The 50,965-nt window shown below is 63.9% G+C and carries 48 protein-coding genes and 1 pseudogene; 32 read left to right on the top strand and 17 right to left on the bottom strand.

Going from position 1 to position 50,965, the window contains the following annotated elements:
- Positions 1 to 413: 413 nt before the first annotated feature.
- The gene (locus AWB72_RS27015) at positions 414 to 1,190 is read right to left on the bottom strand and encodes an enoyl-CoA hydratase (protein WP_040050054.1); all 777 of its coding nucleotides are present in this window, start codon (positions 1,188 to 1,190) and stop codon (positions 414 to 416) included.
- 138 nt (positions 1,191 to 1,328) lie between these two features.
- Here AWB72_RS27015 and paaN point away from each other — a divergent pair, with 138 nt between their 5' ends.
- From paaN to paaK, 4 genes and pseudogenes are all read left to right on the top strand, one after another.
- Positions 1,329 to 3,038: a phenylacetic acid degradation protein PaaN gene (gene paaN / locus AWB72_RS27010; RefSeq protein WP_040050053.1), complete on the top strand. Its 1,710-nt coding sequence runs from the start codon at positions 1,329 to 1,331 to the stop codon at positions 3,036 to 3,038.
- 126 nt (positions 3,039 to 3,164) lie between these two features.
- Entirely contained in the window at positions 3,165 to 3,956 is a 792-nt protein-coding gene (gene paaG, locus AWB72_RS27005; RefSeq protein WP_040050052.1) for a 2-(1,2-epoxy-1,2-dihydrophenyl)acetyl-CoA isomerase PaaG, read from the top strand.
- A gap of 58 nt (positions 3,957 to 4,014) precedes the next feature.
- Positions 4,015 to 4,400 (top strand): annotated as a pseudogene (paaI, locus tag AWB72_RS27000) (hydroxyphenylacetyl-CoA thioesterase PaaI).
- 66 nt (positions 4,401 to 4,466) lie between these two features.
- Positions 4,467 to 5,771, top strand: a complete 1,305-nt coding sequence (gene paaK / locus AWB72_RS26995; RefSeq protein ID WP_087128984.1) for a phenylacetate--CoA ligase PaaK — start codon at positions 4,467 to 4,469, stop codon at positions 5,769 to 5,771.
- Positions 5,772 to 5,794: 23 nt separating this feature from the next.
- Here the strand turns inward: paaK and mltA are convergent, their stop codons facing one another.
- Positions 5,795 to 6,961 carry a murein transglycosylase A gene (mltA, locus tag AWB72_RS26990; RefSeq protein WP_040050050.1) on the bottom strand — a complete coding sequence of 389 codons (1,167 nt, stop codon included), beginning with the start codon at positions 6,959 to 6,961 and terminating at the stop codon, positions 5,795 to 5,797.
- On the opposite strand from mltA, the gene AWB72_RS29900 reads away from it, so the two are divergent.
- Positions 6,960 to 7,109 carry a hypothetical protein gene (locus tag AWB72_RS29900; RefSeq protein ID WP_040050049.1) on the top strand — a complete coding sequence of 50 codons (150 nt, stop codon included), beginning with the start codon at positions 6,960 to 6,962 and terminating at the stop codon, positions 7,107 to 7,109. The genes mltA and AWB72_RS29900 overlap by 2 nt on opposite strands.
- A 12-nt stretch (positions 7,110 to 7,121) precedes the next feature.
- On the opposite strand, the gene apaG is transcribed toward AWB72_RS29900, so the two are convergent.
- Positions 7,122 to 7,496: a Co2+/Mg2+ efflux facilitator ApaG/CorD gene (gene apaG / locus AWB72_RS26985; RefSeq protein WP_040050048.1), complete on the bottom strand. Its 375-nt coding sequence runs from the start codon at positions 7,494 to 7,496 to the stop codon at positions 7,122 to 7,124.
- 292 nt (positions 7,497 to 7,788) lie between these two features.
- Here apaG and rpe point away from each other — a divergent pair, with 292 nt between their 5' ends.
- The 8 genes from rpe to AWB72_RS26945 all read left to right on the top strand — a co-directional run bounded on the left by rpe (position 7,789) and on the right by AWB72_RS26945 (position 14,970).
- On the top strand, positions 7,789 to 8,478 hold the full coding sequence (gene rpe, locus AWB72_RS26980; protein ID WP_040050047.1) for a ribulose-phosphate 3-epimerase: 690 nt from the start codon (positions 7,789 to 7,791) through the stop codon (positions 8,476 to 8,478).
- Positions 8,475 to 9,215 carry a phosphoglycolate phosphatase gene (gene gph / locus AWB72_RS26975; RefSeq protein ID WP_040050046.1) on the top strand — a complete coding sequence of 247 codons (741 nt, stop codon included), beginning with the start codon at positions 8,475 to 8,477 and terminating at the stop codon, positions 9,213 to 9,215. The genes rpe and gph overlap by 4 nt, the downstream gene beginning before the upstream one ends.
- Before the next feature lie 397 nt (positions 9,216 to 9,612).
- A complete protein-coding gene (trpE, locus tag AWB72_RS26970; protein WP_040050045.1) occupies positions 9,613 to 11,109 on the top strand; it encodes an anthranilate synthase component I in 1,497 nt (498 codons plus the stop codon).
- Between the two features lie 12 nt (positions 11,110 to 11,121).
- Positions 11,122 to 11,712 (top strand): aminodeoxychorismate/anthranilate synthase component II, encoded by a 591-nt coding sequence (locus tag AWB72_RS26965; protein WP_040050021.1) that lies wholly within the window; start codon positions 11,122 to 11,124, stop codon positions 11,710 to 11,712.
- Positions 11,709 to 12,740 carry an anthranilate phosphoribosyltransferase gene (trpD, locus tag AWB72_RS26960; RefSeq protein WP_040050020.1) on the top strand — a complete coding sequence of 344 codons (1,032 nt, stop codon included), beginning with the start codon at positions 11,709 to 11,711 and terminating at the stop codon, positions 12,738 to 12,740. The genes AWB72_RS26965 and trpD overlap by 4 nt, the downstream gene beginning before the upstream one ends.
- Before the next feature lie 11 nt (positions 12,741 to 12,751).
- Positions 12,752 to 13,537 carry an indole-3-glycerol phosphate synthase TrpC gene (trpC, locus tag AWB72_RS26955; protein ID WP_040050019.1) on the top strand — a complete coding sequence of 262 codons (786 nt, stop codon included), beginning with the start codon at positions 12,752 to 12,754 and terminating at the stop codon, positions 13,535 to 13,537.
- 12 nt (positions 13,538 to 13,549) lie between these two features.
- Positions 13,550 to 14,203, top strand: coding sequence for a CYTH domain-containing protein (locus AWB72_RS26950; protein WP_040050018.1), 654 nt, complete (start codon positions 13,550 to 13,552; stop codon positions 14,201 to 14,203).
- Positions 14,200 to 14,970, top strand: coding sequence for a uracil-DNA glycosylase (locus tag AWB72_RS26945; RefSeq protein WP_040050017.1), 771 nt, complete (start codon positions 14,200 to 14,202; stop codon positions 14,968 to 14,970). Before AWB72_RS26950 ends, AWB72_RS26945 begins: the two co-directional genes overlap by 4 nt.
- Positions 14,971 to 15,043: 73 nt before the next feature.
- On the opposite strand, the gene AWB72_RS26940 is transcribed toward AWB72_RS26945, so the two are convergent.
- From AWB72_RS26940 to AWB72_RS26925, 4 genes are all read right to left on the bottom strand, one after another.
- Positions 15,044 to 15,640, bottom strand: a complete 597-nt coding sequence (locus AWB72_RS26940; protein WP_040050016.1) for an FMN-dependent NADH-azoreductase — start codon at positions 15,638 to 15,640, stop codon at positions 15,044 to 15,046.
- A gap of 147 nt (positions 15,641 to 15,787) precedes the next feature.
- Complete coding sequence (locus AWB72_RS26935; protein ID WP_244285768.1) at positions 15,788 to 17,611, bottom strand: M61 family metallopeptidase; 1,824 nt, start codon at positions 17,609 to 17,611, stop codon at positions 15,788 to 15,790.
- A 112-nt stretch (positions 17,612 to 17,723) separates the two neighbouring features.
- A complete protein-coding gene (locus tag AWB72_RS26930) occupies positions 17,724 to 18,455 on the bottom strand; it encodes a DsbC family protein (protein WP_040050015.1) in 732 nt (243 codons plus the stop codon).
- A 60-nt stretch (positions 18,456 to 18,515) separates the two neighbouring features.
- A complete protein-coding gene (locus tag AWB72_RS26925; RefSeq protein WP_040050062.1) occupies positions 18,516 to 19,688 on the bottom strand; it encodes a UbiH/UbiF family hydroxylase in 1,173 nt (390 codons plus the stop codon).
- 202 nt (positions 19,689 to 19,890) lie between these two features.
- On the opposite strand from AWB72_RS26925, the gene ychF reads away from it, so the two are divergent.
- The 4 genes from ychF (at position 19,891) to AWB72_RS26905 (ending at position 24,548) form a co-directional block, all read left to right on the top strand.
- On the top strand, positions 19,891 to 20,985 hold the full coding sequence (gene ychF, locus AWB72_RS26920; RefSeq protein WP_040050014.1) for a redox-regulated ATPase YchF: 1,095 nt from the start codon (positions 19,891 to 19,893) through the stop codon (positions 20,983 to 20,985).
- 139 nt (positions 20,986 to 21,124) lie between these two features.
- The gene (locus tag AWB72_RS26915; RefSeq protein WP_052449819.1) at positions 21,125 to 21,436 is read left to right on the top strand and encodes a DUF3761 domain-containing protein; all 312 of its coding nucleotides are present in this window, start codon (positions 21,125 to 21,127) and stop codon (positions 21,434 to 21,436) included.
- 184 nt (positions 21,437 to 21,620) lie between these two features.
- Entirely contained in the window at positions 21,621 to 23,288 is a 1,668-nt protein-coding gene (gene ettA / locus AWB72_RS26910; protein ID WP_040050061.1) for an energy-dependent translational throttle protein EttA, read from the top strand.
- Positions 23,289 to 23,423: 135 nt separating this feature from the next.
- Positions 23,424 to 24,548 carry a DUF748 domain-containing protein gene (locus AWB72_RS26905; RefSeq protein WP_040050012.1) on the top strand — a complete coding sequence of 375 codons (1,125 nt, stop codon included), beginning with the start codon at positions 23,424 to 23,426 and terminating at the stop codon, positions 24,546 to 24,548.
- 21 nt (positions 24,549 to 24,569) lie between these two features.
- On the opposite strand, the gene AWB72_RS26900 is transcribed toward AWB72_RS26905, so the two are convergent.
- From AWB72_RS26900 to AWB72_RS26890, 3 genes are read right to left on the bottom strand one after another with little or no spacing between them, the layout of a single operon-like run.
- A complete protein-coding gene (locus tag AWB72_RS26900) occupies positions 24,570 to 25,193 on the bottom strand; it encodes an HAD family hydrolase (RefSeq protein ID WP_040050011.1) in 624 nt (207 codons plus the stop codon).
- Positions 25,194 to 25,216: 23 nt separating this feature from the next.
- Positions 25,217 to 27,046 carry an aminopeptidase P family protein gene (locus tag AWB72_RS26895; RefSeq protein WP_040050010.1) on the bottom strand — a complete coding sequence of 610 codons (1,830 nt, stop codon included), beginning with the start codon at positions 27,044 to 27,046 and terminating at the stop codon, positions 25,217 to 25,219.
- Between the two features lie 51 nt (positions 27,047 to 27,097).
- A complete protein-coding gene (locus AWB72_RS26890; RefSeq protein ID WP_040050009.1) occupies positions 27,098 to 27,370 on the bottom strand; it encodes a hypothetical protein in 273 nt (90 codons plus the stop codon).
- A 201-nt stretch (positions 27,371 to 27,571) separates the two neighbouring features.
- Here AWB72_RS26890 and AWB72_RS26885 point away from each other — a divergent pair, with 201 nt between their 5' ends.
- From AWB72_RS26885 to AWB72_RS26855, 7 genes are all read left to right on the top strand, one after another.
- Positions 27,572 to 28,384: a galactosyltransferase-related protein gene (locus AWB72_RS26885; RefSeq protein WP_040050060.1), complete on the top strand. Its 813-nt coding sequence runs from the start codon at positions 27,572 to 27,574 to the stop codon at positions 28,382 to 28,384.
- Positions 28,385 to 28,553: 169 nt separating this feature from the next.
- Positions 28,554 to 29,837, top strand: a complete 1,284-nt coding sequence (hemA, locus tag AWB72_RS26880) for a glutamyl-tRNA reductase (protein WP_040050008.1) — start codon at positions 28,554 to 28,556, stop codon at positions 29,835 to 29,837.
- Positions 29,838 to 29,931: 94 nt separating this feature from the next.
- A complete protein-coding gene (gene prfA / locus AWB72_RS26875; RefSeq protein ID WP_040050007.1) occupies positions 29,932 to 31,014 on the top strand; it encodes a peptide chain release factor 1 in 1,083 nt (360 codons plus the stop codon).
- A complete protein-coding gene (prmC, locus tag AWB72_RS26870) occupies positions 31,011 to 31,838 on the top strand; it encodes a peptide chain release factor N(5)-glutamine methyltransferase (RefSeq protein WP_040050006.1) in 828 nt (275 codons plus the stop codon). The genes prfA and prmC overlap by 4 nt, the downstream gene beginning before the upstream one ends.
- Positions 31,839 to 31,917: 79 nt before the next feature.
- Positions 31,918 to 32,229: a Grx4 family monothiol glutaredoxin gene (gene grxD, locus AWB72_RS26865; protein WP_040050005.1), complete on the top strand. Its 312-nt coding sequence runs from the start codon at positions 31,918 to 31,920 to the stop codon at positions 32,227 to 32,229.
- A 9-nt stretch (positions 32,230 to 32,238) separates the two neighbouring features.
- Positions 32,239 to 32,838: a UbiX family flavin prenyltransferase gene (locus tag AWB72_RS26860; RefSeq protein ID WP_040050004.1), complete on the top strand. Its 600-nt coding sequence runs from the start codon at positions 32,239 to 32,241 to the stop codon at positions 32,836 to 32,838.
- 96 nt (positions 32,839 to 32,934) lie between these two features.
- Entirely contained in the window at positions 32,935 to 33,720 is a 786-nt protein-coding gene (locus AWB72_RS26855) for a DODA-type extradiol aromatic ring-opening family dioxygenase (protein WP_040050003.1), read from the top strand.
- Positions 33,721 to 33,812: 92 nt separating this feature from the next.
- Here the strand turns inward: AWB72_RS26855 and AWB72_RS26850 are convergent, their stop codons facing one another.
- On the bottom strand, positions 33,813 to 35,405 hold the full coding sequence (locus tag AWB72_RS26850; protein WP_087128981.1) for an APC family permease: 1,593 nt from the start codon (positions 35,403 to 35,405) through the stop codon (positions 33,813 to 33,815).
- A gap of 448 nt (positions 35,406 to 35,853) precedes the next feature.
- Between AWB72_RS26850 and AWB72_RS26845 the strand changes: the two genes are divergently transcribed.
- Positions 35,854 to 36,057 carry a cold-shock protein gene (locus tag AWB72_RS26845; RefSeq protein WP_016346375.1) on the top strand — a complete coding sequence of 68 codons (204 nt, stop codon included), beginning with the start codon at positions 35,854 to 35,856 and terminating at the stop codon, positions 36,055 to 36,057.
- A 63-nt stretch (positions 36,058 to 36,120) separates the two neighbouring features.
- Here AWB72_RS26845 and AWB72_RS26840 read toward each other — a convergent pair whose 3' ends face one another.
- On the bottom strand, positions 36,121 to 37,371 hold the full coding sequence (locus tag AWB72_RS26840) for an Hsp70 family protein (RefSeq protein WP_040050001.1): 1,251 nt from the start codon (positions 37,369 to 37,371) through the stop codon (positions 36,121 to 36,123).
- Between the two features lie 218 nt (positions 37,372 to 37,589).
- On the opposite strand from AWB72_RS26840, the gene AWB72_RS26835 reads away from it, so the two are divergent.
- Complete coding sequence (locus AWB72_RS26835; protein ID WP_087128983.1) at positions 37,590 to 39,041, top strand: MFS transporter; 1,452 nt, start codon at positions 37,590 to 37,592, stop codon at positions 39,039 to 39,041.
- A 7-nt stretch (positions 39,042 to 39,048) separates the two neighbouring features.
- On the opposite strand, the gene AWB72_RS26830 is transcribed toward AWB72_RS26835, so the two are convergent.
- On the bottom strand, positions 39,049 to 39,645 hold the full coding sequence (locus tag AWB72_RS26830) for a nitroreductase family protein (protein ID WP_040050058.1): 597 nt from the start codon (positions 39,643 to 39,645) through the stop codon (positions 39,049 to 39,051).
- A gap of 86 nt (positions 39,646 to 39,731) precedes the next feature.
- Positions 39,732 to 41,015: an MFS transporter gene (locus tag AWB72_RS26825; protein WP_040050000.1), complete on the bottom strand. Its 1,284-nt coding sequence runs from the start codon at positions 41,013 to 41,015 to the stop codon at positions 39,732 to 39,734.
- 117 nt (positions 41,016 to 41,132) lie between these two features.
- On the opposite strand from AWB72_RS26825, the gene AWB72_RS26820 reads away from it, so the two are divergent.
- Together AWB72_RS26820 and AWB72_RS26815 are read left to right on the top strand one after the other, a co-directional pair.
- A complete protein-coding gene (locus AWB72_RS26820) occupies positions 41,133 to 41,792 on the top strand; it encodes a TetR/AcrR family transcriptional regulator (protein WP_040049999.1) in 660 nt (219 codons plus the stop codon).
- The gene (locus tag AWB72_RS26815) at positions 41,789 to 42,343 is read left to right on the top strand and encodes a DUF1415 domain-containing protein (RefSeq protein WP_040049998.1); all 555 of its coding nucleotides are present in this window, start codon (positions 41,789 to 41,791) and stop codon (positions 42,341 to 42,343) included. The genes AWB72_RS26820 and AWB72_RS26815 overlap by 4 nt, the downstream gene beginning before the upstream one ends.
- Positions 42,344 to 42,346: 3 nt before the next feature.
- On the opposite strand, the gene AWB72_RS26810 is transcribed toward AWB72_RS26815, so the two are convergent.
- Complete coding sequence (locus tag AWB72_RS26810) at positions 42,347 to 43,213, bottom strand: class I SAM-dependent methyltransferase (RefSeq protein WP_052449818.1); 867 nt, start codon at positions 43,211 to 43,213, stop codon at positions 42,347 to 42,349.
- 387 nt (positions 43,214 to 43,600) lie between these two features.
- Here AWB72_RS26810 and AWB72_RS26805 point away from each other — a divergent pair, with 387 nt between their 5' ends.
- Entirely contained in the window at positions 43,601 to 43,921 is a 321-nt protein-coding gene (locus tag AWB72_RS26805; protein ID WP_040049997.1) for a hypothetical protein, read from the top strand.
- A gap of 48 nt (positions 43,922 to 43,969) precedes the next feature.
- On the opposite strand, the gene AWB72_RS26800 is transcribed toward AWB72_RS26805, so the two are convergent.
- Complete coding sequence (locus AWB72_RS26800; protein ID WP_040049996.1) at positions 43,970 to 44,668, bottom strand: FadR/GntR family transcriptional regulator; 699 nt, start codon at positions 44,666 to 44,668, stop codon at positions 43,970 to 43,972.
- Positions 44,669 to 44,932: 264 nt separating this feature from the next.
- Here AWB72_RS26800 and AWB72_RS26795 point away from each other — a divergent pair, with 264 nt between their 5' ends.
- From AWB72_RS26795 to AWB72_RS26785, 3 genes are all read left to right on the top strand, one after another.
- On the top strand, positions 44,933 to 46,063 hold the full coding sequence (locus AWB72_RS26795; RefSeq protein WP_040050056.1) for a mannitol dehydrogenase family protein: 1,131 nt from the start codon (positions 44,933 to 44,935) through the stop codon (positions 46,061 to 46,063).
- A 122-nt stretch (positions 46,064 to 46,185) separates the two neighbouring features.
- Complete coding sequence (locus AWB72_RS26790; protein ID WP_040050055.1) at positions 46,186 to 47,466, top strand: MFS transporter; 1,281 nt, start codon at positions 46,186 to 46,188, stop codon at positions 47,464 to 47,466.
- A 9-nt stretch (positions 47,467 to 47,475) separates the two neighbouring features.
- Complete coding sequence (locus tag AWB72_RS26785) at positions 47,476 to 49,017, top strand: D-arabinonate dehydratase (protein ID WP_040049995.1); 1,542 nt, start codon at positions 47,476 to 47,478, stop codon at positions 49,015 to 49,017.
- Between the two features lie 97 nt (positions 49,018 to 49,114).
- Here the strand turns inward: AWB72_RS26785 and AWB72_RS26780 are convergent, their stop codons facing one another.
- Positions 49,115 to 50,749, bottom strand: a complete 1,635-nt coding sequence (locus tag AWB72_RS26780; RefSeq protein ID WP_040049994.1) for an NAD(P)/FAD-dependent oxidoreductase — start codon at positions 50,747 to 50,749, stop codon at positions 49,115 to 49,117.
- Positions 50,750 to 50,965 lie beyond the last annotated feature (216 nt).

Raw genomic sequence — 50,965 nt, 5'->3', positions numbered from 1 at the left:
TAAACCTTCCTCTTAATACTTCGTGTGAGACTCTTGATTACTTTTGCTATGCCGATTCCGAAGAACCGGCCGCACTTGCCATCAAGCGCCCACACTTATCGGCTGTTAGTTTTTAAAGAGCACATCGCCTGACTTATCCACTTCACCGCACCGAGCGTCTTGCTCAGCGCCGCTTCAGTCTGGCGTTTGCTGCATCAGCAGCAGAGAAACGAGATTATGAACATCGCTTCGGAGTCTGTCAACAAGTTTTTGAAACGCTTTACTTGCTGATTGCGTTTGAGAAACCTTTGCATCGCTCTCACCCGCACCCACGAAACTGCCCACTCCCGCTTCCTTCGCGTTCAGTGAATCGCGAAGGAACGAAATTCTAGTGAGTCGATGTGCGATATGCAAGCGATTTCGCAATTAAAAAATCACCGGTGTTTGAACACGGGCTTTCGCTTTTCGACGAACGCAGCCATACCCTCTTTCTGATCTTCCGTCGCGAACAGCGAATGAAATAAGCGCCGCTCGAAGTGGACGCCTTCCGCGAGCGTCGTCTCATATGCGCGATTGACAGCCTCCTTGGCCATCATCACGGCTGGCAACGAGAATCCGGCGATGATCGTCGCGGCCTCGACGGCCTCGTCGAGCAAACGGTCAGCCGCAACCACTCGAGACACCAACCCCGCCCGCTCGGCTTCCGCGGCGTCCATCATGCGCGCGGTAAGGCACATGTCCATTGCCTTCGCCTTCGATACCGCCCGCGGCAGGCGCTGCGTGCCGCCCGCACCCGGGATCACGCCCAGCTTGATCTCCGGCTGTCCGAATTTCGCGGTGTCGGCGGCGATGATGATGTCGCACATCATGGCGAGCTCGCATCCGCCTCCCAGCGCGAACCCCGCCACCGCCGCGATGACCGGCTTGCGAATGGAGCGGATCGCTTCCCAGTTGCGTGTGATGTAGTCGCCCTTGTAGACGTCCATGTAGGAATAACCAGCCATCATGCCGATGTCCGCTCCCGCCGCGAACGCCTTCTCACTTCCGGTCAACACAATTGCGCCGATGTCCTCATCGGCGTCAAAAGCCTTGAGCGCAGCGCCAAGCTCGTCCATCAGCGCATCGTTGAGCGCATTTAGCGCCTTCGGACGATTCAGCGTGATCAATCCGACTCTGCCGCGTGTTTCCACCAGCACGTTCTCGTATGCCATTCGCTCCTCCTGGCGATCCTCTGGTAAGTCCTAGTGACTGACGATGTTGACCATCATCTCGATAATGCTACCATCACCAACCAACCGGTCGGTTAATTAATCGACCTGCACCGTCCTTCATTTCTCTCTCTTGCGACCATGACACATCCGCTATTCACGAAGCACGAAGCGATGCTCGACAAAGCGCTCTCCGCTATCGAAACTCGCGGCTACTGGAGCCCGTTTGCCGAAATGCCGAGTCCCAAAGTGTACGGGGAAACGGCCAACGCGGACGGCGAAGCCGCCTTCACAGCACATCTTGGCAAGACGTTCGAGCTCGATCAACCATCGACAGGTGATGTCGTCGGCGAAGAGAGATCGCCGTTTGGAACCTCGCTCGACATCAAATACCCGAAGGCCGATCCTGACGCCCTCGTCCGTGCCTCGCAGCAGGCGCAGCAACAGTGGCGCGCGGCAGGTCCGCAAGCCTGGGTTGGCGTCAGCCTCGAGATTTTGTCTCGACTGAACCGCGCGAGCTTCGAGATCGGCTACAGCGTGATGCACACCACCGGTCAGGCGTTCATGATGGCGTTCCAGGCCGGCGGCCCCCATGCGCAGGACCGTGCACTCGAAGCCGTCGTCTACGCCTGGGACCAGTTGCGCCGTATTCCGGCCCAGGCGCATTGGGAAAAGCCGCAAGGCAAGAATCCGCCGCTCGCCATGCAGAAGCGCTTCACCATCGTCCCGCGCGGCACCGGTCTCGTGCTCGGCTGCTGCACTTTTCCGACGTGGAACGGCTATCCGGGCCTGTTCGCCGATCTCGCCACCGGCAACACCGTCATCGTCAAGCCGCACCCCGGCGCGATTTTGCCGCTCGCCATCACCGTGCGCATTGCCCGCGAAGTGTTGCGCGAAGCCGGCTTCGATCCGAACGTCGTCACGCTCCTCGCCACCGCACCGAACGACGGCGCCCTCGTTCAACAACTCGCCGTGCGCCCGGAGATCAAGCTGATCGACTTCACCGGCAGCACGCAGAACGGCACCTGGCTCGAGCGCAATGCGCATCAGGCGCAGGTGTTCACCGAGAAGGCGGGCGTGAATCAGATCGTGATCGATTCCGTCGACGACATGAAAGCCGCCGCGCGCAACATCGCGTTCTCGCTCGCGCTGTACTCGGGCCAGATGTGCACCGCGCCGCAAAACATCTACGTGCCGCGCGACGGCATCCGCACCGCCGACGGCCAGCTCAGCTTCGACGACGTCGCGAAAACGCTCGCTGGCGCCGTCGAGAAACTCACGTCGGATCCCGCGCGCGCCGTCGAGTTGACCGGCGCGATCCAGAACGAAGGCATCGCGGCGCGCATCGCTGAAGCGCGCAAGGTCGGTGACGTACTGCTCGACAGTCGGACGCTTCAACATCCTGCCTTCCCCGAGGCACGCATACTCACGCCGCTTCTGCTGAAACTCGACGCACGTACGGACGAGGCCAAGTTCACGAAGGAATGGTTCGGCCCGATTGCGTTCGTCGTCGCGACCGATTCCACGGCGCGATCGCTCGATCTCGCCGGCTCCATTGCGCAAGAGCACGGCGCGCTGACGCTCTCGGTCTATAGCACCGACGACGCTGTCATCGACTCCGCGCACGAAGCCGCGATTCGCGGCGGCGTCGCGCTGTCGATCAATCTCACCGGCGGCGTCTTCGTCAACCAGTCCGCAGCGTTCTCCGACTTCCACGGCACCGGCGCCAACCCTGCCGCAAACGCCGCGCTCGCCGACGCCGCGTTCGTCGCGGATCGCTTCCGCGTCGTGCAGAGCCGGATGCATGTTGCACCGGAAGCGGTTGCTGCGAAAGCCGGCCAAACGGCATAGGCAAAACAACGGGAAACGCAAAGTCGGAATCGGCTTATGCCATTCGGCCTAATGGAAAGCGCCGGGCCGCGCGTCTAGTATCGGCGTGTGAGGAATTCGAACGCGGCTCGTGCCCAAGGAGATGTCATGTCCGAGCAGTCTGTCCTGTTTCAAATCGATGGCGATACGCGCGTTGCCACCATCACGCTCAATCGCCCCGACAAGCTGAACAGTTTCACTCGCGAGATGCACGGTCAATTGAGCCGCGCGCTCGATGAAGCCGAATCGGGCAACGCGCGCGCAATCGTTCTGACCGGCGCGGGGCGCGCGTTCTGCGCTGGGCAGGATCTCGCCGATCTGGACTTCACTCCGGATTCGATGTCCGATCTCGGAGAGCTGATCGACGCGCACTTCAATCCGCTCGTGCGCCGTCTTCAGTCGATGCCGCTGCCGGTCATCGCGGCGGTCAATGGCACGGCCGCGGGCGCAGGGGCGAACCTGGCGATGGCCTGCGACATGATCATTGCTGCGCGTTCGGCAAGCTTCATTCAGGCGTTCGTCAAGATAGGCCTCGTGCCGGATTCCGGCGGCACGTGGCTCTTGCCGCGGCGTGTCGGTGAGGCGCGCGCGCTGGGACTTGCGCTTACCGGCGACAAGCTCGACGCAGCGAAGGCCGAAGCGTGGGGCATCGTGTGGCGCGTCGTGGACGATGCCGAACTGCAACCGGCAGCCGCGCAACTCGCCACGCATCTCGCACGACAGCCCGCACGCGCGGTCGCTGCGATCAAACGAGCGATGCGCGCGAGCGCAACGAACTCGTTCGACACCCAACTCGACCTCGAACGCGACGTGCAACGCGAACTCGGCGCATCGCCCGACTACATGGAAGGCGTCGCCGCGTTCAAGGAAAAGCGCGCGCCGCGCTTCGAAGGCCTGTGAATCGACTACGGAGAATCGTGTGACGCCTCAACAACTCGCCGAAGCCACGGCCAAGGCCATGTATGAAGCAGACGCGTGCTCGCGTGCGCTTGGCATCGAGCTGGTCGAAGTGCGGCCCGGCTACGCGCGCCTTCAGATGAACGTACGCCCGGACTTCCTGAACGGCCATGCGATCTGTCACGGCGGCCTCATGTTCACGCTGGCGGACTCCGCGTTCGCCTTCGCGTGCAACTCCTATAACGTCATCACGGTCGCAGCGGGCTGCTCATCGAGTTCCTCCGGCCGGTACACGGCGGCGACCGCCTGACCGCGGAGGCGGTGGAGCAGACGTTGAGCGGACGCACCGGCATCTACGATATTCGCGTCACCAATCGCGAAGGCGAAGTCGTCGCGATGTTTCGCGGCAAGTCCGCCCAGATAAAGGGCACCGTGATTCCCGCGTGACGGGACCGATCGATCAGGCGGACGCGGCCACGACCCGCGCCGCATAGCGACATGAAGGAGACATCGATGACTACACCGTTGCCGCTCGACGCGATCGAGAAGGCGAGCCGCGACGAACTCGTCGCGCTCCAGCTCGCGCGCCTGAAATGGTCGCTCAAGCACGCTTACGAGAACTCGCCCGTCTATCGGCGCAAGTTCGATGAAGCGGGCGTGCATCCGGACGACGTCCAGTCGCTCGCCGACCTCGCGCGCTTCCCCTTCACCACAAAGAAGGACCTGCGCGACAACTACCCGTTCGGCATGTTCGCCGTGCCGCAAGAGCGCGTCGCGCGCATTCATGCGTCGTCGGGAACGACGGGCAAGCCTACAGTCGTCGGCTACACGGCGAAGGACATCGAGACGTGGTCGGATCTCGTCGCGCGCTCTATCCGCGCGGCGGGCGCACGTCGCGGCGACAAGGTGCATGTGAGCTACGGCTATGGCCTGTTCACCGGCGGGCTCGGCGCGCACTACGGCGCGGAGCGCGCGGGGCTCACGGTCATTCCCTTCGGCGGCGGACAGACCGAGAAGCAGGTGCAACTGATTCAGGACTTCCGGCCCGACATCATCATGGTGACGCCGAGCTACATGCTCTCCATCGCGGATGAACTGGAGCGGCAAGGCCTCGATCCGGCGAGTTGTTCGCTGCGCATCGGCATTTTCGGCGCGGAGCCGTGGACGAACGACATGCGCCGCGCGATCGAAGAGCGCATGGGCATCGATGCCGTCGACATTTATGGCCTTTCCGAAGTGATGGGGCCGGGCGTGGCGTCGGAGTGCGCCGAAACGAAGGACGGTCCGACGATCTGGGAAGACCACTTCTACCCCGAGATCATCGATCCCGAGACCGGCGAAGTGCTGCCGGACGGCGAATTCGGCGAACTTGTGTTCACGTCGCTCACGAAGGAAGCGCTACCGATCATTCGCTATCGCACGCGCGATCTCACGCGGCTTCTGCCGGGCACGGCGCGCACGATGCGTCGCATGGAGAAGATCACCGGGCGGTCGGATGACATGATGATCGTGCGCGGGGTCAACGTCTTTCCGACGCAGATCGAGGAACTATTGCTGAAGCGGCCGGTGCTGGCGCCGCATTATCAGATCGTGTTGACGAAGGAAGGTCCGCTCGACGTCTTCACGCTCAACTGCGAGCCGTGCCCCGAATCGGCGCCGGACATCGCGGCGCTCGACAGCGCAAAGGCCGCGCTCGCTTACGACATCAAGGCGCTGATCGGCATAAGTGCCGTGGTGAACGTGCTGCCGGTGAACGGAATCGAGCGGTCTGTGGGGAAGGCGCGGCGGGTGGTAGACAAGCGAAACGCGAAAGTCTAGTCAACGCTTCGCGCTTCGTCGGCCTACGAGTTCGGCATCAAGAGCCACATCCGGCCGCCCTGCTTCATGCGCCCGGCCAGATCGCCGGCGTCGTCGCCGAGGCCCCAGAAGTAGTCGGCGCGCACGCCGCCCTTGATCGCCGTGCCGGTGTCCTGAGCGAAAACCAGCCGGTTCATCGGCTGGTTGCTGAGCGGCCGTGTGGTCTGAAGGAACACGGGCGTGCCGAGCGGAATCGCGGAGGGATCGACTGCGATCGAACGTTCGGGCGTTAGTGGAACGCCCAGCGCGCCGACAGGACCGTCGCCGAGGCTTGCCGTCATCACGTCGTTCGCGGGCATTTCGCGGAAAAAAACGAAGCGCGGATTCACGTCGAGCAGCGCATCGACGCGCGCAGGATTCGCCTTCGCCCACGCCTTGATGCCTTGCATCGTCGCCTGGGCCGGCGTGAGTTCGCCGCGATCGAGCAACTCCCTGCCGATCGACCGATACGGCTGGTTGTTTGTGCCGCCGAAGCCCACGCGCATGACGCTGCCGTCTTCCATGACGACGCGCCCCGATCCTTGCACTTGCAGGAAGAACGCCTCGATCGGATCGTCCACCCAGACGAGTTCGTTGCCGTTCAGCACGCCGGAGCGTTCAAGCTGGGCGCGCGCGGGCAGTGCGGCGCCAGGCTTGTAGCGATACGGCCATCGATACAACGCGTACTGATACGCCCCGTGACGCGTGCGCGAGCCCCGCAAGAGCGGCTCGTAGTAGCCGGTCACGAGACCGTCGAGCGTGCCGTCGGTGTTCGCCAGCTGAAACGGCGTGAAATAGGTCTCGAAGAAACTGCGCGCTTCGGACATGTCCAGGTCGTCGAGACGCTGCGCCGCTGCGCACGCCCGCTGCCAATTAGGTTGGCGTGCGAGCCGGCTGCAATTCTGGCGCAGCGCGGCGGTCGCGCCGATGAGCGAATCGTCCTTCCAGCCGGGAACCTGCTGCCAGCTCACGGCGGTGAGCCGCGACGCGGCGCGCTGCCCCGTCGTGATCGGCGTGCCGCCGGCCGTGCTCGGCCCCGGCTTCACGTAAGTGCCGCCGCCGCACGAGGCGAGCAGCACAGCCGTTGCAACCGATGCGGCCCAGGCCGCTCCTCGTGCCGCGCTACGCACGATACTGCGCATACAATGCTCGTTCTTGATGGGAACCGCCATGTCTGATCTGTTCGACGAATATCCGATGCTGATTTTTGCGCTCGAGGCGCTCGTGGCGCTTGCCTTGCTGATTTTCATCGTCGCGTGGACGGCGTCGGGGAAGAAGAAACACCCGAATCGCGCGAACGACGCCGCCAAGCGCCGATAATTCCCGCAGCGCTCAATGCAGCGTGCGCGGCATGTGCAGCGCGAATTCGGCGATGGGCGCCTCGAAGCGCTCGCCGTCTTCCGCCACGCAGAAATACTCGCCGCGCATGGTGCCGACAGGCGTCGCGATCACGGCCCAGCTCGTGTATTCGAACTGCTGGCCGGGCGGCAGAAGCGGCTGCTGCCCGACTACGCCGAGCCCTTTCACTTCCTGCACGTGGTTGTCGCTGTCCGTGATGATCCAGTGACGCGAGATGAGCTGCGCGGCGACCTCGCCGGTATTGCGGATCGTCAGGGTGTAGGCGAAGGCGTATTGGCGGCTGTCCGGGTCGGACTGGTCGGGTAGATATCGCGTCTCGACGGATACGCTGAATTCGTACTGGCTCATTGTTGTTCCAATTCAATTCGTCGCTTCGCTGCCGGCAGACAACGAGCGGGTGCGCCGCTATTGGTCACGCATTCTGCTTGATGCCGCCCGCGCCCGCAACACGGAATCCGGCGCACAGGCTGCACCGCGCCGCGTCCACCTGGCCGTTCGGCCGACTTACGCCGCGAAAATCGCGGGTTAGAATCATGGCTTCGACGCACGGCCGCACCGGGCCGCCCTTCCCGCCTGCCGGCTCGCGAGCTTCTAGGCTGTCGGGCTTTCATGCCTTCTGGCCCCCACATCAGATACGTCCATGGCGCAATTTCATATCGCTCCCAGCATCCTTTCCGCCGATTTTTCCCGGCTCGGCGAGGAAGTCCGCAACGTCGTCGCCGCCGGAGCCGACTGGATTCACTTCGACGTGATGGACAACCATTACGTGCCGAATCTGACCATCGGCCCGATGGTATGCGAAGCCATCCGCCCGCACGTGGATGTGCCCATCGACGTGCATCTGATGGTGCGCCCCGTCGATCGCATCGTGCCCGATTTCGCGAAAGCCGGCGCGAACGTGATCAGCTTTCATCCGGAAGGCTCGGATCACATCGACCGTACGCTCTCGCTGATCCGCGACCACGGCTGCAAGGCCGGCCTCGTGTTCAATCCCGCGACGCCGCTCAATTACCTCGATCACGTGATGGATCGCGTCGACCTGGTGCTGATCATGTCGGTCAACCCGGGCTTCGGCGGCCAGTCGTTCATTCCCGAGGCGCTCAACAAGCTGCGCGAAGCGCGCACGCGCATCGACGCGTACCGCGAGCGCACGGGCCGCGAGATCCATCTGGAAATCGACGGTGGCGTGAAAGTGGACAACATCGCGGAAATCGCCGCCGCCGGCGCGGACACGTTCGTCGCCGGGTCGGCCATCTTCGGCAAGCCGGACTACAAGCAGGTCATCGACGCGATGCGCGCCGAACTCGCGAAATCGGGAGCGCAACAATGAACGACACCACGACGGCGCTGCCCGTCTTCTCCGTCCGGCCAATCCGCGCGGCCATCATCGATCTGGACGGCACCATGGTCGATACCGCCGACGACTTCGTCGCCGCGCTCAACGGCATGCTCGCGCGCATCGGCGTGGAGCCGCCCGTCACGCGCGATGAAGTCGTGGGCTACATCGGCAAGGGCTCGGAAAATCTGATTCGCAGCGTGCTGGCCGCCCGGCTGCCGCATCCCCAAGCCACTGCGCAGTTCGACGACGCGCTCGCCACCTATCAAAGCGAATACGCGAAGATCAACGGCAAGCATTCGACGCTCTTTCCCGAGGTGAAAGAAGGCCTTGAAGCGATGCGCGAACTCGGCATCGCGCTCGCGTGCGTGACGAACAAGCCGCATCGCTTCGCGGTGGAACTGCTGTCGCACTTCGGCGTCGCGCACTATTTCAAGGTGATTCTCGGTGGCGATTCCGTCGCGCTGAAGAAGCCCGATCCGCTCCCGATGCTCACCGCCTGCGACCGTCTCGACGTGCTGCCGCGCGAAACGGTGGCGGTCGGAGATTCGGAAAACGACGCGCTCGCGGGCCGCGCGGCGGGCATGGCGACGCTCACCGTGCCGTACGGTTACAACCACGGGAAAGCTGTGCAATCGGTGAAGTCCGATGGTATAGTTTCCACGCTGCGAACCGCAGCCATGGCGATCGCCGCGACACTGGCGCCGCCCGACACCACACTGACTGAATAGTCCATCTCTCATGTTTCTCAACAGAAAACGGAGTCTGAGCAGCATCGACCGGGGAGCCTGGCCCTGGCGTCGCTGGTCGCGCTAACCTCGCCCGAGGTACGCTGAAGCCATGTCGCATTCTCTTGCACTCGCTTCGGCATCCGTTTTTTGTTTCGCTGCGCATTCCTGCGCCGTTTCCGTTGAACTGTCGTACACCGAGCGTTGCTTCGGCATGCGCTGCGTTGCGTGATGTTTGCCGCACGCAACGCACGGCCGTGCATGCTCCGATCGCCCGAACCGCATCCGCGCGGCCCGGGCGCATCCGCCGACAACGCGAGAAACAAGCCGATCGCAGCGCCCACGTTCTTCCCGATGCCGCGTTCTCTCATAACAGCGCGCGTCGATCAAGGATCGCACCATGACCGAACTCGAATTCCAATCGCTGGCGAATGAAGGCTACAACCGCATTCCGCTGATCGCCGAAGCGCTCGCCGACCTCGAAACCCCGCTGTCGCTTTATCTGAAACTCGCGCAATCCGAGCGCAACGGCGCGAACTCGTTCTTGCTCGAATCGGTAGTCGGCGGCGAGCGCTTCGGGCGCTATTCGTTCATCGGCTTGCCGGCCCGCACAATGGTGCGCGTGCAGAACGGCGTGTCGCAAGTCGTCACCGACGGCAACGTGACCGAAACCGACGAAGGCGATCCGCTCGCGTTCATCGAGCGATTCCAGAAGCGTTTCAAGGTGGCGCTGCGCCCGGGCTTGCCGCGTTTCTGCGGCGGTCTTGCGGGCTATTTCGGTTATGACGCGGTGCGCTACATCGAGAAAAAGCTGGCGGACACCGCGCCGCCCGACGATCTCGGTCTGCCCGACATCCAGCTGCTGCTGACGGAAGAAGTCGCGGTCATCGACAACCTCGCCGGCAAGCTGTATCTCATCGTCTACGCCGATCCGACGAAGCCCGAAGCGTATGCGAAGGCGAAGCATCGTCTGCGCGAACTGCGCGCGCGGCTGCGCACGACCGTCCAGCCGCCGGTGACGTCCGCGAGCGTGCGCACGGAGACCTATCGCGAGTTCGCGAAAGCGGACTATCTGAACGCCGTGCGCCGCGCGAAGGAATACATCGCGGCGGGCGAACTGATGCAGGTGCAGGTCGGTCAGCGGCTCATCAAGCCGTTCCGCGACAACCCGCTTTCGCTGTATCGCGCGTTGCGGTCGCTCAATCCGTCGCCGTACATGTATTACTACAACTTCGGCGGCGATGTTCATGTGGTCGGCGCGTCGCCCGAAATTCTCGTGCGTCAGGAGAAGCGCGCCGAGGACCGCATCGTCACGATTCGTCCGCTCGCCGGCACCCGTCCGCGCGGCAACACGCCCGAGCGCGACGCCGAACTTGCCACCGAATTGCTGAACGATCCGAAGGAAATTGCCGAACACGTGATGCTGATCGACCTCGCGCGCAACGACGTCGGCCGGATCGCGGACACGGGTTCGGTCGCGGTCACGGACAAGATGATCATCGAAAAGTACTCGCACGTTCAGCACATCGTGAGTTCGGTGGAAGGAAAGCTCAAGTCCGGTATGAACAACTTCGACGTGCTGCGCGCGACGTTCCCCGCCGGCACGCTGTCCGGTGCGCCGAAAGTCCGCGCAATGGAACTGATCGACGAACTCGAGCCGGTCAAGCGCGGACTGTACGGTGGCGCGGTCGGTTATCTGTCGTTCAGCGGCGAGATGGATCTGGCCATCGCGATCCGCACCGGTCTCATCCACAAAGGCAATCTGTATGTGCAGGCGGCGGCGGGCGTCGTCGCGGATTCGGTGCCCGAGTCCGAATGGCAAGAGACGGAGAACAAGGCGCGCGCCGTGCTGCGCGCCGCCGAGCAAGTGCAAGACGGCCTCGACAGCGACTTCTGAGGAGACAAGACCATGCTGCTGATGATCGACAACTACGATTCGTTCACCTATAACCTGGTCCAGTACTTCGGCGAGTTGGGCGAGGACGTGCGCACCTATCGCAACGACGAAATCACGCTCGATGAAATCGCGAAGCTCGGGCCGGACCGCATTTGTCTGTCGCCGGGGCCGAGCAATCCGCAGCACGCGGGTATCACGCTCGACGTGCTGCGCGAATTCGCCGGCAAGCTGCCCATTCTCGGCGTGTGCCTCGGCCACCAGGCGATCGGCGAGGCGTTCGGCGGGCGCGTCGTGCGCGCGCAGACCATCATGCACGGCAAAGTGAGCCAGATCGAAACCGACTGTAAGGGCGTGTTCTCCGATCTGCCCAAACACTTCAACGTCACGCGCTATCACTCGCTCGCAATTGAGCGCGAGTCTTTGCCCGACTGTCTGGAAGTGTCCGCCTGGACGCCGGACGGCGAGATCATGGGTGTTCGTCACCGTGAACTGGAAGTGGAAGGCGTGCAGTTCCATCCGGAATCGATTCTTTCCGAGCACGGCCACGCCCTGCTGGAGAATTTCGTGAAAAACACAGCAGCAGGCAAGGGCTCGAAACGATGACCATCACCCCGCAAGAAGCGTTGCAACGCACGATCGAGCATCGCGAGATCTTCCACGACGAAATGCTGCACCTGATGCGCACGATCATGCGCGGCGACATGTCGCCCGTGATGGCCGCCGCGATCATCACCGGCTTGCGCGTGAAGAAAGAAACCATCGGCGAGATCGCGGCGGCGGCGACCGTCATGCGCGAGTTCGCCAATCACGTCGAAGTCGAGGACAACTCGAATTTCGTCGATATCGTCGGCACCGGCGGCGACGGATCGCATACCTTCAACATCAGCACTGCGTCGATGTTCGTCACGGCGGCGGCCGGTGCGAAGGTAGCGAAGCACGGCAATCGCGGCGTGTCGAGCAAGTCGGGCAGCGCGGACGTGCTCGAAGCGCTCGGCGTGAACATCGACCTGACGCCGGAACAAGTGGCCGCGTCCATTGCCGAAACGGGCATGGGCTTCATGTTCGCGCCGAACCATCATCCGGCGATGAAAAACATCGCGCCCGTGCGACGCGAACTCGGCGTGCGGACCATCTTCAACATTCTCGGGCCGCTGACGAATCCGGCCGGCGCGCCGAACCAGCTTCAGGGCGTGTTCCATGAAGACCTCGTGGGCATTCAGGTTCGCGTGATGCAGCGGCTCGGCGCGAAGCACGTGCTCGTCGTGTACGGCAAGGACGGCATGGACGAAGTGTCGCTCGGCGCGTCGACGGTCGTCGGCGAACTGAAGCACGGCGAAGTCACCGAGTACGAGATTCATCCCGAGGACTTCGGCTTGCAAATGATGTCGAACCGTTCGCTGAAAGTGCAGGACGCGCAGGAATCCAAGACGATGCTGCTCGGCGCGCTGAACAACAAGGCGGGCGTCGCGCGGGAAATCGTCACGCTGAACGCGGGCACGGCGCTTTATGCGGCCGATGTCGTCGATTCGATCGCGGATGGCATGGCCGCCGCGCGCGAGGCGATTGCAAGCGGCGCGGCGCGCGAGAAAGTCGAAGCGCTCGTGAAGTTCACGCAGCAGTTCAAAAGTTAACGGAACCGGACATGAGTGACATTCTGGATCGCATCATCGCGGTGAAGCGCGAAGAGATTCGCGCCGCCGAACAAAGCGCCCCGCTCGAAGAGCTGAAGCTCGAAGCGAGCACGCGCGACGTGCGCGATTTCGTCGGCGCGTTGCGCGCGAAGCATGCGGCGAATCAGGCCGCCGTGATCGCCGAGGTGAAGAAGGCGAGTCCGTCGAAGGGCGTGCTGCGCGAGCATTTCGTGCCCGCCGACATCGCCCGCTCGTACGAAAAAGGCGGCGCCGCATGCCTGTCCGTGCTCACCGACGTGCAGTTTTTCAAGGGCAGCGTCGCGTATCTGGAAGAAGCGCGCGCCGCGTGCAGCCTGCCGGTGCTGCGCAAGGACTTCATCATCGACCCGTATCAGGTGATCGAAGCGCGCGCGATGGGCGCGGACTGCATTCTGCTCATCGCCGCCGCGCTCGAACTCTCGCAGATGCAGGATCTCGAAGCCTACGCGCATTCGCTCGGCCTCGCGGTGCTGGTCGAAGTGCACGACGCCGACGAATTGCGCAGCGCGCTGACGCTCAAGACGCCGCTCATCGGCATCAACAACCGCAATCTGCGCACGTTCCAGACGACGATCGACACGACCATCGGCATGCTCGAATCCGTGCCGGACGATCGCATCGTCGTGACGGAGTCCGGCATTCTGTCGCGCGCCGATGTCGAGCGGCTGCGCGCGATGCGCGTGCACACTTTTCTCGTCGGCGAAGCGTTCATGCGCGCCGACGATCCGGGCGCGGAACTCGCCCGCATGTTCTTCTGACCGGGCCGCATCGTGGGAATCGAACGGGAAATCAAGCTCGCGCTGCCGCCGTCGCAACATGACGACGTCGCGCGCTTCTTCAACGAGCGCACCGGGCCGGGCAAGCCGATGAAGCTCGGCAACGTCTACTTCGACACGCCGTCGCTGGCGCTCGCAGAAGCGAAGTCCGCGCTGCGCCTGCGCCGCACGCCGGATCAATGGCTGCAGACGTACAAGACGCTCGGCGAAGCGAAGGCCGGGCTGCATAGCCGGCACGAATGGGAATTGCCGGTGCAAGGCGAAGCGCTCGAAATCGACGCGCTCATCGCCGCCTGCGACGACGACGACGCCCGCGACGCACTCCAGGCCGCCGCGCCCGAACTTGTCGCGCTGTTCCGCACGGACTTCACGCGCATCGTGTGGGACGTGGAGCGCGAGGGATCGCAGATCGAAGTCGCGCTCGATTCCGGCGAGATCACGGCGGATGTCGATGGCGAAACGCGCCGCGCGGAGATCAGCGAGCTGGAAGTCGAGCTGAAAAGCGGCGACGCCGACGCGCTCGAAATGCTCGCGGCGGAGTTGCGCGGCGCGTTCCCGGAGCTCGATCCCGAGGACGACAGCAAGGCGCAGCGCGGGTATCGGCTGCGCGAGCGGCCCGAGAGCAACATCAGCGACGCCGAAGCATGAATCGTCAGCCATCACTTTTTGACGACGCGGAAGCCGAACGCACTCCCGACGCATCCGGCTTCACCACGCTCGAAAGCCAGTTCGACGCCCTGCCCGCCGACTGGCGGCGTCATTTGCAGGCGTTCATCGACAGCCCGCGCTACGCCGCGCTCTGCGAATTCGTCGATGCCGAGCGCGCCGCCGGCAAGACCGTCTATCCCGCCGATGTCTTCCGCGCGCTGCGCCTGACGCGTCCCGGCGACGTCAAGGTGATCATCCTCGGTCAGGACCCGTATCACGGCGAGGACAAGGGCGCGCCGCAAGCACACGGCCTCGCGTTCTCGGTGCCCGCGCCGGTGCGCCCGCCGCCGTCGCTGCGCAACATCTTCAAGGAAATTCACGCGAGCCTAGGTTTTGCCGCGCCCTCGCACGGCTGCCTCGATGCGTGGGCAGAGCAAGGCGTACTGTTGCTCAACACGTCGCTGACGGTCGAGCGCGACAAGGCCGGCAGTCACGCGAAGCGCGGCTGGGAACAATGCACCGACACGCTCATCCACGAGATGGCGGTTCGGCACGACGGCCTCGTGTTCATGCTGTGGGGCGCGCACGCGCAGGCGAAGCGCGGGTTGATCGAAGGCACGGGAAAGGCGCATTGCGTGCTGGAAGCGCCGCATCCGTCGCCGCTGTCGGCGCATCGCGGGTTCCTTGGATGCGGGCATTTCGTGCGCGCCAACGACTATCTCGTCGAGCACGGAAGAAAGCCGATCGACTGGCAATTGCCGGACTGAGCGCATCGACGAAAAAAACCCGCTGCGGTCTCACGACCCAGCGGGTTTTTCCATGCGCGAACGAATCGCGAGATTACAGCGCGGCGATTGCCTCGCGCGCTTGCGCCAGCGCCGCGCCGGCCACATCGGCGCCCATGTTCAGGCCTTCGGCGTAGATGAAGCTCACGTCGGTCATGCCGAGGAAGCCGAGGAACGATTGCAGATACGGCGTCTGCGAATCGTGCGGCGTACCGACATACTTGCCGCCGCGCGCCGACACCACGAACACCTTCTTGCCCTTCACGAGCCCTTCGGGACCGTTCGCGGTGTAGCGGAACGTGACGCCCGCACGCGCGATCTGGTCGAAATACGCCTTCAGTTGCGACGAAATGCCGAAGTTGTACAGCGGCGCCGCGATCACGACGATATCCGCCGCTTGCAGTTCGGCGATCAGCGCATCGCTTTTCGCGGCGATCGCGGCTTGCTCCGCGCTGCGCTGGTCGGCGGGCGTGAAGAACGCGCCGAGCGTCGCGTCGTCGAGGTGCGGCAGGTTGTCGGCGAGCAGATTGCGGACGACCACCTTCGCGCCCGGATTGCTTTGTTGCAGCTTCGCGGTGAGTTCGTCGGCGAGCAGCGTCGATTGAGCGCCTTGCGAACGAGCAGCCGAGTTGATTTGCAGAATCGTCGTCATGATGGCTTCCTTCCTGTAGGGGTCCGGGCACTGGGAGCGCCCGCGTTAGGAAGCATTCTTCGTCTTTCGGCGTCCGGGAAAAAGCCGCGCGACCGTGAAGCATTGTTGCACCGGTAGGACAATCGCCGCGCGGCCTGTTTTGCACCGTCAACCTTTCAGCCAGCGCTCGCGCCATTGCTTCGACGGGCTGCGTCCGTCCATCGCGCTCAGCTGGTAGCGCGAGACTTCGGGCGCGTCGAGTTTCAGCTCCGTGCGACGCAACTCGTCGCGCCGGAACGCGTGAATCTCGATTTTCGCGCCCGGCACATAGCGCGACAGCAGTCCGTCCAGATTCGATCCGGTGACGCGCAAGCCGTCGATCGCGACGAGCACATCGCCCGCCGACAACCCCGCTTTCTGCGCCGCGCCGCCATCGTGCACGACCGCCAGCGTGCAATCCGCGCCGCCGCGCACGCGCGCTCCGATCGACGGCTTGCCCGCCGTGCCGTTCGTCGGCAGGTCGGGCGCGAGCGCGATGCCGAACGGCTCGAACAGCGCGTCGAGCGGCAGATCGCGCGTGCCGCGCACGCCGTCGCGAAACAGCGTGCGCAGGTCCGCGCCGGTCGCTTCGGCGAAAAGCGCGTCCACTTCGTCTTCGCGAATGCCGCGCGCCTTGCCGCTGTAGAAGTCGCGGCCGTAGCGTTGCCAGAGCAGGCGCATCACGTCGTCGAGCGACTTGCGGTTGTCGGTCTGCGCGCGAATCGACAGATCGAACGCCAGCGCAATCAGCGATCCCTTCTGGTAATAGCTGACGATGGCGTTCGGCGCGTTCTCGTCGGCGCGGTAGTACTTGACCCACGCATCGAACGAACTCTGCGCGACCGATTGCTTCAGCCGGCCGCTTCCGCGCAGCACACCGCCGATGGTCTTGCCGAGCAGCGAGAAATAATCGCTCGCGGTGATGAGCCCGCTGCGCACGAGCATCAGGTCGTCGTAATAAGACGTGAAGCCTTCGAACAGCCACAGCAGCGACGTGTAGTTCTCCTGCGAAAGATCGTACGGCGCGAACGCGGCCGGCTTGATGCGCTTCACGTTCCACGTATGGAAATACTCGTGGCTGCACAAACCGAGATACGTGCGATATCCGTCGCTCATTTCCGGCCGGCCCTGCACCGGCAGATCGCCGCGATTGCAGATCAGCGCCGTCGATGCGCGATGCTCCAGCCCGCCGTAGCCATCCGTGACGGCGACGGTCATGAACACGTAGCGGTCCATCGGCGCTTTCTTCGTGCGCGGTTCGAAGAGCGCGATCTGCGCTTCGCACACGCGCTTCAGGTCGGCTTCGAGCCGCCGCATATCGAGCGCGACGACGCGTCCCGAGATCACGATGTCATGCTTCACGCCATGCGCGGTAAATCCGCCGAGCGCGAATTCGCCGAGCGTGACGGGGTGATCGACGAGTTCGTCGTAGTTCGCCGCTTCGTAGCTGCCGAAGCCGTAGCGCTTCGTTCCGCGCGATTCGCCGAGCGCGGTCGCCACGCGCCAGTTGCGATGCGCGCCGCCCGCCGGCGGCTGGATATCGACGACGCACGGCGCGCCCGACTGCCCTTCCACCGCGAGAAAGACGCTCGTGCCGTTGAAGAAGCCGACGGTGTCGTCCAGATGCGCGGCGCGCACGGACATGTCCCACGCATAGACTTCGTAGCGCAGCGTGATCGGGCCGTCGCTCGGCGCGGCTTGCCACGCGTGCTTGTCGGTTTTCTCGATCGCGATCCGGCGCCCCGCCGCGTTGAACGCCTGCAGCGTCACGATGTTGCGCGCGAATTCGCGAATCATGTAGCTGCCCGGAATCCACACCGGCAACAGGAAGCGCTGACCGGCCGGGTCCGGCTCGCCGACGGTGAGCGTCACTTCGAAGATGTGCGCGGCCGGATTCTTCGGAACGATGCTGTAGCGCACCGGTTGCGACATGGATGCGTTCAGGGAAGTCATCGCGTTGTCCTTTGTTCTTCTTTTGGGCGCTGCGCGGCACGCGTGCGCGAGCGGCAGGCCGAAAATCAAAGGAGGCGCCAGCGCGCCTCCTCACCTTTGATCTTGCCGGCGTTCAGCGTACCGCCGAGATTTCCTTCTCCAGCCGATCCGCGGGCACCGCGCCCGGCAGACGGCGGCCATCGGCGAGGAACACGGTAGGCGTGCCGGTGACGTTCATCGAATGGCCGAGCTTCACGTTGCTGTCGATCGCGGTGGTGTCGCACGTGGCGGCGGTGGTCGGCGCCTGGCGGTCGAGCATCCACGCTTCCCAGCTCGTCGCGCGATCCTTCGAACACCAGATCGACTTCGACTTGGCCGTGGAATCCGGCGACAGCACCGGATACAGGAACGTGTAGACGGTCACGTTATCGATGGCCTTCAGCGACGATTCGAGCTGCTTGCAATACGGACAGTTCGGGTCCGAGAACACGGCGATCTTGCGGCTGCCGTTGCCCTTCACGACCTTCACCGCGTTCTCGAACGGCAGCTTCGCGAAGTCGATCTTGTTGGTTTCCGCGAGCCGCGCTTCGGTCAGGTTCTTGCTGTTGCGCGTATCGACGAGATCGCCGATCAGCACGTAGTTGCCGGCTGCATCGCTATAAACGATCTGCGAGCCGAGGTTCACTTCGTAAAGGCCCGGAATCGGCGTCTTGTCGATGCTCTTGATGGTCGCATCGCCCATGCGCGATTCGAGCGTCGACTTGAGCTTGTCAGTGGTTTGATCGGCCTGCGCCGTGCAGCCGAGGCCGAGCGTCACGGCGAGCGTCGTGGCCGCAGCGATCCCCAGGCGAAGAGTGGTTTTCATGCCGTTTCCCGTGAATGCGGGGCGACGCAGGCGAGCGCCCCGCTGAATGTGAGTTGACGCTTACCCGAGCGCCGCCGACACCAGCCAGCGCTTGGCGAGCGGCTGCGCCCCGACGAACGCCATGCCGGTATTGCGAATCGCGCGCGCGAGCGTGCCGGGCGCGGAAAAGAGCCGCTGCATGCCGTCGGTGACGATCATCAGCTTCTGAATGTCTTCGCGGCGCGCGCGTTCATAGCGGCGCAGCAGGATGGGATCGCCGAGATCGCGGAACGCTTCCTTGTTCGCGATGACATCGGCGAGCGCGGCGACGTCGCGCAGGCCGAGATTCATGCCCTGCCCGCACAGCGGATGAATGAGATGCGCGGCATCGCCGACGAGCGCGACGCGCGGCGCGACGAGCCGGTCCACCGTCTGCAGCCCGAGCGGAAAGCCCTGCGCGGGCGTCACGCATTCGAGCGCGCCGAGCGTGTATTGCGACGCCTCTTCGACCTTCGCGGCGAGCTGCGCCGGATCGAGCGCGATGAGTTCGTCGGCGTGCTCCGTGCGCGCGGACCAGACGAGCGAGACGTGATCGCCCGGCAGCGGCAACAGCGCGATGATTTCGGTATCGCGGAACCACTGATACGCGGTCTCGCCGTGCGGACGCTCCGTCTTGAAGTTCGCGACGACGCCCGTCTGCCGATAATCGCGCCGGTCCATCTTCGCGCCCATTTGCGCGCGCACCCAGGAATGCGCGCCGTCCGCGCCGATGATGAGGTCCGTCTGCAGCGTCTCGCCGCTCGAAAGCGTGACGAAAGCCGCGTCTTCATCGATCGTCATGCCTTGCGCGCGCGCGTCGAACCAGGAAAGGCTCGGCTGGAAGCGCAAGGCGGCGTCGAGCGCCTGTTCGATCAACGTCGATTCGACGATCCACGCCAGTTGCGGCACCGACGCCTGGAACGCGGAGAAATGCAGTTCCGCGTGGGCGTCGCCGAACACGCGCATGTCGAAAACGGGACCGAGCCGCGAGCGATCGAGTGCCTGCCAGACGCGCAGCCGTTCCAGGAGCGTCTGCGAACTCGACGACAGCGCGTAGATGCGCGAATCGAACATGGCGCCCGGCGGCAAGCCTGCCGCTTGCGGCGCGAGCAACGCGGTGCGCAGGCCGGACTGGGCGAACGCGAGCGCGGCCGTCTTGCCGACGAGCCCGCCGCCCACGACGACCGCGTGAAAGGTCAAGGGATGCGAAGTCATGTCGGGCATTATAGCCGCGAGGGTTGCGGGGGTTTTGACGCTTGCGCGGGCGGGAACGCGGCGGCCGGGCGGCGGTACAATGTCGGTTTGCCCGGCCGCGGATGCGGCCCCGGCGCTGGCGCGCGCTTTCTGCCGCCGCCCGGCGCGCATCGTTTGACGAACCCGCGCGGCGAAGCGCCGTCTCACCAGTTCGAAGGATTCCATGAGCCTCCAATGCGGCATCGTCGGCTTGCCTAACGTCGGCAAGTCCACTCTTTTCAATGCTTTGACCAAGGCGGGCATTGCCGCCGAGAACTATCCTTTCTGCACCATCGAGCCGAATGTCGGCGTCGTCGAAGTGCCGGACGCGCGCCTCACCGCGCTGGCCGAAATCGTGAAGCCCGAGCGCATCCTGCCGGCGGTCGTCGAGTTCGTCGATATCGCGGGCCTCGTCGCCGGCGCGAGCAAGGGCGAAGGCCTCGGCAACCAGTTCCTCGCGAACATCCGCGAAACGGATGCCATCACGCACGTCGTGCGCTGCTTCGAAGACGAGAACGTGATTCACGTCGCGGGCAAGATCGATCCGATCGCGGACATCGAAGTCATCAACACCGAACTGGCGCTGGCGGATCTGGCGACGGTCGAAAAGGCGCTCACGCGTTACTCGAAGGCGGCGAAGTCGGGCAACGACAAGGAAGCGGCAAAGCTCGTCGCCGTGCTGGAAAAAGTGCGCGCGCAGCTGGATCAGGCGAAGCCGGTGCGCGGCTTGAGCCTGAACGAAGACGAACAGGCGCTCATCAAGCCGTTCTGCCTGATCACGTCGAAGCCGACGATGTACGTCGCGAACGTGAAGGACGACGGCTTCGAGAACAATCCGTATCTGGACGCCGTGCGCAAGCATGCGGAAGCGGAGAATGCGCCGGTGATCGCGGTGTGCGCGGCGATCGAAGCCGAAATCGCCGATCTCGACGACGCCGACAAGCAGGACTTCCTCGCCGACATGGGCATGGACGAGCCGGGGCTGAATCGCGTGATTCGCGCGGGTTTCAAGCTGCTCGGCCTGCAGACGTACTTCACGGCGGGCGTGAAGGAAGTGCGCGCGTGGACCATCCATATCGGCGATACGGCGCCGCAAGCTGCCGGCGCGATCCACACGGACTTCGAGCGCGGGTTCATCCGCGCGCAGACCATTTCGTTCGATGATTACATCGCGTACAAGGGCGAACAAGGCGCGAAGGAAGCCGGGAAGATGCGGGCGGAAGGCAAGGAATATGTGGTACACGACGGGGACGTGATGAATTTCTTGTTCAACGTCTAAACGGCGCGCCAAGACAAGTCAAAGACTGTCAAAGCGGGTTGATTCGAAAAGCGGAGTGCCTGAAAAATGGTGCTCCGCTTTTTTCATGGGCGGTATCGGGCGAATATCGCCGATAAAAATAACGAGAGAGACCACAAACATGAAGAGACCGTCAGGAATCCGTACATTCCTCGTGGGCTGCGCAGTCGCGCTTGCGGCCGGCGTCGTGCCTTGCGCGCCGGCGCACGCTTATTACAACGGCTACCAACAGCAGCAACCCGACGAATCCGACCTCGATAACCACGGCCATTATGTGAACCGCGACGGCAACGTCGTCCACGCGCCCGCGCATTCGCGCTCTGGCGCCGTGCCGGAAGGCGCAAGCGCGCAATGCCGCGATGGCACGTATAGCTTCAGCCGGCACCACAGCGGCACGTGCTCGCGGCATGGAGGCGTGGCGCGGTGGGAATAGCGATCGCAGCAGCGATCGCAAAAACGGCAGCGAAAGCCCGAAGTACAATGACACGCATCCCCGCCCGCGTCCGAAGCGCGGCGGGCACGCGCATCATCGCGCGCCGACGAGCCTCATCGAACGCCAACCGCGCGCCGCCTGCGCACGGCGTTCGCACCCATCAAACGATCACAGACAAATCCACATGGCCCAATACGTCTTCACCATGAACCGCGTCGGCAAGATCGTCCCGCCGAAGCGTCAGATCCTGAAAGACATCTCCCTCTCGTTCTTCCCCGGCGCGAAAATCGGCCTGCTCGGACTGAACGGTTCCGGCAAGTCCACGCTGATCCGCATCATGGCGGGCGTCGACAAGGACATCGAGGGCGAAGCGCAGCCCATGCCGAATCTCAACATCGGCTATCTGCCGCAGGAGCCGCAGCTCGATCCGCAGCAGACCGTGCGTCAGGCCGTCGAGGAAGGTCTCGGCGACGTCTTCCAGGCGCAAAAGAAGCTCGACGAAATCTACGCCGCCTACGCCGAACCCGACGCCGACTTCGACGCGCTCGCCGCCGAGCAGGCCAAGTACGAAGCCATTCTCTCGACCAGCGACGGCGGCAGCCCCGAGCAGCAGCTCGAAGTCGCCGCCGACGCGCTGCGCCTGCCCGCGTGGGAGGCGAAAATCGAACACTTGTCGGGCGGCGAAAAGCGCCGCGTCGCGCTGTGCAAGCTGCTGCTGCAAAAGCCCGACATGCTGCTGCTCGACGAACCGACCAACCACCTCGACGCCGAATCCGTCGAATGGCTCGAACAGTTCCTCACGCGCTACCCGGGCACGGTCGTCGCGGTGACGCACGATCGCTACTTCCTCGACAACGCCGCCGAATGGATTCTCGAACTCGACCGCGGCCACGGCATTCCGTGGAAGGGCAACTATTCGAGCTGGCTCGATCAGAAGGAAGACCGCCTGAAGCAGGAAGAAGCCAGCGAATCCGCGCGCCAGAAGGCCATCAAGAAAGAACTGGAATGGGTGCGCCAGAATCCGAAGGGACGCCAGGCGAAGTCGAAGGCGCGTATCGCGCGATTCGAGGAACTCAACAGCCAGGAATACCAGAAGCGCAATGAAACGCAGGAAATCTTCATTCCGGTCGGCGATCGGCTCGGCAATGAAGTCATCGAATTCAAGAACGTCAGCAAGGCGTATGGCGATCGTCTCTTGATCGACAACCTGAGCATGAAGATCCCGGCCGGCGCGATCGTCGGCATCATCGGGCCGAACGGCGCCGGTAAATCGACGCTCTTCCGCATGCTCACGGGCCGCGAACAGCCGGATTCGGGCGAGATCATCCAGGGGCCGACGGTCAAGCTCGCCTACGTCGATCAAAGCCGCGACGCGCTCGGCGCCGACAAAACCGTGTTCGAGGAAATCTCCGGCGGCGCCGATGTGCTCACGGTCGGCAAGTACGAAACGCCGTCGCGCGCGTACATCGGCCGATTCAACTTCAAGGGCAGCGATCAGCAAAAGCTCGTCGGCAATCTGTCGGGCGGCGAGCGCGGGCGGCTGCATCTGGCGAAGACGCTGATCGCGGGCGGCAACGTGCTGCTGCTCGACGAACCGTCGAACGATCTCGACGTCGAAACGCTGCGTGCGCTCGAAGACGCGCTGCTCGAATTCGCCGGCTCGGTGATGGTGATCTCGCACGATCGCTGGTTCCTCGACCGCATCGCGACGCACATTCTGGCGTTCGAAGGCGAATCGCACGTCGAGTTCTTCGACGGCAACTATCAGGAATACGAGGCGGACAAGCGCAAGCGCCTCGGCGAAGAAGGCGCGAAGCCGAAGCGTCTGCGTTACAAGCCGATCTCGCGCTGATCGGCCGAAGCGCGCCTCAATGCGGGGGCGCGCACCGACGCCGCGCACGAAAATGGCGACTGTCTCGGGCACGTCGCCATTTTCGTTTGTGCGGCGGTTTTGCCAGGTCGATGACTTGCACGGGAGACGCAACACATGGCGGCATCGGGCGCGCAGCGGGGAGCGCGGTGGGCAGTGGGAATCGTCGTCGCGGTGATCGCGGTGGCGATCGGCGGATGGTTCTTCGTCGCGCATCAGATGAAGGAGCGCATTCGCGAGACGCTCGGGCCGAACGGTTCCGTCGATGAAATCGATGTCGGATTCGGGCACGTCACGCTCACGCGCGTGCGCCTGCGCGGCCCGAAAGGCTGGCCCGCCAGCGATGCGATGCGCGCCGAGCGTATCGTGCTCGACGTGGACATGCGCGCGGCGCTGTCGAACCGCGTGCATCTGCGCAGCGTGAGCGTCGACAACTACTATCTGTCGATCGTGCGCGCCGCCGATGGCCGCGTCCTCATTCTTCCCGGCCTCAAGGAAACCGCGCGCGCCGCCGACGCGAAGCCGGACGACAAAGCCACGCAGCACGCGCAGGAAGAAAAGCTGATCGATCGCGTTTCGTTCGAGCGCGGCGCGATGGAGTTCTACGACGCATCGGTGCAGCAGCCGCCGTATCGCGTGCTGATCAGCGATGCGCGCGCGACCGTCGATCATCTGCATTTGCCGGCGCTGACCGAGCGCACGTCGCTGTCGATGACCGGCTCGATCAAAGGTCCGTCGCATACGGGCACGGTCACGTGGGACGGCTGGATGATCATTTCCAGCAAGGATTCGCAGACGCGCGCGACACTGCGCAGCGTCGATATTTCCACGCTCGATCCGTATCTGCTGAAGAAAGCGGGCGCGAAAGCCGCCGTGACGGGCGGCACCATCGACATGACGATCGACGCAGGCGTGCGCGACTATCGCATTCACGCCCCCGGCTCGATCACGCTTAATCACTTGCAGATCAGCGACGGGAATGGCCCGCTCGACACGTTCCTCTCGATCCCGACGAAAGCCGCCATCGCCGCGCTGAAGGATCGCAAGGACGAGATCAAGCTGGACTTCGTGCTCGACGGCGATCTGCGCGATCCGAAGTTTTCGCTGTCGGAGAGTCTGTCGAAGAAGCTCGCAGCGGGGTTCGCGAAGGCGCTGGGCGTGAGCGCGGAAGGCGTCGCGAAGGGCGCGGGGGAAACGGTGCGGGGAATCGGCAACGCGCTGAAGAATCTGCTTTCGCAGTAGCGCGTCGCCGCGTGTGGCGGGTCAGATCGGCACGTTCAGCGCGCGCAGCTTCGTTTCGGTGTCCAGCGCGCCGGTGTAATGGACGCCGTGCCAGCCGAGATCGGTCGCGGCCTGCGCGTTATGCAGGTTGTCGTCGATGAACACGAGTTCGTTCGGCTGAATGCCCGGCAGATGCTTTTCGATTTCCGCGCGCATCAACGCGAAAATCCGCGGATTCGGCTTGATGACGCCGACGCGCCCCGACACGATGATCTCCCTGAAACGGCGTAGCACGTCGAAGCGCTCCCACGCGTACGGAAAGGTCTCCGCCGACCAGTTCGTCAGCCCGAAGAGCGGCACGCCGGCCGCGTCCAGCCGATCGACCAGCGCGACGCCCTCTTGGAGCACGCCCGCCACCATTTCGTGCCAGCGCGCATAAAACGCGCGAATCAGCGCTTCGTGCTCGGGATAAAGCGCGACGAGTTCGGCGGTGCCTTCCTCGAGGCTCTGCCCGCCGTCCTGCTGCACGACCCAATCCATCTTGCAGACGTTATCGAGAAACCAGCGGCGCTCGGTTTCGTTCGGGATCAGTTGCCGGTAGAGATAGTCACGGTTCCAGTCGATCAAGACGCCGCCGAAATCGAAGACTACTGCTTTGATGGTCATCGTCCGTCGCTCCTTTTGCGCATTCAAATCGCCTCGGTCCGCTTCTCGAGCCACGCCTTCGCCGCGCCCTCGACCAGCGGCGACACGCGGCGACGCACCGTCTCGTGATACGCGTTCAGCCACGCGCGCTCGTCGTCGCGCAGCAGCGAAAGGTCGATGCAGCGCGTATCGATCGGGCACAGCGTCAGCGTTTCGAACGACAGGAAATCGCCGAATTCCGTCTTCCCCGCGCTCTGATTCATCACCAGATTCTCGATGCGGATGCCCCACTTGCCCGGCCGATAAATACCCGGCTCGATCGACGTGATCATGCCCTCTTCCATCGCCGTCCACGGTTCGGCGGGCGCGTAGTGCGAAATGACCTGCGGCCCTTCGTGCACGTTCAGGAAATAGCCGACGCCGTGGCCCGTGCCGTGCCCGTAATCCGCGCCCGCTTCCCAGATCGGCGCGCGCGCGATCGAATCGAGCATCGGCGAACGGATGCCGCGCGGGAAACGCGCGCGTGAAAGCGCCATCGTTCCCTTCAGCACGATCGTGAAATCGCGCTTCTGCTCCGCCGTGACCTCGCCGATGGGCACAACGCGCGTGATGTCCGTCGTGCCGCTCAGATATTGACCGCCGGAATCGATCAGCAACAACCCGTTGCCTTCGATCACCGAATGCGACGCCTCCGTCGCGCGGTAATGCGGCATCGCGCCGTTCGCGTTGAAGCCGGCGATGGTCGCGAAACTCAGCGTCACGAAGCCCGGCCGACGCGCGCGCGCCGCCGTCAGTTTTTCGTCGATCGTCAGTTCGGTGATGCGCTCGCGGCCCAGCGCGTCTTCGAACCACGCGAAGAATTCGGCGAGCGCGGCGCCGTCCTGCTCCATCGTCGCGCGGATGTGCTCGGCTTCCGCAGGCGTCTTGCGCGACTTTTCGAACGTCGACGGATTCACCGCTTCCACGATCTTCACGCCGGGCGCCACTTTCTCCAGCAAGCCATGCGTGATGCGGCGCGGATCGACGAGCAGCGTCGCGCCAGCGGGCAACGCCGCGAGCGCCTGCGGCGCGCTGGCGTACGGCGCGACGCGCACGTTGTCGCGCGAAAGCGCTTCCTTTAGCGCGTCCGGCGTCTTGCCGTCGGCGATGAAAATTGTCGCGTCGTCCAGCCCGACGAGCGCATGCGCAACGAACACCGGGTTGTAGCTCACGTCGCCGCCACGCAGGTTGAAGAGCCAGGCGAGGTCGTCGAGCGTCGAGATGAAGTGCCATTGCGCGCCCTTCGCGCGCATCGCCTCGCGGATTTTCGCGAGCTTCTCGGCGCGGGCGACGCTCGCGTGCGGCGCGGCGTGTTCGTAGACGGGCGCATCGGGCAGGCCGGCGCGCTCCGGCCAGACGGAATCGAGCACGTCCACGTCCGTGCGCAGCGCGACGCCCCGCGCGGTCAGCGCATCGGCCAGCGCGCGCGCCGCCGCGACGCCGAGCACGGCGCCATCGACCACGACGACACCGCCCGCCGGAACGTTCTCCGCGAGCCATTCGACGTGCGGCGCGGTCTGCTGTCCGCCCATCATCTTCATCAGCACGATGCCGGTGCCGGCGAGTTGCGCTTCGGCCTGCGTCCAGTAGCGGCTATCGACCCAGACGCCCGCGAAATCCTGCGTCACCACGAGCGTGCCGACCGAACCGGTGAAGCCCGACAACCACTGACGCCCCTGCCAGCGCGCGGGCAAATACTCGGAAAGATGCGGATCGGCCGATGGCACGAGCACGGCGTCGAACCGGTCCGCCGCCAGCCGGCGACGCAGCGTGTCGATGCGCCGGGCGAAAGTCGCGGCGTCGGGAGTGGCGGAAGTTGCAACGCGATCGTTCATGAATGACCTGCCTTGAATGCCGAATGAGATGCGATGGAGATGCGATGGAAACTATCGGCGCGCCGCCAGCGCGACAGTCGCCGTGACTACGAAGAGCGCGAAGAGCGTGCACGCGAACCATTCGAGCGTGTCGCCGTCGTGATAGACATCGACGATATTGCCGAACATGCGCGCGACGACGGCCGCCAGCACGCCCGCCACGACGGCGGTCCAGATGCGCCCCGCCGCGCCCGGCCCGACACGGCCGGCGCGCCGCAGCGGATGCAGCCACCACGCCGCCGCGCCGATCACCGCGCCGAGAAAAATCATGCCGATCCAGCTCATCGGGCGCGCAGCTCCATTGGCTTCGATTAAGAGACGGCGCGGGCGCCGGGTCAAGCGGATGAGTTTAGGGGGACAGGTTGGCGATGGCAAGCGGTCCGAAATCGAGATAAAGCGAATGCGGAATATGCCTAGAATTTGTGAATCGATCGCTTATCGAGAGTTGGCCGCTTAATCGACGGCAAAATGCGAACGCAACGCATCATGAGCGAAAACAGCCTGATTTCCCTCGGCGGTCTCGAACTGATCATGACGTATCGCGGTGCGACGCAAGAACGGCGCGACAATCTTCGCGGCGTGCTGCGTCATCTGGATTCGACGTACTCGGATTACACGGTCTATCTGATCGAAGCGGACGCGACGCCGACATTCCATTGGTCCGGCTCGGGCGATAAGAAAATCCGCCATCTCTTCATTCATGATGACGGGCCGTTCCCGCGGGCGAGGCTGTGCAACCTCGGCGCAAAGCTGTGCACCGGCGATGTCATCTGTTTTCACGATGCGGACATGGTCGCCAATCCCGATTTATTTCCCGCTTGTGTCGATGCACTGCGATACGGCGCGCATAGCGACGCGCTTTGTCCGTTCTTGCGCGTGATTAATGTCGCCGGCGTATTCAGAGAAGCATTCATTCGCTCCGGAAACTATTCGGCGTTGAAACCGTATCTCGAAGCGGATTTAGCGGAAGGAATGGCACTGCTTTACGCAAACACGGCGGGCGGAATCGTGCTGATCAAGCGCGCGGAATATAGGCGCATCGGCGGTCATGATCCGAGATTCATCGGCTGGGGCGGCGAGGACGACGACCTTCTCACGCGCGCGACCCGGCTCGGCGTACGCTGGCATTCCGTCCCGGAACAACGCGCCGCGCTCTTTCATCTTCACCACGACGCGGCTTCACGGCGCGACGCCATCGCAGCCGCGGAGCGCAACCGCGAAGCCGCCGCGCGAACCGGCGCGATGCCCCTCGTGGAACTGCAAGCCCGCGCCGCCGAACTCGCGAAGTACTTCAGTTGAAAGCGCGGTGCGGTCGATTGTCGCGCTCCGAAAAGCCGATTTCCCTCGCACGGAGGCGCAGCGGCGCACGGTCCGGCCCCGAATGCCGCGTATAAATGAACGGATTCGTAAAACGCTATAATATTGGGCTATCTGAAAGGCCAACGGCTTAGGCCGAACGCATAAGTACATGCAGCTCCTCACGATCGGAATCAATCACCACACTGCGCCTGTCGCCTTGCGCGAACGCGTGGCGTTTCCGCTCGAACAAATCAAGCCGGCGCTTTCCGCGCTGAAGGACGTCTGGCTCGGTCCGAAGGTCAAGGCAGCGCCGGAAGCGGCCATCCTCTCGACTTGCAACCGCACCGAACTCTACTGCGCCACCGACGACACCGCCGCCCGCGAAGCCGCCGTCCACTGGCTCTCGCAATATCACAATCTGCCCGTTTCCGAACTCGCGCCGCACGTGTATGCGCTGCCGCAGTCGGAGGCCGTGCGCCACGCGTTCCGCGTCGCATCGGGGCTGGATTCGATGGTACTCGGCGAAACTCAGATCGTCGGACAAATGAAGGACGCCGTGCGCACCGCGTCCGAAGCCGGCGCGCTCGGCACGTATCTGAACCAGCTTTTCCAGCGCACGTTCGCGGTCGCGAAGGAAGTGCGTTCGACGACCGAAATCGGCGCGCAGTCCGTGTCGATGGCCGCTGCCGCCGTTCGGCTCGCGCAGCGCATCTTCGAGAACGTGTCGAGCCAGCGCGTGCTGTTCATCGGCGCGGGCGAAATGATCGAACTCTGCGCCACGCACTTCGCCGCGCAGAATCCGCGTGAACTGGTCGTCGCCAATCGCACGGCCGAGCGCGGCGAAAAGCTCGCCGGGCGCTTCAATGGCCGCGCCATTCCGCTGTCCGACCTGCCCGCGCGCATGCACGAGTTCGACATCATCGTGTCGTGCACCGCGTCCACGCTGCCGATCATCGGTCTCGGCGCGGTCGAGCGTGCGGTGAAGGCGCGCCGGCATCGCCCTATTTTCATGGTCGATCTCGCCGTGCCGCGCGATATCGAGCCGGAAGTCGGCAATCTGCAGGACGTGTTCCTCTATACCGTCGATGACCTTGGCGCCATCGTCCGCGAAGGCAACGCGTCGCGGCAAGCGGCCGTCGCGCAGGCCGAATCGATCATCGAAACCCGCGTCGCCAACTTCATGCAGTGGCTGGACGCGCGCAGCATCGTGCCGGTCATCCGCCACATGCACACGCAAGCCGACGCGCTGCGCCGCGCCGAAGTCGAACGCGCGCGCAAGATGCTCGCGCGCGGCGACGATCCCGCCGCCGTGCTCGAAGCGCTGTCGCAATCGCTCACGAACAAGCTCATTCACGGCCCCACGCACGCGCTCAACCGCGCGGGCCGCGAAGAGCGCGACCAGCTCATCGACCTGATGAGCGGCTTCTACCGCCACGGATCGTCGGACCGTTAGCGGCGTCCTCTTTGCCATTCCCCATGCTTTCGCGCTTTGCGCGGCAGCGTCCCGATTGCAGTCTTTCCTGGAGCGCAGCCTCCATTTCCGCCCGATGAAAACGAGCATGCAAAGCAAGCTCGACCAGCTTGCAAAACGGCAGGTCGATCTCAACGAACTGCTGAGCCGCGAAGACGTGACGTCCGACATGGACCAATATCGCAAGCTCACGCGCGAGCACGCGGAAATCAGTCCGATCGTCGATCAATACGCGCTCTGGCGTCAGGCGCTCAACGACGAAGCGACCGCGCAGGAATTGCTCTCCGATCCTTCGATGCGCGATTTCGCCGAAGAGGAAATCGGCGAGGCGCGCGAGCGCATGGCGAAGATCGAAAGCGAATTGCAGACGATGCTCCTGCCGAAAGATCCGAACGACGACCGCAATATCTTCATCGAAATCCGCGCGGGCACCGGCGGCGACGAATCGGCGCTATTCGCGGGCGATCTGCTGCGCATGTATCTGCGCTATGCCGAGCGCAACCGCTGGACCGCCGAGACGATGTCCGAAAGCGTGTCCGATCTCGGCGGCTACAAGGAAGTCATCGTGCGGCTCGCGGGCCAGGGCGCGTATTCGCGGCTCAAGTTCGAATCGGGCGGGCATCGCGTGCAGCGCGTGCCGGCGACGGAAACGCAGGGACGCATCCACACGTCGGCGTGTACGGTCGCGGTGATGCCCGAAGCCGATGAAATCAGCGAAGTCGTGATCAATCCGGCGGATTTGCGCATCGACACGTTCCGCGCGTCGGGCGCGGGCGGGCAGCACATCAACAAGACGGATTCCGCCGTGCGCGTGACGCACTTGCCGACGGGCATCGTCGTCGAATGTCAGGACGACCGCTCGCAGCACAAAAACAAGGATCGCGCGCTGAAGGTGCTCGCCGCGCGCATCAAGGACAAGCAGTATCACGAGCAGCACGCGAAGGAAGCCGCGACGCGCAAGAGCCTGATCGGTTCCGGCGACCGCTCCGAGCGCATCCGCACCTACAACTTTCCGCAAGGGCGCATGACGGATCACCGCATCAACCTGACGCTCTACAAGCTCGAATACATCATGGACGGCGATCTCGACGAACTGATCGGCGCGCTGGTTTCCGAGCATCAGGCGGAGCAGCTCGCGGCGCTCGGGGAAGCCGAGTGACGACCGCGGCGGATCTGCTGCGCACGTCGCCGCTGCCCGCGCTGGAAACGCGCGTGCTGTTGATGCACGTGCTCGGCTGGCGTCGCACGGAGCTGATTACGCGCGACCATGAATCGCTCGATGCAAAAGCGGTAGAGCGTTTCGAGGCGCTGGCGCAGCGGCGTCTGAACGGCGAGCCGATCGCGCAGCTGACCGGCAAGCGCGAGTTCTTCGGTCTCGAATTCGAGGTGTCGCCGGACGTGCTCATTCCGCGCCCGGAAACGGAGTTGCTGGTGGAAACGGCGCTCGAAGCCATCGCGGACACGCCGAACGCACGCGTGCTCGATCTCGGCACCGGAACCGGCGCGATCGCGATTTCGATTGCGCACGCCCGCCCCGATGCCGGCGTCTGGGCGATCGACCGCTCGCCTGCCGCGCTCGACATCGCGCGGCGCAACGCACGCAATCTGCTCGGTGCGGCGCACGCGGTGACGTTCATCGAAAGCGACTGGACGGCTAAGCTCGATCCGTCGCTGCGCTTTGAAGTCATCGTGAGCAATCCGCCGTATATCGCGAAAGACGATCCGCATCTCACGCAAGGCGACTTGCGCTTCGAGCCGCGCGGCGCGCTCACCGACGACGCCGACGGCCTTTCGGCGATTCGCATCATCATCGATACGGCGCCGCTGCTGCTCGCGCCCGGCGGCGCGTTATGGATCGAGCACGGCTACGATCAGGCCGACGCCGTGCGCCACTTGCTCACCGCACGCGGTTTCACCGGTGTCCGCTCGATTCGCGATCTAGCGGGCATCGAACGCACGAGCGGCGGCGCGTTCATCGGCTAAACCGGCGCCGAACCGCGCAGGCGAAATCCGCTATCATTTCAAGACCCAAGTCCAACCGACATTCAAGCGCAGGAACGCCATGGATACGCAAGAACGCATCAAGCAGATCGTCGATCAAAACCCGGTCGTCCTTTTCATGAAAGGCACGGCGCAATTCCCGATGTGCGGCTTCTCCGGCCGCGCCATTCAGGTGCTGAAGGCGTGCGGCGTCGATCAGATCATGACGGTGAACGTCCTCGAAGACGACGGCATCCGCCAGGGCATCAAGGAATTCTCCAACTGGCCGACCATTCCGCAGCTTTACGTGAACGGCGAGTTCATCGGCGGCTCGGACATCATGATGGAGATGTATCAGTCGGGCGAACTGCAGCAGCTCTTCGCCGCTGCCTGAGCGTCGCACGTGAATGCGCCCGCCGCCGCAAAACGACGGCTGATCGTCGCGATTACCGGCGCTTCGGGCGCGATCTACGGCGTGCGTCTACTCGAGACGCTGCGCCGTCTGGGCGGCGTCGAAACGCATCTGCTCGTTTCGGCCGCCGGCTGGCTGAATATCCAGCACGAACTCGATCTCGATAAAGCCGCCGTCCACGCGCTCGCGGACGTCGTCCACAATCCGCGCGATGTCGGCGCCAGCATCGCGTCCGGCTCTTTCGCGACGGAAGGCATGATCGTAGCGCCGTGTTCGATGCGCACGCTCGCGAGCGTCGCGCACGGTCTCTCCGACAACCTCATCACCCGCGCCGCCGATGTCGTCCTCAAGGAACGTCGCCGGCTCGTGCTGCTCGTGCGCGAAACGCCGTTCAACCTCGCGCATCTGCGCAACATGACGGCCGTGACGGAAATGGGGGGCGTGATCTTCCCGCCGCTGCCGGCGTTCTATCACAAGCCCGCGTCCATCGACGAAATGGTCGATCACACGGTCGCGCGCGTCGTCGATCTGCTTGGCGTTGCACAGCCTGTGGCGGCTGCGTGGCAAGGAATGCGCGGCGAAACCGACTAATTAGCAACTGCACGGACACAATTCATTGCCTGCACCGCCGTTTATAAACGGTGCCGCAAGCCGTACATTCATGGCATCAACCTTTGGATCGCTGCCATGAGCCGATTTCCCACCGTCTTCATTTCCCACGGCGCGCCGACGCTGCCCATCGACCCGTCGATGCCGTCCGCCGGATTCGCGTCGCTCGCCGCGACCTTGCCGCGCCCCCGCGCCATTCTGATGCTGTCCGCGCATTGGGGCACCGGCGATCCGGCCGCGAGCATCGCGGAGCGTCCCGAGACCATCCACGATTTCTACGGCTTTCCGCGCGCGCTGTATGAGCTGCGCTATCCCGCGCCGGGCGCGCCGGATGTCGCGAGACGCGCCGCCGCGCTGCTCGGCGATGACGGCATCGCGGCCGCGACGACCATTCACGGGCTGGACCACGGCGCGTGGGTGCCGCTGCTGCTCATGTTCCCCGACGCCGACGTGCCCGTCGCGCAACTTTCGATTCAGCCGCGCCGCGACCCTGCGCATCACTTTCGCGTCGGCCGGGCGCTGCGCGAGTTGCGCGATGACGGCGTGATGATCGTCGGTTCCGGGCAGATCACGCACAATCTGCGCATGGCCGATTTCAGCGCGCGCCCGGAAGATGCGGACCCGCGCGTCGCCGAATTCACCGACTGGTTCGAAGCGCGCCTCGCCGCACGCGATATCGACGCCCTCCTCGATTACCGCGCGCGCGCGCCGCACGCAGCGTTGATGCATCCGACGGACGAGCATCTGCTACCGGTCTTCGGCGCGCTCGGCGCGGCGGCGGACGATTATCGGCTGGACGTGCAGTCGCTCGGCACATTCCAGCGGGCGCTCGCCATGACGAACTATGTGTTCACGGACGCCTGAACGTCGCCTGGACAAGACCTGAAAAGAAAGAAGCCCGCCTGATCGCTCAGGCGGGCTTCCGTTCTTGCAGCGGTCGCTAGAACCGGGGCAGCTTACGCGCCGACTTCATGAAGAATGTCGTCGCGGCTTTCGCGCTCGGTGAGGTAATCCGTGCGATAACCGGTGTGCACGCCCCAGTAGTAGAAGATCAGCGACAGCACCGCCACCACGGCCATGTCCCAGCCGTACGGCAGCAGCCCGCTTCCGCCGAATTCCTTGCTGCCGATGAGCGACATCACCGCCATCGACGGCAAATAGCCGATCAGCCACCACGCCGCCTTCAGATCGCGCCCCCAGCCGGCAAAACCCGTCTTGGCCTGAAAGTAGAAGTACACCGGCAGCGCGACGACCATCAGCAGAATGATGTGCCCCGTCAGCGGCCACTTCGCCCAGTACAGCACGAGCGATGCGCACACGAACGCGAACGGCGCGATCACGCCCATCAGCGGCAGCGTCAACGGACGCTCCAGATCAGGCGCGGAGCGGCGCAGCGCCATCAGGCTGATCGGGCCGGTCAGATACGAAATGACCGTCGCCACCGAAATGACCGCCGCGAGCGTGCCCCAGCCGCGGAAGAAGAACATGAAGATGAACGCGACGATCAGGTTGAACCACATTGCCTGACGCGGCACGCCGTAGAACGGATGCACGTTGCCGAACATCTTCGGCATCGTGTTGTTGCGCTCCATCGCGTAGATCATGCGCGTGGTCGTCGCCATGTAGGTCGTGCCGGTGCCGCTCGGGCTGACGAACGCGTCGATGTAGAGCAGCACGGCGAGCCAGTTCAGGTTCAGCGCGATCGCCAGTTCGGCGAACGGCGACGCGAAGTGGAAGTGCTTCCAGCCCTGCGCGACATCGCCCGGGTTCACCGCGCCGATATACGCGACCTGCAGCAGCACGTAGATCACGAGCGCGATCAGGATGGATCCGACGACCGCGAACGGTACGCTGCGCGCCGGATGACGCGCTTCGCCCGCCAGATTCACCGGGCTCTGGAAGCCGTTGAAGCTGAACACGATGCCGCTCGTCGCCACCGCCGTCAGCACGGCCGGCCAGCCGTAGGGCGCGAAGTTCGACGCGGTGCCGAAGTTCTCCGCATGGAATCCCGAGAACACGAGACCGGCGATGGTCGCGCCAGGAATCAGGAACTTGAAGATGGTGATGGCGGTGTTCGCGCGCGCGAACACTTTCACACCCCAGTAATTGAGCATGAAGTAGATGATCACGAGCAGCGCGGACAGCGCGAGGCCGCTCGTCGTCAGCGTCTCGTTCACGAAGAGCGCGTGCGCCCAGTCGTAGGGCCAGGTGCTCATATATTGAATCGATGCTTCCGCTTCGATCGGAATCACCGACACGATGGCGATCCAGTTCGCCCACGCCGCGATGAAACCGACGAGCGCGCCATGCGAATAACGCGCGTAACGCACCATGCCGCCGGATTCGGGGAACATCGCGCCCAGTTCGGCGTACGTCAGCGCGATGGCCAGGATGACGACCGCGCCGATCACCCAGGCGCAAACCGCAGCGGGACCCGCAATCTGCGATGCTTTCCAGGCTCCGAACAGCCACCCCGAACCGATGATGGATCCAAGGCCGGTCAGCATGAGCGCCAACGGCCCGATATTTCTTTGTATCGAACTCTTCACTTATCCTTCTCCAATGTCTCGCGTCGCCCGCGAGTCGAACACGGCAAGCCGCGCCCGCCAGGATGCCGGCAACCGTACCGGCGATCCAGCGACGCTGGTGCAACCCCTCTAACGAGGCGCGTAGTTTAACGGTTGCACCTTTCTAATGCAGTGCAGTCAGTCAGGAAACACGCTTTTTTAACGGGCAGGTGACGAACGGCGGGCGGAAAAGTCGGTCCTGGAAGGATCGGCAACCTGTCTCAAAAAAACCCCCTCAGACTGGTCGGATATTATTTGACCGCGAAATGGTTTCGCCGTATAAACCTTCTTGCAGGATTTCAAGTGGCGAGTGAAGTGGTTCTTTCGTAGTTCGCCATTACGGTACTCCGGTTGGTCCCATTGCCCCTTCCTTGATTTTCATGCACCCCTGGCTTCGGCCTTAATCATCAAATTTTTTGGAATAAGTAATATGGAAACCGGTACCGTCAAGTGGTTCAATGACGCAAAGGGCTTTGGCTTCATCACCCCGGATGGCGGCGGCGAAGATCTGTTCGCGCACTTCTCGGAAATCCGCATCGAAGGCTTCAAGACGCTTCAGGAAAACCAGAAGGTGACCTACGAAGTGAAGACTGGCCCGAAGGGCAAGCAAGCTGCGAACATCAAGCCGGCCTAAGCCTGCTGAGTTCAAGAAAAAACCCCGCGCATGCGGGGTTTTTGCATTGGTGCGCCGAATTTATCAGGCGAATACGCGCTGCGCGTAAATGCCGAGTCCGGTCGCGACGCTCGCGAGCCGGTCGCCGAACACCGGCTGCGCGCCCGGAAACGCCGCCGCGAGCGCATCCGACAGAAAGCGCAGGCCGGTGGTGCCGCCGGTGAAATAGACCGCGCCGACATCCGCCGCGCCGACGCCCGCGCGCTTCACCGTCTCGAGCGCCGTCTCGACGATACGCCGCGTCTCGTCCTGCCCTGCATCGATCAATTGCTGCTCGTCGAACGGCACGCGCAGCGCTTCCTCGATTTCCTCCAGGTCGATTTCGGTCACGCCGCCCGCCGATACGTCGATCTTCGCTTCTTCCGCGTGCGCGGTCAGCGCGTGCCCGAGCCGGCGATCGACGACGCGCATCAGCCGGTCGTGATGACGCGGCTCCACGTAAAGGTGACGCATGAGCCGCAACTCGCCGACGCGCTTCGGCGCATAGACCGTATTGATCAGATGCCACGTCGCGAGATCGAAATACACGCGATTCGGCACCTCGCGGCCCTGCGGGTCGAGCGCCTGATAGCCCAGCTGACGCAGAATGGTCGCGAGTTCGACGCGCCGGTCGAAGTCCGTGCCGGCCACGTGCACGCCGTGGTGCGCGAGCACGTCGCCCTTGCGGTCCAGATGACGCGCGCGCTCCGGCCCCACGCGCACGAGCGAAAAGTCCGACGTACCGCCGCCGATATCCGCCACGAGCACGAGTCCTTCCTGCGTGAGACGCGCTTCGTAGTCGAACGCGGCGGCAATCGGTTCATACTGAAACTGGATTTCGCCGAAGCCGACGGCATGCGCGCACGCTTCGAGCTGCTTTTGCGCCATGCGGTCGGCGCGCGGATCGTCGTCGACGAAGAACACCGGGCGGCCCAGGACCGCGCGCGTCAGCGGCTCGGCGGCCACCGCTTGCGCCTTCTGCTTCAAATGCTGCAGGAACAGCGTGATGACGTCGGTATATTTGATGGCCGAGCCGTCGCCGAGATCGGTGACGTTGTCCGCGAGCGGCGAACCGAGAATGCTCTTCATCGAGCGCATCAGACGGCCGTCGAAACCGTCGATATACGCTTCCAGCGCCGCACGGCCGTAAGACTGATTGTTCTCGTCGGTGTTGAAGAAGACGGCGGTCGGCAGCGTTGTCGCGTCGCCCTCGACGGGCGCGAGCCGCATCCGCAGGCCGTCGGGCAAGGCAACGGCGGAATTCGACGTGCCGAAATCGATCGCGCAGTAAGTCATGGGAGTCGCGGCGGCGTCGCGGGGCAACGCCGCGTATCAAAAAATCGTGGACGGCGTTTTTAACACGTCCAGCGCGGCGCATCAATCGCGGAAAAGATAAATATAACCCGGCACATTGATCCCACCAAAGCGGAATGCGCTTTGCTCGCCGCGCTACGTTTCCGACCATCGACGCTCCGGATATGAACGAGACCACCGCACCGCATGAGAATCGTTCGATGGAAACGCCGGACGATCGGCCGGAGATCATCGAAACCGACCTGCCGGGGCGGCTCGACCGCCTCCCGTGGGGCCGCTTTCATACGCTGATCGTGTCGGCGCTCGGGGTCACTTGGCTGCTCGACGGGCTCGAAGTCACGCTCGCGGGCGCCGTCGCGAGCGCGCTGAAGACGAGTCCCGCGCTCCAGTTTTCGAACGCCGATGTCGGTATCGCCGGGAGCGCGTATATCGCGGGCGCGGTGCTCGGCGCGCTCGGGTTCGGCTGGCTCACGGACCGGCTCGGGCGCCGCAAACTCTTCTTCATCACGCTCTTTCTCTACGTCGCCGCGACCGCCGCGACCGCGTTCTCGTGGAATCTCGCTTCGTTCGTGCTGTTTCGCTTTCTGACCGGCGCGGGCATCGGCGGGGAATACACGGCCATCAATTCGACGATTCAGGAATTCACGCCCGCGCGCCTGCGCGGCTGGACCGATCTCGCGATCAACGGCACGTTCTGGGTCGGCGCTGGAATCGGCGCGGCGGGGTCGATCGTGCTGCTCGATCCCGGCATGTTGCCGCCCGACTGGGGCTGGCGCGCGTGCTTCCTGATCGGCGCGGCGTTGGGGCTCACCATCCTCTTCATGCGAATGTGGGTGCCGGAAAGCCCGCGTTGGCTCATCACGCACAATCGCGCGGACGAAGCGCGGCGGATCGTCGAGGAAATCGAAGCGCATTTCCACGAGCACGGCGTCCTGATCGCCGAGGCGCCCGTCAAGCCGCTGCGGCTGCATGCGCGCGAACACACGCCGCTTAAGGAAGTCGCGCATACGCTCTTCAACGCGCATCGGCAGCGCTCGCTCGTCGGCCTGACGCTCATGACCGCGCAGGCGTTCTTCTACAACGCAATATTTTTCACCTACGCGCTCGTGCTGACGGACTTCTATCACGTGCCGGGCGATCACATCGGCTGGTATGTGCTGCCGTTCGCCGCCGGAAACTTCCTCGGTCCGCTCGTGCTCGGCCGGCTGTTCGACGTGCTCGGCCGGCGACGCATGATCGCGTTCACGTACGGCATTTCGGGCGTGCTGCTGACGCTGAGCGGCTGGATGTTCACGCAAGGCATGCTCACCGTCATGACACAGACGGCCGCGTGGATGGTGATCTTCTTCTTCGCGTCGGCGGCGGCGAGTTCCGCCTATCTGACCGTGAGCGAGACGTTTCCGCTCGAGATCCGCGCGCTCGCCATTGCCGTGTTCTATGCGTTCGGCACGGCGCTCGGCGGCATCATCGGGCCGACGCTGTTCGGGCGGCTCATCGACACGCACGAGCGCGGCGCGGTGTTCGTCGGCTATCTGATCGGCTCGGGGCTAATGGTGGCTGCGGCGGTCGTGGCGGGCATCTGGGGCGTCGCGGCGGAACGCAGGTCGCTGGAAGACGTGGCGCGCCCGCTTTCCGCCGCCGACGAAGCCTGACGCGCGTTCACTCGAACGCCTCGCCCCACGCGCCGTCGAACGCGGTTTCGCCGATCGCCCGACGCGCCCGCGGCGCGGCTTCGCGCTCGCGCAGCGCTTCGTCGAGCTGGCTCGCGTCGCCGTGATGCCCGATCGCGATCATCGCGATCAACTGCGCGTCTTCGGGAATCGCGAACGCCGCGCGGAACGCGTCGCGGTCGAAGCCGCCCATCTGGTGCGTGGCGAGTCCCATCGCGTGCGCCTGAAGCACGAGCGCCATCGACGCCGCGCCGGTGTCGTAAGCCGCCGTGCGGTTTGGCTCGCCCTTCGGCGTGAGCGTGGACGCCGCGACGCAGATCAGCACCGGCACGCTCGCGTTCCACTTCTGGTTGGACGGCGCGAGCGTATCGAACGCGCGCTGGAACGCGGCTTTATCGCGATGACGGTCGAACACGACAAACCGCCACGGCTGCAAATTATTCGACGACGGCGCCCAGCGCGCCGCCTCCAGCAGTTGATGCAACTGCGCGCGATCGACGGGCTTGTCGGCATACGCGCGCGGACTCCATCGGCCGGCGATCAGTTCGTGTATGTCGACATCGGTCGGAGCGGGTTTTGCGCTCATGGCGGATTCCTCGTTCGGTTGAAAGGCGAACGGCGCGCTTCCGCAAAAGCGCGCCGCTTCGACGACAAGCATAGAACAAGGATGCGTCAGGTCGCAGCGACGCCCACCGAGCGCCGCGCGCGGTTGATGCGAAGCACCGCGACTGCCGCGACGAGGCACAGGCTGCCCGAGATCATCGTGGCGACGGTGTAGCTGCCGAGGCTCGAGCGCAGCATGCCGCCGCCGAGCGCCGCGAACGCCGCGCCGAGTTGATGCCCCGCGACGATCCAGCCGAACACGATCGGCGCGGATTCCTTGCCGTAGACATCGGTGGCGAGGCGCACGGTCGGCGGCACGGTGGCGATCCAGTCGAGACCGTAGAACACGGCGAAGAGCGGCAGACCGAAGAAATCGATGCCGAACGCATAGGGCAGATAAATCAGCGACAGTCCGCGCAGACCGTAGTACCAGAACAGCAGCACGCGCGCGTTGAAGCGGTCGGAGAGCCAGCCCGAGAGCGTCGTGCCGAACAAATCGAAGATGCCCATCGCGGCGAGCAGCGTCGCGCCTTGCACCTGCGTCATGCCGTAGTCAGAACACATGGCGATCAGATGCGTGCCGACGTAGCCGTTCGTGCTCGCGCCGCAGACGAAGAAGCTGAAGAAGAGCAGCCAGAAATCGCGCGTCTTGCTCGCCGATGCCAGCGCGCCGAACGCCACCTTGATCGGATTTTTCGGCGCGGGCGCGGGGCCGGCCGGCGCGTCGGCCGTTTCGCCGACGGGGCGCAGCGCGAGATCGGCGGGCCGCTCGGGCAAGAGCCACGCGACGAGCGGCAGCACGAGCGCGGTCGCCGCCGCCACGACGAACACCACCGGCCGCCATCCGTGATGCTCCGAAAGCGAGGCGAGGAACGGCAGGAACACGAGCTGGCCGGTCGCCGAACTCGCGGTGAGAATGCCCATCGCCAGGCCGCGATGCGTCGTGAACCAGCGATTCACCACTGTCGCCGACAGCGTGAGCGCCGCGACGCCCGTCGCTCCGCCGACCATCACGCCCCAGACGAGCACCATTTGCCACGGCGCGGTCATCATCGACGAGAGGCCGACGCCGGCGGCCAGCGTCGCGAGCGCGCCGAGCACCGTCGGACGGACGCCGAAGCGTTGCATCGCGGCGGCGGCGAACGGGCCGGTCAAGCCGTACAGCGCGAGATTGACGGAAATGGCGAGCGAGATCGTGCCGCGCGACCAGCCGAACTGCTTCTCGAGCGGCAACATCATCACGCTCGGCGTCGCGCGCGTGCCGGCGGCCGCGAGCAGAACCAGAAACACGACGCCAACCGCGACCCATCCGTAATGCATCCGGCCGTTCAGCCGTCTCGCTACCCAGTTCATCGTCGCTCCGGTTCGTTATCTTTCGTTTGGATCGTGACCGCTCTGTCACATCAGAGTTGCGAGCTTAGTTACCGATCGGTAACATGTCAAGGCCGACGCACATTTGAAGGAACCGCCTTGACACGATCATCCGCCGATCAGCCGAAATCCACGGCTCGCCGCCAGGTTCGGACCGACGCCGCGACCGCGCAGGAGCAACTGCTCGACGCGGCGCAGGCCTTGTTTTATCGCGAGGGCATTCGCGCGGTGGGCGTCGATGCCGTCGTTGAGCGCGCGGGCGTCAACAAGATGAGCCTTTATCGGCAGTTCGCGTCGAAGGACGAGCTCGTCGTCGCGTATCTGGAACGCATGGACGACGGCTTTCGGCGCCGTTTCGAAGCGAGCGTTGCGAAGCACCCCGAAGCGCCGTCGAAACAGCTCGTGCAAGTGTTCGAGGATCTGGTGAGGCGCGCGTCCGCGCCGGATTATCGCGGCTGCCCGTTCGTCAACGTCGCGTGCGAGTTCGGCGATCCGGCGCATCCGGCGCGGCAACTCGTCGAACGGAACAAGGCTTATGTGATGTCGCGTTTCATCGAAATATCGCAGGCGGCGGGCGCGAAAAATCCGCGGGAACTGGCAGAATCGCTCGCGCTGCTGATCGACGGCATCTACGCGACCAGTCAGACTTATGGCCCAGGCTCCGGGCCGCTGTGTGCGGCGCCGCGCATCGCGCGAACGTTGATCGACGCGGCGTGTGCGCCGGACCGCATCAACGACGGAATTCAGGAAAACTCATGATGGACGCACGCACCCGCGACGAAGTGATCGCGGCCACACAGCACTGGCTCACGCGCGCGGTGATCGGCCTTAATCTGTGCCCGTTCGCCAAGAGCGTGCATGTGAAGGGACAGATCCGCTACGCCGTCAGCGACGCGCGCAACGTGGAAGACGTGGTCGTCGAACTGGCGGACGAATTGCGGCTATTGCATGAGAGCGATCCCGAGAACATCGACACGACGCTTTTCATCACGCCGCACGCGTTCCCCGACTTCACCGATTACAACGACGCCCTCTTCTTCGCCGACCGCCTGCTCAACGATTTGGGACTCGCGGGCGATCTGCAGATCGCGAGCTTTCATCCGCACTATCAGTTCGACGGCACCGAACCCGACGATATCGACAACTACACGAATCGCGCCCCGTTTCCGATCTTCCATTTGATTCGCGAGGCGAGCATCGATCGCGCGGTCGCCGCCTTTCCCGATGCCGCCGATATCTACGAGCGCAACATCGAAACGCTGCGCCGCTTGGGTCTCGACGGCTTCAAGGCTTGGATGGACAAGCAGTGAACATCAAGCGAAGAAACGCTCGCGCAATTCTTCCAGGCCGAGCGTTTCGAGCACGTCCGAAAGCCGCTGCGCCGGCCGGCCGCGCGGCAAGTCCTTGAACTGGGCGATGATGAGTTCGTTCTTCATCGAATGTTCCCAGCCGACGAGTTCCGTCACGCTTACCTGATAGCCGTGCGATTCGAGTTGCAGGCATCGCAACACGTTTGTGATCTGGCTCCCAAATTCGCGCGTATGCAGCGGATGCCGCCACATTTCGGTCAGCACGTTCTTCGACAGCGCGTGTCCCTTATTCTTGCGCAGCACCGACGCGACTTCCGCCTGACAACACGGCACGACGACGATGTATTTCGCCTTCTTCTGCAGAGCGAAGTGGATGGCGTCGTCGGTTGCGGTATTGCATGCGTGCAATGCGGTGACGATATCGACCGTATCCGGCAATAAATTCGAGTCAATCGATTCGGCCACCGACAGATTCAGAAACGACATGCCGTCGAAGCCCAGGCGCGTCGCCAATTCTTCCGATTTTTGTACAAGCTCCTCTCGCGTCTCGATGCCATAGATGTGTGACCGATCGCGCAGAGACTTGAAGAAGAGATCGTAGAGAATGAACCCGAGGTATGACTTCCCCGCGCCGTGATCGACGAGCGATACGGAACCCTGGCGCTGATGCACATCGGACAGAAGCGGTTCGATGAACTGAAACAGGTGATAGACCTGTTTCAGCTTGCGGCGGCTGTCCTGGTTCATCTTGCCGTCACGCGTGAGGATGTGCAGTTCCTTCAGCAGTTCGATCGACTGACCGGGACGGATTTCGTGTTTGTTGGACGGATCGGGCGCGCCCGGAGCCGACGCTGTGGACTTCTTGGCCATCGTGATCAGGTGACTGGTGAATGAAAAGCGGAGCATGTTCGCGCTGAATGTGCGCTAACCGCTGGTTCTGCCGTCTCAAAAGAGGAAGTTTACCCAAAAGCGCAGAGACGCTGCTTGTTCCGGCCATCGAATCATCCGGCATATGCGATACGACCAGCGCATGGAACGAATCGTGCAACGTTTGGCAATGCGGCCATTGTTACAGACGGCACAAGAGCGTGGTCACTGGCTGCCACGCGCCCATGCAGCATGCAGCACCAATAGTCAGTAACGAGCCGCGTCTCGACACGCAGTGCGCGTCGTCACCGCGTCCGGTTCCGTTACGTAACAGCTAACGCACAGCGCGGCGATGCGACTCGCCGGCGCCATGATCAAGAGAGGACGGCGATGGATGCGATCCCGGACAAGAAAGCAGAAAAACAGTTTCAGGAGATGCTCGCGACACTGACGGCAATGCCCGCGTGGAGCGAAAAGCAGCAACTCGAGCTTGAGATGGCGCGAGAGATTTCCGTGGAGATGTTGCGACTCGCCGAGTCGATGCGCGACGGCTCCACCGACATCGAAACGTGCCTCACGATGCTCAAGTACGCCAAGGTGATGGACTTCGTCCTGACGACGCTCGCGTCGCGCCGCGAGATCGCGCCGCAGACGCTGCGCGTGATCTTCAAGCTCGCGGGCCTGAAGGTGGATGAAGCCTATCCGGGCTGACCCGTCCGGTCTCCCGAAGCCGGCCCGTCTTCCGAGGACGCGCCGGTTTCAGCCTTTGCGCCGCGTCATCAGACGTGCCGCGGAATTGCGCATGTGCCGCTGCATCGCGGCCTGAGCCTGCACGGCGTCGCGCGCTTCGAGCGCCTCGAGAATCTCGCGGTGTTCCATCAGCGCGGCAGCCCACGTCTCTTCCCCTTCGAAATGCCCTCGCAGCGTGGACGACAGCGGACTGTGCCGCTCGTCGTATAGCGCGCCCACCGTGCGCACCAGCACGTCGTTGCCGGACATCTGCGCGATGCCAATGTGAAACGCGCGGTCGGCGCTCATCGGTATCTGGCCGCTTTCCACTTCGCGCGCCATCGTTTCATAGACGGCCCGCAGCGCCTTCAGCGCTTTCGGTTTCGCGAACGGCGCGACGCTCGCCGCAATCGCGCCTTCGATCACGCCGCGCGCGTTCATGATCTCGATCGGACTCTCGCCAAGCTCGGCCTCGCTCGCGGGCGGCTTGACCGTCGGCGTCGCGCAGATATATACGCCCGAGCCCATGCGAATCTCGACGCGCCCTTCCAGCTCCAGCGCGACGAGCGCCTCGCGCACCGATGGCCGCGATACGCCCAGCGTCTGCGCAAGCTCGCGTTCCGATGGCAGCCGGCCGTTCGGCGCGAAGTCCTTCTGACCGATCATGCCGCGCAATGTGTCGGCGATCTGCAGGTAGAGACGGCGCGTTTCGGCGGGTTTCACACTCACGGGCGTGCTCCTCAAGGCTCGGGGAAAACGTGAATTGTAATCAGGCGGAGGGTTGGCGCACCGTGTGGCGGGCGTTTCGACGATTTTCCCCGCTTACAAGTGGCTTGACCAATTTCGATGCGACCCACTAGTATGCAATCTGGTAAGGCCACGCGGCCAATTTTTTTGCATCGGGTTGGAACCGTTTCCAGGCCGTCACGAACCACATACAACTTTCGCCGCCGTGGCACGTCCGTGCCTGACGCGGCGGCGAGCGACGCCATCATGAGCAATCCGATCCTTCAGTTCGGCACGAGCCGCTTCCTGCAAGCGCACGTGGACTTTTTCGTCACCGAAGCGGCGCGGCGCGATCCGGCGAGCGCGCTCGGCAAGATCACCGTCGTGCAGACCACGTCGAGCGCGGACAGCCGCGCGCGCACGGACGCGTTGAAGGCGAACAAGCGCTATCCGGTGCGCATTCGCGGACGCCGTCGCGACGAGACGATCGACATGACGGTCGAATGCGATTCGATCACCGAAGCATTGCACGCGAACGAAGACTGGCCGCTCCTGCTGCAACGGATACAGCGCGATGTAAAAGTGATCGTTTCCAATACCGCCGACGCAGGCTACGCGCTCTTCGACGAAGACACCGCCGATCTGCTCGACGGACAACGCACGCCGCGCGGCTTCGCGGCCAAGCTCGCGGTGCTGCTGCACGCGCGCTTTCGCGCCGGCGCCGCACCGATCACGCTGCTGCCGTGCGAACTGATCTCGCGAAACGGCGACACGCTGCGCGATCTCGTGTGCGGCATCGCGCGCAAATGGAACGCGGACGACGCGTTCATCGGCTATCTCACGAACGACTGCGTCTGGGTGAATTCGCTCGTCGACCGCATCGTGTCGGAGCCGATCCAGCCGGTCGGCGCGATCGCGGAGCCTTACGCGTTGTGGGCTATCGAGCGGCAGGCGGGCATGGTGCTGCCGTGCGAGCACGAGGACATCGTCATCACGGACGATCTTGCGCACTACGAACGGCTCAAGCTGCTGCTGCTGAATCTCGGCCACACGATGCTCGCCGAAATCTGGCGTGCGCGCGGCGGCGCGGCCGACATGACCGTCCTCGACGCGATGCGCGATCCTGCCTTCCGCGAGCCGCTCGAAGCCGTCTGGCGCGATGAAGTGTTGCCGGTCTTCACGGCGCTCGGCCAGCACGATGTCGCGACCGAATATCTGGCGAGCGTGCGCGATCGCTTCGAGAACCCGTTTCTCGTGCACCGGCTTTCGGACATCGCGCGCAATCACGACAAGAAAAAAACGCGGCGCTTTCAGCCGGTCATCGATCTTGCGCGCGAGTTCAAGCTCGATATCGAGCAGAAGCGCCTGTGCGACGCACTGAAAGCGAACGCAACCTGAACCGTCACGCGATTCCGCCGGCAGAGCGGAACGCGCGTTCCATTTTTCTTAAACACGACCCGTCGCGTCACGAGCGCGCGCGGGCCGAATACACGAAGTGCCGCTTCTTGAGGAGACAGACGATGCGGAAAATGCGTTGGGTAGTGATATTTCTGGCCTTTCTGGCCATCGCGATCAATTACATCGATCGGGCGAACCTGGCGGTTGCCGCGCCGCAGATCGAAAAAGCCCTCGGCATCGGGCCGGCTGAAATGGGCTTCATCCTGAGCGGCTTCTTCTGGAGCTACGCGCTCATGCAGATGCCGTTCGGCTGGTTCGTCGATCGCGTCGGCGCGCGCATCGCGCTGCCGCTCGCGGTGGGCTGGTGGTCGGTTTTCACGGCGCTCACCGCCGTCGCGACGAGCGTCGCGGGCATGTTCGGCTGCCGGCTGATGCTCGGCATCGGCGAAGCGGGCGCGTATCCGTCGTGCGCGAAACTCGTGTCGCAATGGTTCACGAAATCGCAGCGCGCGTTCGCGACCAGCATCTTCGATTCGGGCTCGCGCGTGGGCTCGGCGCTGTCGATTCCGGTCGTCGCGTTCATCATCAGCTCGTTCGGCTGGGAAGCGTCGTTCATCATCACGGGCGTGATCGGCTTCGTGTGGATTCTCGGCTGGTTCCTGATCTACCGTAACAAGTCGAAGGGCGATCTGACGGGCGAAACCGATGTCGCGCCGGTCCCGGTCGCGCCGAAGAACAAAGTGTCGTGGGGCTCGCTCTTCAAGTACCGCACGCTGTGGGGCATGATGCTCGGCTTCTTCTGCCTGAACTTCGTCATCTATTTCTTCATCACGTGGTTCCCGAGCTATCTGGTGCAGGCGCACGGGTTCTCGCTGAAGTCGCTCGGCACGCTCGGCACGATTCCCGCGCTGATGTCGATTCCCGGCGGCTGGCTCGGCGGCTTCGTCTCCGACTCGCTCTTCAAGCGCGGCTGGAGCCTCACCGCCGCGCGCAAGACCTGCATGGTCGGCGGCATGCTGATGTCGTCGGTCATCACGTTCTGCGCGTTCGTGACCAACATCTATCTGATGCTCGCATTCTTCGGCATCGCCTATGCGAGCCTCGCGTTCGCGGCCGCCAGCATCTGGTCGCTGCCGAGCGACGTCGCTCCGACGCCGGATCACGTCGCGTCGATCGGCGGCATCCAGAACTTCGCGTCGAATCTCGCGGGTATCGTCATCACGACGTTCACCGGCGTGATGCTCGCGATCACCAAGGGTTCGTTCGTCATTCCGCTGTGTGTCGCGGGCGGCTTCTGCTTCCTCGGCGCGTTCAGCTATCTTTTCCTTGTCGGCAAGATCGAGCCGCTGGATCAAGCCGACAGGGACGCGCTGGACGATCGGCGCGCACCGTCCACGATCTAAGAAACCATCATGTCCACCACATCCACCGACCATGCGGTCATCCGGCTGCATCCCAACGACGACGTCGTGATCGCGACGCGTCAGCTCGTCTCCGGCGCGCGTATCGCGTCGGAGGATCTCGTCGTCACCGGGCTGATTCCGCCGGGGCACAAGATCGCGACGCGCGACATCGCCGCGGGCGAGCCCGTTAAGCGCTACAACCAGATCATCGGCGTGGCGCGTGAGGCGATCGCGCGCGGTCAGCACGTGCATACGCAGAATCTGTCGATGGCCGATTTCGCGCGCGAGCACGAATTCGGCATCGACAAGCATCCGACGCCGTTCGTCGATACGCCCGCGACGTTCATGGGCATTCGGCGCGACGATGGCCGCGTGGCGACGCGCAATTTCATCGGCGTGCTGACGAGCGTGAACTGCTCGGCGACGGTGGCGCGCGCGATCGCCGATTACTTCCGGCGCGACGTGCATCCGGAAGTGCTCGCGGATTACCCGAACGTCGATGGCGTGATCGCGCTGACGCATGGTCTCGGCTGCGGCATCGACATGCAGGGCGAAGGCCTGGGCATTTTGCGGCGCACGCTGGCGGGTTACGCGGTGCATCCGAACTTCCATTCGGTGCTGTTCGTCGGGCTGGGATGCGAGACGAATCAGATCGCCGGCGTGCTCGAATCGAGTGGACTGAAGGACGGCGAACGGCTGCGCAGCTTCACCATTCAGGACAGCGGCGGGACGAAGAAGACGATCGAACGCGGCATCGCGATGGTGAAGGAAATGCTCGCCGACGCGAATCGCGTGCAGCGCGAGCCTGTTCCGGCGTCGCATCTGATCGTCGGACTGCAGTGCGGCGGCTCGGACGGCTATTCAGGCATTTCGGCGAATCCCGCGCTGGGCGCAGCCGTCGACAAGCTCGTGAGTCACGGCGGCACCGCGATTCTTTCCGAAACGCCCGAAGTGTACGGCGCCGAACATCTGCTCACGCGGCGCGCGGTGAGCCGCGAAGTCGGTGAAAAGCTGCTCGCGCGCATCAAGTGGTGGGAGCAGTATTGCGAGCGCAACGGCGCGGCGATGGACAACAATCCGTCGGCGGGCAACAAGGTGGGCGGGCTGACGACGATTCTCGAAAAGTCGCTCGGCGCGGTCGCCAAGGGCGGCACGACGAATCTCGTCGAAGTCTATGAGTACGCGCAGCGGATCGACGCGAAGGGCTTCGTCTTCATGGATTCACCCGGCTACGACCCGATGTCCGCGACGGGGCAAGTCGCGTCGGGCGCGAATCTCATCTGCTTCACGACGGGACGCGGCTCGGCTTACGGCTGTGCGCCCTCGCCTTCACTGAAGCTCGCGACGAACACCGCGTTGTGGGATCGGCAGGAAGAGGACATGGACATCAACTGCGGCGGCGTGATCGACGGCACCGCGACCATCGACGAACTCGGCGAGCAGATTTTCCAGATGATGCTCGATTGCGCGTCCGGCGTGGCGTCGAAGAGCGAGTTGAACGGCTACGGCCAGAACGAGTTCGTGCCCTGGCAAGTGGGTGTGGTGACCTGAAGCTTCCGCTGTGCTCCGGGCGGTGGCAGCACGTAGTTCGGCTTCTTCCGCCCGGATGCTGGTTAACTCGCTCGCCGTGGCGTTCCAAAGCCACGCATCACAGCGTCGCGGAATACTCCGCCATCATTTTCAGCGCGACGGCCTCGGCCACTTCGATGCCGTCGATCGCCGCCGAATAAATCCCGCCAGCGTAGCCCGCGCCTTCCCCTGCCGGATAGAGACCATCGACATTGACGCTCTGATAGTCGTCCTTGCGCCGCACTCGCAGCGGAGATGACGTCCGCGTTTCGACGCCGGTCAGCACCGCATCGTGCATCGCGAAGCCGGGAATTTTCTTGTCCAGTTCGGGCAGCGCCTCGCGGATCGCGTCGATCACGTAGTCGGGCAGCGCCGTGCTGAGATCGGTCGGCTTGACGCCCGGTTTGTACGAAGGCTGCACGGAGCCGAGCGATGTCGATGCGCGCCCCGCGATGAAGTCGCCGACGAGCTGACCGGGCGCGCTGTAATCGCCGCCGCCAAGCTCGAACGCGCGCTCTTCCCACGTCCTTTGAAACGCGATGCCGGCCAGCGGGCCGCCGGGATAATCTTCCGGCGTGATGCCGACGACGATGCCCGCATTCGCATTGCGCTCGGCGCGTGAATATTGGCTCATGCCGTTGGTGACGACGCGCCCCGGCTCCGATGTCGCCGCCACGACCGTTCCGCCCGGGCACATGCAGAAGCTGTAGACGGCGCGCCCGTTGCTGCAGTGATGCACGACCTTGTAGTCCGCTGCGCCCAGTCGTTCGTGACCGGCGAATTTGCCGAAACGAGCGCGGTCGATCACGCCCTGCGGATGTTCGATGCGGAACCCGAGCGAAAACGGTTTGGCCTCCATGTAGACGCCGCGGTTGTGCAGCATCTCGAAGGTATCGCGCGCGCTATGACCGACGGCGAGCACGACATGATCGCAGCGCAGGGTCTCACCGGTCGACAGACGCAGGCCGCGCACTTTGCCGCCGTCGATATCGATGTCCTCGACGCGTTGCTGAAAGCGCACTTCGCCGCCGAGCTGGTGGATCGTTGCACGCATCTTCTCGACCATGCTCACCAGCCGGAACGTACCGATATGCGGCCGGCTCAGATAGAGAATGTCGTCGGGCGCGCCGGCTTTGACGAACTCGTCGAGCACTTTGCGGCCGTAGTGCTTGGGATCCTTGATCTGGCTGTAGAGCTTGCCGTCGGAGAACGTGCCGGCTCCGCCTTCGCCGAACTGCACGTTCGATTCAGGATTCAGTTCGTTACGACGCCACAGCCCCCACGTGTCCTTCGTGCGCTCGCGCACGGCTTTCCCGCGTTCGAGGATGATCGGCCGAAAGCCCATCTGCGCCAGGATCAGCCCGGCAAAAAGCCCGCACGGCCCCATGCCGATGACGACAGGACGCTGCATGGTCGAGCGCTCGGGCGCCTTGGCCACGAAGCGGTAAGCCATGTCCGGCGTGACGCCGCAATGCGGATGCGGACGAGCTTTGAGACGTTCAAGCGCGGAGGCCTCGTCCTTGAGCGTGACATCGATGATGTACGTGAGCTTGATGTCCGCCCGCTTACGAGCATCGTGCGCGCGACGGAACACGTGAAAGTGCACGAGTTCATCGGCCGCCACACCGATTTCGCCGAGACGCGCGATGACAGCCGGTTCGATAGCCGAATCGGGATGATCGAGCGGGAGCTTGATTTCGCTGAGACGTAGCATGGGGACTCGATGGCAACAGCCGTGCGGAATTTCGATGTGGGATTCTAGCGCGCAAGCCTTGCACGCTGAACTGACGCCAGAAGCGAAGCGCGTTTGAAACGCAAAAACCCCACCTTTGAGGGGTGGGGTTTTTGTTTATTGCATGAGGAGCCTGACGATTACCTACTTTCACACGGGCAATCCGCACTATCATCGGCGTGGAGTCGTTTCACGGTC

It is taken from the genome of Caballeronia concitans, from assembly GCF_001544615.1.
Taxonomy (GTDB): domain Bacteria; phylum Pseudomonadota; class Gammaproteobacteria; order Burkholderiales; family Burkholderiaceae; genus Caballeronia; species Caballeronia concitans.
This window is presented reverse-complemented; position numbering and strand designations above follow the sequence as displayed.

Bases quoted from the DNA above. Each gene is read 5' to 3' on its own strand.
- AWB72_RS26825 (WP_040050000.1), bottom strand. From the start codon at position 41,015: ATGAACTGGGTAGCGAGACGGCTGAACGGCCGGATGCATTACGGATGG.
- apaG (WP_040050048.1), bottom strand. From the start codon at position 7,496: ATGAGCCAGTACGAATTCAGCGTATCCGTCGAGACGCGATATCTACCC.
- AWB72_RS26845 (WP_016346375.1), top strand. From the start codon at position 35,854: ATGGAAACCGGTACCGTCAAGTGGTTCAATGACGCAAAGGGCTTTGGC.
- AWB72_RS26900 (WP_040050011.1), bottom strand. From the start codon at position 25,193: ATGACCATCAAAGCAGTAGTCTTCGATTTCGGCGGCGTCTTGATCGAC.
- trpE (WP_040050045.1), top strand. From the start codon at position 9,613: ATGACCGAACTCGAATTCCAATCGCTGGCGAATGAAGGCTACAACCGC.
- prfA (WP_040050007.1), top strand. From the start codon at position 29,932: ATGAAAACGAGCATGCAAAGCAAGCTCGACCAGCTTGCAAAACGGCAG.
- AWB72_RS26805 (WP_040049997.1), top strand. From the start codon at position 43,601: ATGGATGCGATCCCGGACAAGAAAGCAGAAAAACAGTTTCAGGAGATG.
- AWB72_RS26940 (WP_040050016.1), bottom strand. From the start codon at position 15,640: ATGACGACGATTCTGCAAATCAACTCGGCTGCTCGTTCGCAAGGCGCT.
- gph (WP_040050046.1), top strand. From the start codon at position 8,475: ATGAACGACACCACGACGGCGCTGCCCGTCTTCTCCGTCCGGCCAATC.
- paaK (WP_087128984.1), top strand. From the start codon at position 4,467: ATGACTACACCGTTGCCGCTCGACGCGATCGAGAAGGCGAGCCGCGAC.
- AWB72_RS26785 (WP_040049995.1), top strand. From the start codon at position 47,476: ATGTCCACCACATCCACCGACCATGCGGTCATCCGGCTGCATCCCAAC.
- AWB72_RS26830 (WP_040050058.1), bottom strand. From the start codon at position 39,645: ATGAGCGCAAAACCCGCTCCGACCGATGTCGACATACACGAACTGATC.
- AWB72_RS26945 (WP_040050017.1), top strand. From the start codon at position 14,200: ATGAATCGTCAGCCATCACTTTTTGACGACGCGGAAGCCGAACGCACT.
- AWB72_RS26810 (WP_052449818.1), bottom strand. From the start codon at position 43,213: ATGGCCAAGAAGTCCACAGCGTCGGCTCCGGGCGCGCCCGATCCGTCC.
- AWB72_RS26905 (WP_040050012.1), top strand. From the start codon at position 23,424: ATGGCGGCATCGGGCGCGCAGCGGGGAGCGCGGTGGGCAGTGGGAATC.
- mltA (WP_040050050.1), bottom strand. From the start codon at position 6,961: ATGGCGGTTCCCATCAAGAACGAGCATTGTATGCGCAGTATCGTGCGT.
- grxD (WP_040050005.1), top strand. From the start codon at position 31,918: ATGGATACGCAAGAACGCATCAAGCAGATCGTCGATCAAAACCCGGTC.
- AWB72_RS26895 (WP_040050010.1), bottom strand. From the start codon at position 27,046: ATGAACGATCGCGTTGCAACTTCCGCCACTCCCGACGCCGCGACTTTC.
- AWB72_RS26965 (WP_040050021.1), top strand. From the start codon at position 11,122: ATGCTGCTGATGATCGACAACTACGATTCGTTCACCTATAACCTGGTC.
- ettA (WP_040050061.1), top strand. From the start codon at position 21,621: ATGGCCCAATACGTCTTCACCATGAACCGCGTCGGCAAGATCGTCCCG.
- AWB72_RS26790 (WP_040050055.1), top strand. From the start codon at position 46,186: ATGCGGAAAATGCGTTGGGTAGTGATATTTCTGGCCTTTCTGGCCATC.
- AWB72_RS26795 (WP_040050056.1), top strand. From the start codon at position 44,933: ATGAGCAATCCGATCCTTCAGTTCGGCACGAGCCGCTTCCTGCAAGCG.
- AWB72_RS26935 (WP_244285768.1), bottom strand. From the start codon at position 17,611: ATGACTTCCCTGAACGCATCCATGTCGCAACCGGTGCGCTACAGCATC.
- AWB72_RS27015 (WP_040050054.1), bottom strand. From the start codon at position 1,190: ATGGCATACGAGAACGTGCTGGTGGAAACACGCGGCAGAGTCGGATTG.
- AWB72_RS26915 (WP_052449819.1), top strand. From the start codon at position 21,125: ATGAAGAGACCGTCAGGAATCCGTACATTCCTCGTGGGCTGCGCAGTC.
- AWB72_RS26840 (WP_040050001.1), bottom strand. From the start codon at position 37,371: ATGACTTACTGCGCGATCGATTTCGGCACGTCGAATTCCGCCGTTGCC.
- AWB72_RS26885 (WP_040050060.1), top strand. From the start codon at position 27,572: ATGAGCGAAAACAGCCTGATTTCCCTCGGCGGTCTCGAACTGATCATG.
- AWB72_RS26890 (WP_040050009.1), bottom strand. From the start codon at position 27,370: ATGAGCTGGATCGGCATGATTTTTCTCGGCGCGGTGATCGGCGCGGCG.
- rpe (WP_040050047.1), top strand. From the start codon at position 7,789: ATGGCGCAATTTCATATCGCTCCCAGCATCCTTTCCGCCGATTTTTCC.
- AWB72_RS26815 (WP_040049998.1), top strand. From the start codon at position 41,789: ATGATGGACGCACGCACCCGCGACGAAGTGATCGCGGCCACACAGCAC.
- ychF (WP_040050014.1), top strand. From the start codon at position 19,891: ATGAGCCTCCAATGCGGCATCGTCGGCTTGCCTAACGTCGGCAAGTCC.
- paaN (WP_040050053.1), top strand. From the start codon at position 1,329: ATGACACATCCGCTATTCACGAAGCACGAAGCGATGCTCGACAAAGCG.
- AWB72_RS26925 (WP_040050062.1), bottom strand. From the start codon at position 19,688: ATGACTTCGCATCCCTTGACCTTTCACGCGGTCGTCGTGGGCGGCGGG.
- AWB72_RS26780 (WP_040049994.1), bottom strand. From the start codon at position 50,749: ATGCTACGTCTCAGCGAAATCAAGCTCCCGCTCGATCATCCCGATTCG.
- AWB72_RS26930 (WP_040050015.1), bottom strand. From the start codon at position 18,455: ATGAAAACCACTCTTCGCCTGGGGATCGCTGCGGCCACGACGCTCGCC.
- hemA (WP_040050008.1), top strand. From the start codon at position 28,554: ATGCAGCTCCTCACGATCGGAATCAATCACCACACTGCGCCTGTCGCC.
- AWB72_RS26835 (WP_087128983.1), top strand. From the start codon at position 37,590: ATGGAAACGCCGGACGATCGGCCGGAGATCATCGAAACCGACCTGCCG.
- trpD (WP_040050020.1), top strand. From the start codon at position 11,709: ATGACCATCACCCCGCAAGAAGCGTTGCAACGCACGATCGAGCATCGC.
- AWB72_RS26855 (WP_040050003.1), top strand. From the start codon at position 32,935: ATGAGCCGATTTCCCACCGTCTTCATTTCCCACGGCGCGCCGACGCTG.
- paaG (WP_040050052.1), top strand. From the start codon at position 3,165: ATGTCCGAGCAGTCTGTCCTGTTTCAAATCGATGGCGATACGCGCGTT.
- AWB72_RS29900 (WP_040050049.1), top strand. From the start codon at position 6,960: ATGTCTGATCTGTTCGACGAATATCCGATGCTGATTTTTGCGCTCGAG.
- trpC (WP_040050019.1), top strand. From the start codon at position 12,752: ATGAGTGACATTCTGGATCGCATCATCGCGGTGAAGCGCGAAGAGATT.